The organism is Streptomyces sp. NBC_00669, assembly GCF_036226785.1.
Classification (GTDB): domain Bacteria; phylum Actinomycetota; class Actinomycetes; order Streptomycetales; family Streptomycetaceae; genus Actinacidiphila.
Genome location: NZ_CP109018.1, coordinates 8,222,115 through 8,279,785, shown reverse-complemented (window position 1 = coordinate 8,279,785; position 57,671 = coordinate 8,222,115). Strand labels below are relative to the sequence as shown.

38 protein-coding genes and 1 riboswitch (1 of these 39 only partly in view) are annotated in these 57,671 nt (G+C 74.6%); of the genes, 22 read left to right on the top strand and 16 right to left on the bottom strand.

The window, feature by feature from the left end; all coding sequences use genetic code 11:
• Positions 1-383 precede the first annotated feature (383 nt).
• From OG896_RS34930 to OG896_RS34920, 3 genes are all read left to right on the top strand, one after another.
• Entirely contained in the window at positions 384-815 is a 432-nt protein-coding gene (locus OG896_RS34930; protein WP_329371809.1) for an NTP pyrophosphohydrolase, read from the top strand.
• Between the two features lie 270 nt (positions 816-1,085).
• The gene (locus OG896_RS34925; RefSeq protein WP_329371807.1) at positions 1,086-4,424 is read left to right on the top strand and encodes an ABC transporter permease; all 3,339 of its coding nucleotides are present in this window, start codon (positions 1,086-1,088) and stop codon (positions 4,422-4,424) included.
• Between the two features lie 161 nt (positions 4,425-4,585).
• Positions 4,586-7,402: a hypothetical protein gene (locus OG896_RS34920; protein WP_329371805.1), complete on the top strand. Its 2,817-nt coding sequence runs from the start codon at positions 4,586-4,588 to the stop codon at positions 7,400-7,402.
• On the opposite strand, the gene OG896_RS34915 is transcribed toward OG896_RS34920, so the two are convergent.
• A complete protein-coding gene (locus tag OG896_RS34915) occupies positions 7,388-8,377 on the bottom strand; it encodes an ABC transporter ATP-binding protein (RefSeq protein WP_329371803.1) in 990 nt (329 codons plus the stop codon). The genes OG896_RS34920 and OG896_RS34915 overlap by 15 nt on opposite strands.
• A 272-nt stretch (positions 8,378-8,649) precedes the next feature.
• Between OG896_RS34915 and OG896_RS34910 the strand changes: the two genes are divergently transcribed.
• Positions 8,650-10,137 carry a DNA-3-methyladenine glycosylase 2 family protein gene (locus tag OG896_RS34910; protein ID WP_329371801.1) on the top strand — a complete coding sequence of 496 codons (1,488 nt, stop codon included), beginning with the start codon at positions 8,650-8,652 and terminating at the stop codon, positions 10,135-10,137.
• A 50-nt stretch (positions 10,138-10,187) separates the two neighbouring features.
• On the opposite strand, the gene OG896_RS34905 is transcribed toward OG896_RS34910, so the two are convergent.
• The 3 genes from OG896_RS34905 to OG896_RS34895 all read right to left on the bottom strand — a co-directional run bounded on the left by OG896_RS34905 (position 10,188) and on the right by OG896_RS34895 (position 13,743).
• A complete protein-coding gene (locus tag OG896_RS34905; protein WP_329371800.1) occupies positions 10,188-11,306 on the bottom strand; it encodes a DUF5954 family protein in 1,119 nt (372 codons plus the stop codon).
• Positions 11,307-11,455: 149 nt separating this feature from the next.
• Complete coding sequence (locus OG896_RS34900) at positions 11,456-12,280, bottom strand: hypothetical protein (RefSeq protein WP_329371797.1); 825 nt, start codon at positions 12,278-12,280, stop codon at positions 11,456-11,458.
• A 290-nt stretch (positions 12,281-12,570) separates the two neighbouring features.
• Positions 12,571-13,743, bottom strand: a complete 1,173-nt coding sequence (locus OG896_RS34895) for an ROK family protein (protein ID WP_328461302.1) — start codon at positions 13,741-13,743, stop codon at positions 12,571-12,573.
• A gap of 475 nt (positions 13,744-14,218) precedes the next feature.
• Between OG896_RS34895 and OG896_RS34890 the strand changes: the two genes are divergently transcribed.
• The 4 genes from OG896_RS34890 to OG896_RS34875 all read left to right on the top strand — a co-directional run bounded on the left by OG896_RS34890 (position 14,219) and on the right by OG896_RS34875 (position 18,440).
• Positions 14,219-15,538, top strand: a complete 1,320-nt coding sequence (locus tag OG896_RS34890) for a Gfo/Idh/MocA family protein (protein WP_329371794.1) — start codon at positions 14,219-14,221, stop codon at positions 15,536-15,538.
• 1 nt (position 15,539) lies between these two features.
• Positions 15,540-16,460: a sugar phosphate isomerase/epimerase family protein gene (locus OG896_RS34885; protein ID WP_328461306.1), complete on the top strand. Its 921-nt coding sequence runs from the start codon at positions 15,540-15,542 to the stop codon at positions 16,458-16,460.
• Between the two features lie 118 nt (positions 16,461-16,578).
• A complete protein-coding gene (locus OG896_RS34880; protein ID WP_328461308.1) occupies positions 16,579-17,328 on the top strand; it encodes a sugar phosphate isomerase/epimerase family protein in 750 nt (249 codons plus the stop codon).
• Positions 17,325-18,440 carry a Gfo/Idh/MocA family protein gene (locus tag OG896_RS34875; protein ID WP_329371791.1) on the top strand — a complete coding sequence of 372 codons (1,116 nt, stop codon included), beginning with the start codon at positions 17,325-17,327 and terminating at the stop codon, positions 18,438-18,440. Before OG896_RS34880 ends, OG896_RS34875 begins: the two co-directional genes overlap by 4 nt.
• Before the next feature lie 124 nt (positions 18,441-18,564).
• On the opposite strand, the gene OG896_RS34870 is transcribed toward OG896_RS34875, so the two are convergent.
• From OG896_RS34870 to OG896_RS34845, 6 genes are all read right to left on the bottom strand, one after another.
• On the bottom strand, positions 18,565-19,401 hold the full coding sequence (locus OG896_RS34870) for an undecaprenyl-diphosphate phosphatase (protein ID WP_329371789.1): 837 nt from the start codon (positions 19,399-19,401) through the stop codon (positions 18,565-18,567).
• Positions 19,402-19,704: 303 nt separating this feature from the next.
• On the bottom strand, positions 19,705-21,285 hold the full coding sequence (locus tag OG896_RS34865) for a chitinase (RefSeq protein WP_329371787.1): 1,581 nt from the start codon (positions 21,283-21,285) through the stop codon (positions 19,705-19,707).
• Positions 21,286-21,642: 357 nt separating this feature from the next.
• Positions 21,643-23,025, bottom strand: a complete 1,383-nt coding sequence (locus OG896_RS34860) for a S53 family peptidase (protein ID WP_329371785.1) — start codon at positions 23,023-23,025, stop codon at positions 21,643-21,645.
• Between the two features lie 347 nt (positions 23,026-23,372).
• Positions 23,373-24,284 carry an ABC transporter permease gene (locus OG896_RS34855; protein ID WP_329371783.1) on the bottom strand — a complete coding sequence of 304 codons (912 nt, stop codon included), beginning with the start codon at positions 24,282-24,284 and terminating at the stop codon, positions 23,373-23,375.
• The gene (locus tag OG896_RS34850) at positions 24,281-27,142 is read right to left on the bottom strand and encodes an alpha/beta fold hydrolase (protein WP_329371781.1); all 2,862 of its coding nucleotides are present in this window, start codon (positions 27,140-27,142) and stop codon (positions 24,281-24,283) included. Before OG896_RS34850 ends, OG896_RS34855 begins: the two co-directional genes overlap by 4 nt.
• Positions 27,143-27,529: 387 nt before the next feature.
• A complete protein-coding gene (locus OG896_RS34845) occupies positions 27,530-29,740 on the bottom strand; it encodes a HelD family protein (protein ID WP_329374457.1) in 2,211 nt (736 codons plus the stop codon).
• 194 nt (positions 29,741-29,934) lie between these two features.
• On the opposite strand from OG896_RS34845, the gene OG896_RS34840 reads away from it, so the two are divergent.
• Positions 29,935-30,597 (top strand): hypothetical protein, encoded by a 663-nt coding sequence (locus tag OG896_RS34840; protein ID WP_329371779.1) that lies wholly within the window; start codon positions 29,935-29,937, stop codon positions 30,595-30,597.
• A 75-nt stretch (positions 30,598-30,672) separates the two neighbouring features.
• On the opposite strand, the gene OG896_RS34835 is transcribed toward OG896_RS34840, so the two are convergent.
• A complete protein-coding gene (locus OG896_RS34835; RefSeq protein WP_329371778.1) occupies positions 30,673-31,734 on the bottom strand; it encodes an aldo/keto reductase in 1,062 nt (353 codons plus the stop codon).
• A 168-nt stretch (positions 31,735-31,902) separates the two neighbouring features.
• Between OG896_RS34835 and OG896_RS34830 the strand changes: the two genes are divergently transcribed.
• The 4 genes from OG896_RS34830 to OG896_RS34815 all read left to right on the top strand — a co-directional run bounded on the left by OG896_RS34830 (position 31,903) and on the right by OG896_RS34815 (position 37,385).
• Positions 31,903-32,529: a TetR/AcrR family transcriptional regulator gene (locus tag OG896_RS34830; protein WP_329371776.1), complete on the top strand. Its 627-nt coding sequence runs from the start codon at positions 31,903-31,905 to the stop codon at positions 32,527-32,529.
• 258 nt (positions 32,530-32,787) lie between these two features.
• The gene (locus OG896_RS34825) at positions 32,788-35,247 is read left to right on the top strand and encodes a discoidin domain-containing protein (RefSeq protein ID WP_329371775.1); all 2,460 of its coding nucleotides are present in this window, start codon (positions 32,788-32,790) and stop codon (positions 35,245-35,247) included.
• Between the two features lie 209 nt (positions 35,248-35,456).
• The gene (locus OG896_RS34820) at positions 35,457-36,458 is read left to right on the top strand and encodes an aldo/keto reductase family protein (RefSeq protein ID WP_328461333.1); all 1,002 of its coding nucleotides are present in this window, start codon (positions 35,457-35,459) and stop codon (positions 36,456-36,458) included.
• 204 nt (positions 36,459-36,662) lie between these two features.
• The gene (locus OG896_RS34815; RefSeq protein WP_329371773.1) at positions 36,663-37,385 is read left to right on the top strand and encodes a phosphatase PAP2 family protein; all 723 of its coding nucleotides are present in this window, start codon (positions 36,663-36,665) and stop codon (positions 37,383-37,385) included.
• Here the strand turns inward: OG896_RS34815 and OG896_RS34810 are convergent.
• On the bottom strand, positions 37,375-38,703 hold the full coding sequence (locus tag OG896_RS34810) for a transglycosylase family protein (protein WP_329371772.1): 1,329 nt from the start codon (positions 38,701-38,703) through the stop codon (positions 37,375-37,377). The genes OG896_RS34815 and OG896_RS34810 overlap by 11 nt on opposite strands.
• Before the next feature lie 152 nt (positions 38,704-38,855).
• On the opposite strand from OG896_RS34810, the gene OG896_RS34805 reads away from it, so the two are divergent.
• The 7 genes from OG896_RS34805 to OG896_RS34775 all read left to right on the top strand — a co-directional run bounded on the left by OG896_RS34805 (position 38,856) and on the right by OG896_RS34775 (position 50,070).
• On the top strand, positions 38,856-39,857 hold the full coding sequence (locus OG896_RS34805) for an LLM class flavin-dependent oxidoreductase (RefSeq protein ID WP_329371770.1): 1,002 nt from the start codon (positions 38,856-38,858) through the stop codon (positions 39,855-39,857).
• A gap of 126 nt (positions 39,858-39,983) precedes the next feature.
• The gene (locus OG896_RS34800; RefSeq protein ID WP_329371768.1) at positions 39,984-41,066 is read left to right on the top strand and encodes an inositol-3-phosphate synthase; all 1,083 of its coding nucleotides are present in this window, start codon (positions 39,984-39,986) and stop codon (positions 41,064-41,066) included.
• Between the two features lie 245 nt (positions 41,067-41,311).
• A complete protein-coding gene (locus OG896_RS34795) occupies positions 41,312-42,631 on the top strand; it encodes a D-alanyl-D-alanine carboxypeptidase family protein (protein WP_329371765.1) in 1,320 nt (439 codons plus the stop codon).
• Between the two features lie 113 nt (positions 42,632-42,744).
• Positions 42,745-44,850 (top strand): restriction endonuclease, encoded by a 2,106-nt coding sequence (locus tag OG896_RS34790; protein WP_329371763.1) that lies wholly within the window; start codon positions 42,745-42,747, stop codon positions 44,848-44,850.
• Positions 44,851-45,120: 270 nt separating this feature from the next.
• Positions 45,121-46,269, top strand: coding sequence for a transcription termination factor Rho (gene rho / locus OG896_RS34785; RefSeq protein WP_329371761.1), 1,149 nt, complete (start codon positions 45,121-45,123; stop codon positions 46,267-46,269).
• Between the two features lie 116 nt (positions 46,270-46,385).
• Complete coding sequence (locus tag OG896_RS34780) at positions 46,386-47,243, top strand: phytanoyl-CoA dioxygenase family protein (RefSeq protein WP_443057197.1); 858 nt, start codon at positions 46,386-46,388, stop codon at positions 47,241-47,243.
• A 10-nt stretch (positions 47,244-47,253) separates the two neighbouring features.
• Positions 47,254-50,070 (top strand): helix-turn-helix transcriptional regulator, encoded by a 2,817-nt coding sequence (locus tag OG896_RS34775; RefSeq protein ID WP_329371756.1) that lies wholly within the window; start codon positions 47,254-47,256, stop codon positions 50,068-50,070.
• Between the two features lie 96 nt (positions 50,071-50,166).
• Here the strand turns inward: OG896_RS34775 and OG896_RS34770 are convergent, their stop codons facing one another.
• The 3 genes from OG896_RS34770 to OG896_RS34760 all read right to left on the bottom strand — a co-directional run bounded on the left by OG896_RS34770 (position 50,167) and on the right by OG896_RS34760 (position 53,374).
• Positions 50,167-50,973 carry a LysM peptidoglycan-binding domain-containing M23 family metallopeptidase gene (locus OG896_RS34770; RefSeq protein WP_329371754.1) on the bottom strand — a complete coding sequence of 269 codons (807 nt, stop codon included), beginning with the start codon at positions 50,971-50,973 and terminating at the stop codon, positions 50,167-50,169.
• A gap of 5 nt (positions 50,974-50,978) precedes the next feature.
• Positions 50,979-51,099, bottom strand: a riboswitch (cyclic di-AMP (ydaO/yuaA leader).
• 426 nt (positions 51,100-51,525) lie between these two features.
• The gene (locus OG896_RS34765) at positions 51,526-52,542 is read right to left on the bottom strand and encodes a GNAT family N-acetyltransferase (RefSeq protein WP_329371752.1); all 1,017 of its coding nucleotides are present in this window, start codon (positions 52,540-52,542) and stop codon (positions 51,526-51,528) included.
• A gap of 205 nt (positions 52,543-52,747) precedes the next feature.
• Positions 52,748-53,374 (bottom strand): uridine kinase, encoded by a 627-nt coding sequence (locus OG896_RS34760; protein WP_329371750.1) that lies wholly within the window; start codon positions 53,372-53,374, stop codon positions 52,748-52,750.
• A gap of 316 nt (positions 53,375-53,690) precedes the next feature.
• On the opposite strand from OG896_RS34760, the gene OG896_RS34755 reads away from it, so the two are divergent.
• Positions 53,691-53,885, top strand: coding sequence for a hypothetical protein (locus tag OG896_RS34755; RefSeq protein WP_103887705.1), 195 nt, complete (start codon positions 53,691-53,693; stop codon positions 53,883-53,885).
• A 246-nt stretch (positions 53,886-54,131) separates the two neighbouring features.
• A complete protein-coding gene (locus OG896_RS34750; protein ID WP_329371748.1) occupies positions 54,132-55,772 on the top strand; it encodes a hypothetical protein in 1,641 nt (546 codons plus the stop codon).
• A gap of 457 nt (positions 55,773-56,229) precedes the next feature.
• On the opposite strand, the gene yczR is transcribed toward OG896_RS34750, so the two are convergent.
• On the bottom strand, positions 56,230-57,671 hold the 3' portion of the coding sequence (yczR, locus tag OG896_RS34745) for a MocR-like transcription factor YczR (protein WP_329371746.1). Its footprint extends 70 nt past the window's final position; the window shows 1,442 of its 1,512 coding nt (coding positions 71-1,512); the start codon falls outside the window, past its right edge — the gene reads right to left on this strand; the stop codon is at positions 56,230-56,232.

Genomic DNA, 57,671 nt, shown 5'->3' with positions numbered 1-57,671 from the left:
GGTTCACCCGCACGGGCCGCGGGCGGCATGCCCGCGGAGGCATCGGGTAAGCGACAGGGCGTCGATCGCGGGGCGCGTTCGCGTCCCGTGCCGTACCGACCTGGGAGGACATGATGACCGAGCCATTCCCGACGCCGACGCCGCCGCGCCCCGGCGGCCCCTCGCCGGGTCCGGACCCGACGCCGGGACCCGGACCCGGACCCAGCCCCGTACCGAACCCCACGCCGAACCCGGTGCCCGGGCCGGCTCCCGATCCCGTTCCGACGCCTCCCGGCCCCGAGCCGACACCGCCCTCCCCCGCGCCGGACCCGATCCCGCCGACGCCCCAGCCCGAGCCGGCCGCGCCCCCGCTGCAGTGAGGCGCGTGTGCGAGGGTGGGGGGCGTGACCGAACGACCACTGCTCGTCGTCGACGGCGCGAACGTGGTCGGCTCCGTGCCGGACGGTTGGTGGCGCGACCGGTACGCGGCCGCCGAGCGCCTGCGTGACGCTCTCGTGCCCTACGCGACCGCCGGGCTTCCCGCGGACGGCCCCGCGCCGCCCTGGACGGTCGGCGTCCCCCTGGACGTGGTCCTCGTCGTGGAGGGCGCGGCCCGCGGGGTCGGCTCCGTCCCCGGTGTGACGGTCCGCTCCGCGCCGGGCAGCGGTGACGACCTCATCGCCGAGGTGGCGGCGGAGGCCCGCGCAGGCGAAAGCGGCCACGGGGGCGGAGCCCGTCGCTGTCTCGTGGTCACCGCCGACCGCGGCCTCCGCTCCCGCGTGGTCGCCGTGGGCGCCGACGTCACGGGCCCCCGCACGGTGAGACGGCGCCCCTGACCCCCCGGGCTGCCCCTTTCCCGGCCCCGGGACCACCCGCGCCCCTGGGTTGTGCCCCTCCTTCCGCGGAAGGACCCGAAGCAATCCAGGGGCGCGGGGAACTGCGCGACAAGCCCACCACCGGCGGGTGGTCCCTCAGCCGACAGGACGGGGCAACCCGGGGGGTCAGGGCACCCTCAGGGGGACCGACATTGCGTCGGCGGGGCGCGGCCTGGTAGGACTGCGACGCACCGCTACGTCACATGTTCGAGACCGCGGACGGGGGTTCACGTGGTCGGAACGGCCGTCACCCGCGCACCGCGCCGCCTTCCCGCGGCAGCGAGACGCTCGACGCAGCACGGCCTGGTGCTGGCCGCGGTCGCGGTGACCGTACTCCTGTGCGCGACCGCCCTCGCAACTCTCGTGACGCTGGCGGGGCGTTCGGTGGAGTCCGAGGCGGACCGGCGGCTGGCCGCCGACCTCGACGCGCAGGTGTCGGTCAACGCGTCGTTCCGGGCCGGGGGGATGGCGGCCGCCGACCGGAGCGTACGGGCCGCCGCCGCGAGGGTCTTCGGGAGCGTGCCGCAGCGAACGTCCGTGGGGTTACTGGGCACTTCGGCGGTGTCGGTGACCGGTGTCGACGGCGTCGAGGGGCCGCCGCGCGGGCCCGGCGGCAGCGGGCTGCACCCGGTCGCGGTGCAGGACCCGGGCAGGTACGGGCAGTTGGTCGCGGGGAGTTGGCCGGCCGGCACGGCGGACGCCCCGGCCGGCGCGTTCACCTCGCTGCCCGAGGTCCGCGTCTCCACGGGTTCGACGGCCCCGGTGGACGCCGCCGTGCCCCAGCCGCTGGCCGAGCGCCTGAAGCTCCACCCGGGTTCGCGCGTACGGTTGAAGGACGCCGCCGGACGCACCATGACGTTGCGGATCTCCGGCGTCTTCCGGGCGGCCGGAGCCGTCGGGTTCTGGCCCGCGATGGCCGGTGACCTGACCGAGGGTGAGAGCAGCAGCCAGCAGTTGCTGGTGGTCTCCGCGGCGGCCCTGAACGGAAGCGCCGTGCTGAACGGGCACGTGACGGCCCGCTGGAGCGTACAGCCGGACTTCTCCCACCTCGGCTCGGGAGACCTGGCGGGACTGCACGACCGGGTGCGCGGCTTCACCGGCAGCCAGAGCGACGTGTCGGTGTTCCACGGGCAGCGGCCGTCGTTGGACGACCTGGCGGTGTCCTCGGGCCTTCCGGAGGCGATCGACGACCTGGAAGTGCCGACCGTGGCGGCCCGGTCCGCGCTGTACCTGCCGAGCGTGATGCTGGCCGTCCTCGCGCTCGCCACCCTCCTGCTGACCGCCCGTCAGATGACCGTGCGCCGGCGCGACGAGTTGGCGCTCCAGCAGGCCAGGGGCGCGGGCACCCCGCGGCTGCTGCGCGGCGCGGCGGCCGAATGGGCGGTCACCGGGGTACCGGCCGCGGTCGCGGCACCGTACCTGGCCGGGCTGCTGCACCCCGGCAGCCGCGGCGCCGACGCCTGGGCGGCAGTGGGTCTGGCCCTGCTGGTGCACGCCGCGGCGGTCCTGCTGCCGGTCCTGCCGACGGTGCGGCTGCGGGCGGGCCGGGGCGCGCGGGCGGCCGTCGCGCAGCGGTGGGGCGCCGATCTGGCGCTGCCGGCCGTCGCGATCCTGGGGTTCCTGGAACTGCGGCGGCACCGCTCGCTGATCGCGGGCGGAATCGGCGGCGTGTCCGTGGACCCGGTGATGGTCCTGGTCCCGGCCGTGGCGAGCGGGGCCGCCGCGCTCCTGCTGCTGCGGCTGCTGCCGCTGACCTCCCGGCTGCTGGACGCGTTCGGCCGCCGGGGCCGCGGGCTGGTCCCCGCGCTGGCCGGGTGGCAGTTGAGCCGGCGCGCCGCGCGGAACGCCGGCCCGGTGGTGCTGATGTGCCTGGCCGTGTCGGTGAGCGCCTTCGCCACCACCGCGCTGGCGTGCCTGGGCGGTCTGGCCTCCGAGCAGGCCGCGTTCACGGTCGGCGCGGACGTCAGGATCGATCCGGGCCAGGACAACGACTACCCCGCCGAGGTGCTGGGCGCCGCCTATCGGGCGCTGCCCGCGGTGACGGCCGTGACGCCGGTGACCCAGGTGACGGTGAACCTGCCCGGCGGGACCGGCGAGGAGCTGGACGCCACCATCGGCGGGGCCGTCCCCGGCACGTCCACGGCGCCTGGTACGGCCTCCCCAACCGGTACGTCCACCCCGACCGCGTACGGGATCACCCTCCCGGGGCGGCCGACCACGCTGCTGCTGGACGAGAAGCTGAGCAGCGACGGCAACACCGCGCCGCCCCACCTGGAACTGGTCGTGCAGGACGCGGCCGGACTGGACAGCACCCTGTCCACCGCCCTGCCCGCCGCCGACGGCGCCCGGCACACCCTCGCGATCCCCCTGGACGTCGCGCTCGGCGGCGGCCGCCCGCGCGCGTACCCGCTGACGGTGACCGCGATCAACGTCCTGCCGCAGGTGGGGGTGGCGCCCGCCCGGCTGGACCTGGACCTGCTCCGGATCGGCTCGCGCGGCACCGCGGACAGCTGGGCCGCTCCCCTGCCGCGGGGGCAGGTGTGGAGCGACGGCACCGCGGCCGCCGCGGACGCCGCCGCGGGAGCCTGCCGGGGGGACACGTCCGGCGCGTACGTCTACGGCTTCCCGGGGGTGTGCTCGATCCGCGCCGGCGGCTCCGCCGTCCTGCGGACCACGATCAGCACCGGTCAGCGGACTCCGGGCGGGGACGCCACCGACGGCGCCGACGACGACAGGACCCAGCCCGACAGTGAGGTGCGGATGCTGGCCGGGCCCGCCGGCGGGCCGGCGCCGCTTCCCGTGCGCGCCGACGCGCAGGCACTGCGCGAGGGCCACCTCACCGTGGGCAGCGCCACCACGCTGGACCTGGGCGGCGGCGCCCCGGTGCCCGCCAAGGTCGTGGGCCGGGTCGGCTCGCCGCGCGGACTGGGCAGCGGGCAGGGGCATCTGATCGCCGACCAGCGCCTGCTCGCCGGCGCCCTCACCCGCGCCGGTGCCCCGCAGCAGGACCCGGCGTTCTGGTGGATCAGCAGCACCGACAGCGCGCGCACGGCCGCCGCCGTGCGGGCGCAGCCCGCGCTGGGCCGGGTGACCACCACGGCGCAGGCCGCCGCGGCGCTGCGGTCCGACCCGTTCCGCAGCGGGCTGCGCCGGGTACTGGAGCTGGTGCGCGACCTGGCGCCCTGCTTCGCGGTCATCGCCTTCACCGTCCACGCGGTGATCTCCGCCCGGCAGCGCCGCAAGGAGTTCGCGCTGCTGCGGGCGATCGGCGTCGGTTCCGGACGGCTGGCCGCGCTGCTGGGTACGGAGCAGGTCGGTCTGGCGCTGTTCGCGGTGATCCCGGGGGCGTTGATGGGCATGGGGCTGGCGTCGGCGGTGCTGCCGCTGGTCACCGTGGACGACAGCGGGCAGGCACCGTATCCGCCGCTGCCGCTGGTCATGCCCTGGCGGACCGTGGCGCTGACCGCGGTGGCGACCGCGCTCGCCGTCAGCGCGGTCGTGCTGGCGCTGGCCCGGCTGCTGGCCCGGGTGGACCTGGTGCGCGTGCTGCGGGCGGGGGAAGACCGTTGAGGCGCGCCACCGGGCAGGACCGGACCGGGCGGACCGCGCGACGCGTCCCGGGCGGGGGCAGGGGTACGGACACGGGTGCGGGTACCGCCGCGGATACGAATACGGGGCCGGGTCCCGCCGCAGGTCCGGGTCCGGGTCCGGGCAGGCGCACGGGTGCGGCGATGACGCTGCGCCTGGTCCGCAAGGAGGCCCGGGGCGATCTGCCGCTGCTCGCCTGCCTGGCGGTGCTGGTCCTGGTGCTGGCGGGCATGTGCGCGTGGGCCCCCTCGCTCGCGGGCCGCCAGGAGGACCGGGCGCTACGGCAACGCGTCGCCGCCGCGCAGGCCGGCGCCCCCCTGATCACCTTGAGCACCGTGCCGGAGGTCTTCAACTCCGGCCCGCCGGCCCTGGACATGGCCACCCTGCTCGGCGACGGCCGCACCCTGTCCCACCGGCTCAGCGGCTCCGCGGCGCGGCATCTCAGCTTCGCCGGCAGCGGCGGCTACGACTACAACCCGGCCACCCTCACCTCCCCGCTCCCACCCGGGGAGACGGGCAGCAGCACCACACTGGCGATCAGCCACCTGCCGGACGCGCGGGCGCATCTGCGCTACGTCAGCGGCCACGCGCCGGCCGACCGCACGCCGATCGGCGCGGCGCCGCAGATCGGCCTGTCGCAGGCCACCGCGCAGGCACTGGGAGTTCGGACCGGCAGCCGGCTCGGCGTCGAGTTCGCCCGGGTGCCGGCCCTGCAGAGGTCGCCCGACGCGCGGCTGGTGGTGAGCGGGATCTTCCGGACCGCGGCCGGCGCCGACGACTTCTGGGGCAACCGGCCGTCGCTGGTCCAGCCCTCCCGCCACCCGGCCCAGCACGCCGGCGGCACGGTGCTCGCCGTCAGCGGCCTGGTCGGCACCGACGCCGCCGACCGGCTGGCCGCGGCCGGGGTGCCCGGCCCTTCGGTGACCTGGCAGCTGCGGGCCGACCTGCGCCAGTCGGCGCTCGACCGGGCCCGCGCGCTGAGCGGCCCGCTGTCCCGCTACGGCACGGACCTGGACCGGGCCCTGTGCCGCGGGACCGACGCGTACACCGGCGGCGAGAGCTGCGCGGTCGGCAGCCAGCACACGGGACCGCTGACGGTCACCGACGCGCTGACACCGCTCGTCGGCACCTTCACCGCGCAGGACCACCAGGCCCGCGGGCTCGCCACGTTCGCCGTCGACGCGCTGGCCGCGGTCGCGCTGGCCACCACGGCGGTCGCCGTACGGCTGCTGCTGCGCCGGCGGAAGGCGCACCTGCGGCTACAGCGTGCGCGCGGCGCCTCCACGGCGCGGCTGGTCCTGCTGCGCAGTGCCGTGGCATGGCCAGTGGTGGTGATCGCCGCGCTGCTCGGCTGGGCGGGCGGCCGCCTGCTCGCTCCCACCGGGGTCTCCGGGACTCCGCGACCGCTGTCCGCGGCCGTGCTCGCCGCGACCGCGGCGCTGACGGTGTCGCTGCTGACCTGGCTCGCGGTCCGCGAACCGCCCCGGCCACGACGGACCGCCCGCCGGCGTCGTACCCGCCGGCCCGTCGCCGGCCGCCGGCGCGTGGTCGTGGAGGTCACCGTGCTGCTCGCGGCGGCTGCCGGCGTGGCCGCGCTGAGGTCGCAGGGGCCCGACTGGGTGCTGGGCGCGGTGCCGGTGCTGCTGGCCCTGGCCACCGTGCTGATCCTGCTGCGGCTCTACCCGCTCGCCCTGCGGCTGCTGCTCCTGCGGGCCCGCCGCGGCAAGGGCACCGTGGGCTTCATCGGAGCGGCCCGGGCCGCGCACGACGCCCCGGCGACCGGGCTGGCCCTGTTCGTGCTGGTCCTGACGCTGGGCACGGCCGTGTTCGGCGGGCTCGTGCAGCGGACGATCGGCGACGGCCTGGCGGCGGGCGCAGCCTGGAGCACCGGCGCCGACGCCTCCGCGACCACCGCCGGGGACACCGCGCCCGCACCGGACGCGCTGACCGGCACGAGCGGGATACGTACCGCCCTCCAGCATCTGCACGCGCTGGATCTGGTCGGGCAGGCCGACGGCGCCGAGATCCCGTCGGTCGCGGTGATCACCGTGGAGCCCCGGCAACTGGCGGCCCTCGCCCCGCACTCGCCGCTGGCCCGCACCCTGCGGTCCGCGCTGACCGGCCCGGCGGGCACCACCGCGGGCGCGGGCGTCCCGCTGCCGTCCGTCGTGTCGCCCGCCCTGCGGGCGCGCGAGCGCACCGGCGGCTTCACCTCCACCGTCGAGGACCACGGCCGTCCGCCCGTGCAGCTGGCCCTGGACCCCGTCGGCACCCTCAGCGCCGCGGACCTGCGCGACCCCCTGCTGGGCCCGATCACGGCACAACTCGCGCCCGGGACACCGCTGCTGATCACCGCCGCCTCCGCCGACCACCTCATGCCGCAGCAGTCCTCCGGGACCACCGTGCTGCTGCTCCAGGGCGACGGTCCCGGCACCAGCACGGCGGCCCTCCGGTCGGCGGCGGCCAGGGCGCTCGGGCCGCTGGCAACGGTCCGCACCCGTTCCGGGACGCTCAGCGCCCTGCGCGACGACGGCCTGACCCGCGGCCTGGAGAACGTCTACGCCACCGCTTCGGTTCTCGCCGCCCTGTCCGGCCTGCTCGCGGTGGCCCTGGAACTGATCCTCACCTCGCACGAACGCAGCCGCACCACCTCGTTCCTGCGGACGCTCGGTCTCAGCGGCAAGGCGGCCGGGGCGCTGCACTTCCTGCAGATGCTCCCGCTCGCGGCGGCCGCGGCCGTGGGCGGCACCCTGGTCGGCGTGGTCGAACCACGGCTCATGGCGCCGACGCTGAACCTGCGCCAGTTCACCGGCGGCGCCACGCAACCGGCGCTGCGCACCGACTACGCGCTGACCCTCGCCCTGGTCGGCGGCGTGGTCCTGCTGATCCTGGTCGCGGCGGCCACGGAGACCGTCCTCGCCCGCAGGCGCCGCCTGGGCGCGGTGCTACGCCTCGGCTGACGGCGGCGGCACGTGGCCGGTCCCGTCGCCCTCCGCGTCGGCGGCCGCCTTCGCCTGGCGCGCGGCCGTGTCCGGCCACACGCCGACGTGATCGGACTCCAGGGCGAGCCGCACCCGCTTGCGCAGGTGCAGGCGCTCGGTGAACTCGCGCGGTATCTGCAACCGCCCGTTGCGGTCCAGCACCGCGTACTCCTCGGAGGTGAGGGCCTCGACGCCGTCCGCGCCGGTGGCGACCCGCCGCAGCACCTCGGTCGAGGTACGGCCGTTGCGTATCCGGACGGTGCGCTGGACCTGTTCGGACACCAGCGTGTCGTGGGTGACCACGATCACGGTGACGCCCAGTTCCTCGTTGGCCCGCCGCAGCGCGGCGAAGATCTCGTCGCTGGTGGCGGTGTCGAGTTCGCCGGTGGGCTCGTCGGCGAAGAGCACCCGGGGCTCGTTGGCGTTGGCGACTGCGATGGCGACCCGCTGCTGCTCGCCGCCGGACAGCGCGTCGGGGGTGCGGTCCCGGCAGTGGCCGACGCCGAGCAGGTCGAGCAGTTCCTCGGCGCGGGCCCGGCGCCCGGAGCGCCGCACCCCGGTGTAGGTCATCGGCAGCATCACGTTCTCGGCCGCCGAGAGGTACGGCAGCAGGTTGCGGGCGGTCTGCTGCCAGACGAACCCCACGGTGGAGCGCCGGTACTCCAGCCGGGCGCGGCGCTTCATCGCCAGCAGGTCGTGCCCGGCGACCTCGGCGGAGCCCGCGGTGGGCACGTCCTGGCCGGAGAGTATGCCCAGCAGGGTGGACTTGCCGGAGCCGGACGCCCCGATCACCGCGATCATCTCGCCCTCGGCCACGGCCAGGTCCAGGCCCTGGAGCGCCTGGACCTCCACGCCCTCGGTCTGGTAGATCCGCACCAGGTTCTCGCACACGACCAGGCCCTCGTCCCGGTCCGGCACCGCGGCCGCGGCAGCCCGTCGCGTCAACTCCGCCAAGTCCGGTGCACCGGCTGTCCGTTCACGAGCGGCCACGGCCGTCCCCCCGGGTGAAGTCGCGATCCGACAGCGGCAAGGGTAGTCCCGGGGGCGACGTGACGAGGCGCCGCACGTATCCAGGAGCGCGGGGAACCGCGCGAGGCCGCCGCCCGCGTAAGGTCCCGGACCCGACAGAGCCGGGCAGCCCCGCAGGTCAGGGCGCCCTCAGAACAGGGAGCACCGGGTCCGAAATGCGCCAGCCGGAGCACGGCCGGCAGGCGATACTGGGAACCATGGCGACGGAAGAGGGCAACTACGAGGCCGTCCGAAGCCGAGACGCACGGTTCGACGGCCTCTTCTTCTTCGCGGTGTCGACCACCGGCATCTACTGCCGCCCGAGCTGCCCCGCGGTCACCCCGAAACGGGAGAACGTCTCGTTCTTCGCGACGGCCGCGGCGGCCCAGTCCGCGGGCTTCCGCGCGTGCCGCCGGTGCCGCCCGGACGCCGTGCCGGGCTCCGCGGACTGGAACGCGCGTGCCGACGTGGTCGGCCGGGCGGTACGGCTGATCGGCGACGGCGTGGTGGACCGGGAGGGCGTCGCGGGCCTGGCCGCACGGCTCGGGTACAGCGCCCGCCAGGTCCAGCGCCAGCTCAACGCGGAACTCGGCGCCGGCCCGATCGCGCTGGCCAGGGCCCAGCGCGGCCACACCGCGCGGGTGCTGCTGCAGACCACGTCCCTGCGGGCCGCGGACATCGCGTTCGCCGCCGGCTTCGCCAGCGTGCGGCAGTTCAACGAGACGATGCGGGAGATCTACGCTTCCACGCCGACCCAGTTGCGCTCGGCCCGGGCGAACTCCGGTGGCCGGAAGGGCGAGTTGGGGCCCGACGGCGCGGCCGGGGTGCCGCTGCGGCTGGCGTACCGGGGCGCCTACGACAGCGGGCAGGTCTTCGACTACCTGGCGGCGCGCACGGTCGCGGGGGTGGAGGAGGTGGTGGGCCAGGCCGCGGGCCCGTCCGGGCCGGGCCGCACCCACGGCCGCACCTACCGCCGGACCCTGCGGCTGCCGCACGGCGCGGGCGTCGCGGAGGTGTCCGAACAGGCCGGCACGGGACGCTGGTTGGCATGCCGACTGCACCTGGAGGACCTGCGGGACCTGACGACCGCGACGCAGCGGATGCGGCGGCTGTTCGATCTGGACGCGGACCCGTACGCGGTCGCCGAACGGCTCTGCGCTGACGAGGAGTTGGCCCCGCTGGTGGCGCGGCGCCCGGGCATCCGCTCACCGGGGGCGGCGGACCCCGAGGAACTGGCGGTGCGCGCGGTGCTGACCGAAGGGCTGACGGCCGCCCGCGCCCGGCGGGCCACCGACCGACTCGCCTCCTGCTACGGGCAGTCGCTCCCCGCACCGAGCGGCGGGCTGGCGCTGCTCTTCCCGCGCCCGGCCGACCTGGTGGACGCCGACCTGGCGGCGGTGGACGTGCCGGACGAGCGGCGGGCCGCGGTACGCGCGGTCTCCCGTGCGCTGGCGTCGGGCGCGGTACGACTGGACCCGGGCGCGGACCGCAACGAGGCCGAACGGGCCCTGCTGGCACTGCCGGGCGTGCGCCCCTGGACGGCGGGCTACATACGGATGCGGGCCTTGGGCGACCCCGATGTCCTGCTGGAGCCGGCCGTGGCGGGCGCGGCCCGCTGGCGGCCGTGGAGTTCGTACGCGACCCACCACCGCTGGCGCTCGGCGTCCGCGGAACGGGCGGAACGGGCGCCCCAGCGCACGGCCTGAACCGGCGAGCGGGAGCGCGCGCACCCGAACAGCGCGGTGCCGTAAGGGAGTCAGGGGCGTTCGCGCAGGTGCTCGCGGCGCCGCCGCTCCTCGTCGAGGAGGGCCATGAACTTCCTCGTGCTCGCCTCGGCGTCGCCGTCCTCCTCGTCCTGGACCGGTCCCTGCTCGCGCAGTTGGCGCTCCTGGACCATGGCCGGTGGCACCGGGTCGACGTCGGAGGGGCGCGGGCCCTCGGGTCCGTCCGGCCCGATCCGGATCAGCCGCTCCACCCGGATGATCCGGAAGTGCCGGCCGGCGACGTCGAGTTCGTCGACCTGGTCGGTGTCCAGGTGGTCGGCGGCGCGCTTGTAGAACTCGTGTTCCTCGTCGGTGAGTTCATGCTGCCAGGGCACCATCACCCGCAGTTGCACGGCCAGTCCGTCGCGGGCGTCGCGCGGGGTGGCGGCGGTGCCGGTGGACTGCGGCCGCCAGCGTCCTCCTTCGCGTTCGGCCGCCATGAACGTGGCCGGGAGCAGCACCCCGCCCGGGTGGGTGCGCGCGGCGGCCCGGGAGTCCTCGCGCACGTCGCGCGGCACCGTGCCGTTCTTCCGCAGGGCGGTGAGGAGTTCGACCCGCAGCACGCCGGGCGACAGCCCCGCCTCGCCGCCGGACGCGATGGTCAGGTCCGCCGCGGGATCGAGCGGCGGCTGCGCGGGGTCCGTACGGTCGGGGTCGGTGCCGCGCGGCGGCTCCGGGCCGTCGGGGCCCATCCGGATGAAGCGCTCGGCCCGCACCACGCGGTAGCGCGCGCCGGCCACCGTCAGCTCGTCCAGGCATTCCCAGTCGAGGCGTTCGGCCGCCTCGGTGTACTGGGCGCGGCCGGTCTCGTCGCCGTCGGCCGCGCACCGCTCGGCGCGTGCCCGGAAGTGCGCGCCGAGCGCGTCGCGTGCGTCCTGCGGGGCCAGCCCGGCGAACCCGGGCCGCAACGTCCAGCCGCCCTCGGGGAGTTCACGGGCGACGCCGAACACCGGACCGCCGGCGAACAACGTCGACGGATACGCCTTGCGGGCCTTCCAGGTCTCCACGTCCGCGGGCGCGGACAGCCCGGCCGCGACCGGTGACGGTGGCGCGGTCGGCCGCGGCCACTCCCGGCCGGTCACTTCCTCCTGAGCGTCACCGTTCACCTTCATGCCATTAGCATGCCCGTCCGGCCGTCCCGAGGCCCCCGATTCCAGCAAAACCGCGCTCCGGACCGCGCCGACCGGCGACCGGTTCGCAGGTCACGGGAACGGCGTACGGTCAGCGGCGCGTTCCGCCGTGGCGGAAAACGCCCGGTGGCTCAGCCGGCCTTCGCCAGCTTGGCGATCTGCGCGCTCACGACCTCGGCGGGGATCACCGGGTGGTCACCGGGAAAACCCTGGTTCGAGAAGACCGCGATGGTGGCTCCGCTGCGGACGACGAGGAAGCGGAAGGGCGCCTTGGCGGGTTTGCCGCCGTCGAGATCACCGCTGTCGTCGACGCTCGCCACGATCCGGGTGAGGTCGTACTCCACGGCGTCGTCACCGACGGAGGGCGTGGCCCGCGGCTTGGGGTCGGCGAACCGGTCACCGTCGCGTTCGGGGAAGGAGTCACAGGCTTTGAGGGATGCGCGCAGGTCGGTCATCACCCCGCGGGCGTCGGCCGGTCGGTAGGCGAGCAGCGCGTCCTCCACCGAATCGTGGCCCTTGCCCGTCCGCAGGACGTCCTGGATCAGAACGGCGTGGTGCTGGCGGGTGGTGCTCACCGGTCCCATGGCGATGCCGCCGAGCGGTGCGCACGCGGCCGGGGACACGCGCGGCAGCCGGGTGACGTCGGGGATCGTGTGTTTGATCTCGACGCCGTCCGGGCCCCGGCCGGACACGGTGTCGGTACTCCATCCCGATCCGGGCAGGTCCGCCGGACCCACCGCCGCCTGCTCCAACTGCCGCTGACCGAGCATGCGGTCCGCCGACCGGGAACCGGCTGGGTCGGCCGTACCGGACGCCGCCGCCGTACCGGACGGGCGAGGAGTGGTGCCGCTCGCGCCGCGGCCACCGCCCGGGCTGTCCCCGCCGCTCCCGCAGGCCGTCGCCGCGGCCACCACCGCGGCCAGGCAGATCGCCCCTGCCGCCGATCGCCGCGCCATCCGCGCCCGCGCCGCCCGTCTCCCTGCCCGAGCCCGTGCCGTCCGTGACGTCAGGTCGCCCATGAAGCCCCCCACTGATGTCCACGGCCGAACGCCGTTCAAGCGCCGCACCGTTGTGACGCGGCGCCCTCGCCGCTCCCCCCCGAGGCCCGCACCGCCGCATCATCGGTGCCGGCGGCCTGCGGAAACGTACTCCCGGGCGGCCGCGCGGCGCAATTCCGTAGCGCACGGCCGCCCGCGCGGCCCGAACCGCCGTCCGGGGCGGCGGAATCCCGCGCGGACCGGGAGTGTCAGGCGCCGAGGAAGCGGGCGATGCCCGCCGGGGAGAGCAGGTGCTGGACGGCGAGGCGGCGGGCGCCCTCGATGCCCGCGCGGCGGCCGAGCACGGTGGTCTCGATGGCGACGGTCCGGGTGGCCAGCGGCAGCGCCCGGCGGTAGACCGCGGCGCGGATGTCCGCGAGCAGGTCGTCGTGGAGGGAGGCGATCGAGCCGCCGAGCACGATGGTGTCGGGGTTGTAGAAGCTGACCAGCGAGGCGAGGACGTCGCCGATCCGCTGCGCGGCGAGCCGGACCTGGCGGCGGGCCAGCGGGTCGCCCTCGGCGACGAGGCGCACCACGTCGGCGGCGTGCTCCGCGGGCAGGCCGGCCGCGCGCAGCCGGGCGGCGACGGCGGCGCCGGACGCGACGGCCTCGACGCAGCCGGTGTTGCCGCAGTGGCACAGCACGTCGTCGTGGCCGGGCACCGCGATGTGCCCGATGTCGCCCGCCGCACCGGTGGCGCCGCGGTGCACGACGCCGCCGGAGACGATGCCGCAGCCGATCCCGGTGCCGACCTTGACGTAGAGCAGATGGGCGGCGGCGGGCCGGTGGCCGTACTCGCCGAGCGCCATCATGTTGACGTCGTTGTCCACCAGGACGGGGGCGCCGCGCCGGCCGGCGAAGAACCCGGGCACCCGGTAGCCGTCCCAGCCGCGCATGATCGGCGGGCGCACCACGGTGCCGGTGCTCGCCTCGACCGGGCCCGGCACGCCGATGCTGATCGCGCGGACGTGCTCGGCCGGGTGCCCGGCGGCCGCGAGCATCCGTCCGATCTGGGCGTCGAGCGCGGTCAGTACGGCCTCGGGTCCGTCGTTGATGTCGAGTTCCTCGGTGGCCTCCGCCAGTACGGTGCCGCCGAGTTCGGAGATCGCGACGGTGCCGTGGGTGGCGCCGAGGTCGACCGCGCACACCACGGCGGTGCGCGAGGCGAGTTGCAAGGTCAGCGGCGGGCGCCCGCGCTCGGTGGCCAGCGTGCCGGTCTCGACCAGCAGGCCGCGGTCGATCAGCAGGTCCACCCGCTGGGCGACGGCGGCCCTGGACAGGCCGGTGGCGGTGGCCAGTTGGCTGCGGCGGGTGGCTCCGCCCGCCACGAGCCCGGCGAGTTCGCTGAGCGAGGTGAGCTGCCGGTCGGTTGCTGCGGTCACGTGTACGCCTGTCCCTCTCGATCGATGTCGCCGCCCCGGCCGGGCCGCTCCTCGCGCGCGCCGGGCGGTCCGGCCGGTCCCTGCCCGGGTCGGCCGGATGTGCGGTACCTGCCCTACGGCCCGACACCGGCGCCGGGCCAGGACCGTACGACGGGGCCCCGTGCCCGTTGGTCGTGCCCGCCCGTACAACGGACCCGCACGCACCGACGTCGGCGCGCCGGCGCGGCCGAACCGGACACCCGGCACCGCAGCGCACCCGGCACGGCACCCGGCGCCCCACACCCGCCGGGGCGGGCCCGCCGCACTCTCGCGCGCCCCGACCGGCCCGGCGAACGACCCGACCGTCACCCCGGCGGCCGCCGTCACGCCCGTGACCGCCCGCCGATTTATGACAGAAGTTAGCGTAAATTTTGCCATTGTCAACCGAAACATCCCTGGCTAGCGTCTTGCGTGAGCCGAAATGGAGGGAAGTTTGGTGGCACTCTCGGGGCCCAATGCAAAGAACCCGCCGGGTACGCCCGGCACGACCGGCACGACCGGCACGACCGGCACGCCCGCGCTGCGGACGGCGATCGCCGGCACCGGCATGATCGGCCGGGTCCATCTGGACGCCGTGCGCCGCAGCGGCGCCCCGGTGGTCGGCGTCAGCTCCTCCACGCCGGCCCGGGCGAAGGAGGCCGCCGCCGCGCTCGGCGTGGATCGGGCCTTCGACTCGTCCGAGGAGCTGGTCACCAGCGACGACGTGGACGTGGTGCACATCTGCACGCCGAACGACGTGCACGCCCGGCTGGCCGAACTGGCCCTGCGCGCGGGCAAGCACGTGGTGTGCGAGAAGCCGCTGACCACCTCCTCGGCCACCGCCGACACGCTGGCGGCGCTGGCCGCGCACAGCGGCAAGGTGACGGCCGTACCGTTCGTCTACCGCTACCACCCGATGGCCGCGGAGGCCCGCGCGCGGGTGCTCGACGGCCGGGCCGGGGACGTACGGCTGGTGCACGGGCACTACCTCCAGGACTGGCTGTCGCTGCCGGACGACACCAACTGGCGGGTGGACGCGGTGGCCGGCGGGCCGTCGCGGGCGTTCGCCGACATCGGCTCGCACTGGTGCGACCTGGTGGAGTGGGTGACCGGGCACCGGATCGCCGAACTGACCGCGCTCTCCCAGACGGTGCAGCGCACCGGCGGCCGTCCCGCCACCGAGGACGTGGTGCAGCTGCTCTTCCGCACCGACCTCGGCGCGAGCGGGTCGGTGACCGTCTCGCAGATCTCGCCCGGCCGCAAGAACCGGCTGTGGTTCGAGGTGGACGGCAGCCGCACCTCGCTCGCCTTCGACCAGGAGGCGCCCGAGTCGCTCTTCGTCGGCAGCCGCGGCGAGAACGCCACGGTGCTGCGCGACCCCGCCACCCTCTCCCCCGAGGCCGCCCGGCTGTCGGTGGTGCCCGGCGGGCACCCGATGGGCTACCTCGACTGCTTCGCCGCGTTCGTCCGCGACGTGCACGCCGCCGCCCGCGCGGCCGACGCGCCCGACTCGGAGAGCGCTCCCCCGAACCACGGCGCGGAGCCCGGCACGACTCCCTCAGGAACGGCGGAAAGCGCTCTCCCGGGCACGGAATCCACCCCCGGCGACCCGAACCAGCCGAACACCAGGCACACTGGAGAGCGCTCTCCCGTACCCGCCGCCGACACCGCCCGCCCCACGCCCTTCGCCACCTTCGCCGACGCCGCCCGCATGGTGCGCCTGACCGAGGCCGTACTCGGCTCGGCGGCCGACCGGACCTGGAAAGAGGTCTCCTGAGATGAAGCTGGGCTTCCTCACCGCCTGCCTTCCGCAGCTCCCGCTCGCCGAGATCGCCGGCTGGGCCGCCGCCCACGACTACGACGCGCTGGAGGTCGCCACCTGGCCATCCACCGGGTCGCGCGACTTCGAGGCGAGCCACATCGACGTGGTGGACTTCGGCAAGGCCGAGGCGGACTCGGTCCGCGCGCTGTTCGAGCAGCACTCCCTGACGCTGTCGGCGCTGGCGTACTACGAGAACAACCTGCACCCCGACCGCGAGCGCCGCGCCGAGATCGCCGCCCACGTACGGGCCAACGTGGACGCGGCCGCGCTGCTCGGCGTGGAGTACGTCGGCACCTTCATCGGCCGCCACCCGGGCCTGTCGGTGAAGGAGAACCTCGCGCAGGCCGAGCGCGAACTGCCCGCGCTGGTGGAGTACGCGGGCGAGCGCGGAGTGAAGATCATCATCGAGAACTGCGTGATGGAGGGGTGGCACCCCGACGGCTACCCGGGCAACCTCGCCTACTCCCCCGAGCTGTGGGAGTGGATGTTCGACCTCGGCTTCTACCTCAACTACGACCCCTCGCACCTGCTGTGGCTCGGCATCGACCCGGTCACCGCCCTCAAGCCGTATCTGGACCGCATCCCGCACGCGCAGGCCAAGGACGCGCAGCTCGACCCGCGGGCCCGGGACCGGTTCGGGTTCTTCGGCCGCACCGTGGAGCGCACCGACGGCTGGGACAGCGGCTGGTGGCGCTACCGGGTCCCGGGCCTGGGCGACGTGGACTGGCGCCGGCTGGTGGACACCTTCTACGAGGGCGGCTTCACCGGGGTGCTCTCCGTCGAGCACGAGGACCCCGTGTGGAGCGGCGACGTGGAGCGGGTCACCCGCGGCCTGGAGATCGCCCACCGCACGCTGCGCCCGCTGATCGTCGGGTGACGCCCGTCCCGCGCGCCGACCGGGCGGCCCGCGCCGGCCCCACCGCTTTCCCGTACCCGCACCAGAACCCGCACCCGCACCCGCATTCGCCGCTGTACTTCCAGGAGGCTTCGCTTCGATGGCCAAACCCTTGAGCATTCAGCTCTACACCCTCCGGGACCAGATCGCCGCCGACCGCGACGGCACGCTGACCCGGCTCGCCGAGATCGGCTACCGCTCGGTGGAGACGTACGACCCGACCGCCGACCCGGCCGGTTTCCGCAAGCTCGCCGACGACCTGGGCATCGGCGTGTCCAGCACCCACGCCTACGCGCTGTTCGACAAGGACGCGGGCGAGGTCTTCGACGCGGTCGCCACCGTCGGCACCGACCTGGCGATCATCCCGGGCGGCATCGGGCACGAGGAGTTCACCACCGCCGACGGGCTGCGCCGCACCGCGGACCTGCTCAACGGCTTCGCCGCCAAGGCCGCCGAGCGCGGCATCCGGATCGGCTACCACAACCACTGGTGGGAGATCGAGCCGCGGTTCGAGGGCCGCACCGCGCTGGAGGTGCTGGCGGACGAGCTGGCGCCCGAGGTGTTCCTGGAGGTCGACACGTACTGGGCGCAGGTCGGCGGCGCCGATGTGCCCGCGCTGCTGGGGGCGTTGGGCGACCGGGTGCTGTCCTTGCACGTCAAGGACGGTCCCGGGGTGAAGGAGCAGCCGCACACCGCGGTCGGCAAGGGCGTGATCGATGTGCCGGCGATCCTGGCGGCGGCGCCGGACGCGCAGCGGATCGTGGAGCTGGACGAGTGCGCCACGGACATCTTCGAGGCCGTCGCGGAGAGCCGCGCCTACCTGACGGCGCTGGAGGAGGGGCTTTCATGACCAGCGGTTCGGGTTCCGGGCCGGTCGGCGTCGCGCTGGTCGGTGCGGGGGTGATCAGCACGCAGTACCTCACGGCGCTGTCCACGTTCCCGGACGTCCGGGTGCTGTCCGTCGCGGACCTGGACGTGGACCGGGCCCGGGTGCAGGCGGAGGCGTACGGGGTGCCGCACGCGGGTGACGTGGCGTCGGCGCTGGCGATCCCCGAGGTGGAGATCGTGATCAACCTGACGATCCCCGCCGCGCACGCCGAGATCGCCTCGGCCGCGCTGGAGGCCGGCAAGCACGTCTACGGCGAGAAGCCGCTGGCGCTGGAGCCCTCGGACGGCGCGAAGATCCTCGCGCAGGCGCAGTCGCGCGGCCTGCGGGTGGGCAGCGCGCCGGACACGTTCCTCGGTGCGGGGTTGCAGTCGGCGGCCCGGGCGCTGGCCTCGGGGCTGATCGGCGAGCCGGTCAGCGTGGTCGCGGTGACGCAGGGACCGGGCCCGGAGAGCTGGCACCCGAGCCCGGAGTTCCTCTTCCAGTACGGTGCCGGGCCGCTGTTCGACATCGGTCCGTACTACCTGACCGCGCTGGTGGCGCTCTTCGGTCCGGTGCAGCGGGTCGCGGCGAGCGCGCGGCAGGCGCGTTCGCACCGGGTGATCGGTTCCGGGCCGAAGGCGGGCACCGAGTTCGCGGTGGAAGTGCCCACGCATGTGCACGCGTTGCTCGACTTCGCGTCGGGCCCGAGCACGTCGGCGACGTTCAGCTTCGACTCGTCGGTGCCGCGGCGGATGATCGAGATCACCGGCACCGAGGGCACGTTGTCGCTGCCGGACCCGAACACGTTCGAAGGGCCGCTCCAGGTGCGGGCGTTCGGCGACGAGGAGTGGCGGGACCTGCCGGTGGCGGGGACGACCGCGGGCCGCGGGATCGGCGTGCTGGACATGGCGCGCGGTATCCGGACCGGGGCGCCGCACCGTGCGTCGGGCGAACTGGCGCAGCACGTACTGGAGTTGATGGCCACGGTGACGGATTCCGCGGAGCGGCACGGCTTCGTGGAACTCGAATCCCGCGCTCCGGAGGTGGCGACGCTTCCGGAGGACTGGGACCCGGTGGCGGCGACGTTGACCTGACCTGCGTCGCCGCCACCGCGGCAAGCCCGGGGAACGGCCCCCCGGATGCCTGGTCGACCCACCCGTGGGGGGATGGGTCGGCCAGGTCTTTTGCGTTCGGGCGCCGGCGCCCGGTCGGGGGCGGTCAGGAATTGACGGTGCCGGTCGCGAGCAGGCCGATGATCACCACGCCGATCACCACCCGGTAGATCACGAAGGAGTTGAAGGAGTGCCGGGCGACGAACCTCAGCAGCCAGGCGATGGAGGCGTAGGCGACCACGAAGGAGACGAGGGTGCCGACGGCGAGCGCGGAGGTGCTGACGCCGCCGCTGGTGGCGTCCTTGAGTTCGTACAGTCCGGCACCGGTGAGTGCGGGCAGGCCGAGGAAGAACGACAGCCGGGTGGCGGCCATCCGGTCCAGGTCCCGGATCAGGGCGGTGGAGATCGTGGCGCCGGAGCGGGAGAAGCCGGGGAAGAGCAGCGCGAGGATCTGCGAGCAGCCGACGATCATCGCGTCCTTCACGGTGACCTGGTCCTCGCCGCGCTTGAACCGGGCCATCTGCTCGGCGGCCCACATCACCGCGCTGCCGAAGATCAGCGAGAACGCCACCACCCACAGGGAGCCGAGCGGCCCGTCGATGAGCGGTTTGGCCGCGAGCCCGACGATGACGATGGGGATGGTGGAGTAGATCACCCACCAGGTGAACTTGTAGTCGTGGTTGCCGCGCTCGCTGCGATGGGCCAGACCGCGCACCCAGGCGGTGACGAACCGGGCGATGTCCCGGAAGAAGTAGACGAAGACCGCCGCGATGGCGCCGACTTGGATGACCGCGGTGAAACCGACCACCGCGTCGTCGTCGACGGGGATGTTCATCAGGCCCTCAACCAGCTTGAGGTGGCCGGTGGAGGAGACCGGCAGGAACTCGGTCAGTCCTTCCACGATGCCGAGAATGGCGGCCTGGCCGAGGCCGATGGCGCTCATGGGTGGTTTCCGTCCCCTGGTCTTCTGGTCTTCGGTCTTCCGGAAGTGCGGACGGACCGGGCATACCCGTGGGATGCCCGGTCCGTCCCGAATCGACTACATTCGCGTAGACATCCGGTCAGACTCTAGAGGATCGGTGGCCGCTGTTCGACGTCGGGGCGGCACCGCCCACGGCGTACCGTACCGGAGGCCGGAGCCGTCATATGCCCGGTCACAGGCTGTTTTCCTGGACGTCACCAGCGGTTCGGCCATTGGTCACCTTCCGTGCGACCAGGGGCCTTCGGTCCCGGCCGGTGCGGGTTCTCAGCAGGCGCCCTCGTCCTGCCACACACCCCACTCGCCGGTGGTGCCGGGGGTCTCGCCGGTGGTCCACCACTTGGCGAGCCAGGTGTGGCCGCCGTAGGAGACCTTGTCGCCGCCGACGTAGACCGCGGAGGACGACCAGGCCGTGGCGGTGCAGCCGCCGCCGGTGCTGCCACCGGTGACGGTCAGCGTGTAGGCGGCGGTGTGGGTGGTGCTGCCGGCGGTGCCGGTGACGGTCAGGGTGTAGGTGCCCGCCTTCGCCGCGGTGGTGGTGGCCACCGACAGGGTGGCGCTGCCGCCGGCGGTGACCGAGCCGGGGCTGACCGACGCGGTGACGCCGGCCGGAGCGCCGCTGACGCTCAGCGCGACGGACTGCGCGGACCCGGCGGAGACCGCGGTTTTCACCGTGGAGGTGGCCGAGGACCCGGCGGCGACGGAGCCGGCCGACGGGGTCAGCGCGACCGAGAAGTCGTTCGCGGGCGGCGGGGTGGTGCTGCCGCCGCCGCTGAACGGCTCGAAGGTGTGGCTGAACTGCCAGGTGCTCTGCGCGACTCCGGAGCAGGTGTCCGAGCCGCCCTGGCCGGGGCAGCCGCCGTTGTCGCGCTGGAGCGCCCAGAACGACAGGGTGTTGATGCCCTTGCTGACCGCCCAGTTGTAGACGGTGGTGGCGTTGTCGGTGGTGAAGGTCTCGGCGGCGCCGAAGTCGTCGATGCCGGGCATCTCGGTGATGCCGATCATCGCCCACAGGTCCGCGTCGCTCTTCGACGGGTAGAGCTGCGCGAGCTGGTCGTGCAGGGCCTGCGCGGCGGTCTCGGTGTCGGTGGCCATGTTGTGCGTGGCACCGTCGTAGTAGTCGAACGTCATCAGGTTCACGACGTCGAGCTTCACGCCGTTGGAGACGGCGTTCTGCAGCACCGACAGGCCGGAGCCGTCGCCGGCGGTGCCGGTGGTCAGGCCCTGGGTGGTGGTCGGCAGGGTGTAGGAGAACTGCACGGTACGGCCGTTGCTCGCCGCCCAGTCCTGCACCATCTTGACGGCCTTGTTGCGGCGGTCGATGCCGGCCGCCTTGGTCAGCGAGTTGTCCTCGGTGTCGAGGTCGATCCGGCTGACGTTGTAGGTGGTGATGACCTTCTCGTACGCGGCGGCGATGGAGCTGACGTCGGTGCAGCTGTCGGCGATCTCCGTGCCGCCGTCGTCGGCCGCGTAGCCGCCGAAGGACGGGATGACGTCGCCGCCGGCCGCCTGGATGGCGGCGATGTCGCTGCCGAAGCTGGAGGAGGCGATCGGCAGGGAGGTGTCGCCGTTCCAGTACGGCGTGCAGGAGCCGACCGAGGGCGTCTGGATGAACGCCATCGTCAGGTACTTGTTGCCGGAGGCGGTGGCCAGCCCGGAGAGGCTGTCGCCGTTGTACGCCTCGAAGTACGGGGCGAAGACGTGGCTGGGCAGGGCGGTGGCGGCGGTGGCCTGCGGGGTGGCGGCGTGCGCGCCGCCGGCGCCGGTCAGCGCCAGGCCGGCCGCGGCGGCGGTGGCGGCGAGTCCGGTGAGCAGGGCGCGGAGTGGTCTGCGAACGGGTCCGGTCATGGACCGCGCTCCCTTCGATGTGGGGGTCCCAGCACAGCGGGCCGTGCTGGTCTGGACCAATGCTGACCCATACTGTTTGGTCTGGACCACCCAACTGTCAAGAGCCCTTACAAATAATGCGGTTGACCGGTTCCGGCGCACCGCCGGCCGGCCGGCGCGGACCCCTGTACCGCGCCGACCGACCCGCGTACCGGGCCGCGCCCCGACCCGGGCGCCCCGCCCGCACCGCCGACCGCACCCCCGCCCGCACCCCCGGCCCGACACCCGGCCCGGGCATGCCGGAGGCCGCCACCGCACCCGCGAGGGGAGCACGCGGCGGCGGCCCCGGACGGCTCACCTCAACGCGGACGGCTCACCTCAGTGCAGGCGGCCGAGCAAGGCGAGCGCGGGGACGAACCGGGCCGCGTCCACGGTGCCGACGCCGGTGGCCATGTCGTAGCCCTTCACCGCGGTGTAACCGGTGACGCCGTCGTAGGAGTTGTTCGTGCCGTCCTTGACGTCGACCACCCCGCCGAACTTTCCGGTGCCCTTGGCGAGGGCGTACAGCGCGGTGTGGATGTCGCCGATCCGGTGCCCGGCGACCTGGTCGGCGAGCGCCACGATGCCGGAGAAGAGCGGGCTGGCCTCGCTGGTGCCGCCGTAGACGTCCCAGCCGACGGCCGTCGGGTCGTAGCTGGAGTACACCCAGGCGCCGCCGTCGACCGCCGCGGACATCGAGATGTCCGGGGTGCCGCGCTGCGCGCCGACCACGTTCCGCACGCCGTTCTGGTACGACGGCCGGGCGAAGACGTGCGACTGGCCGCCGCCGCCGGCGCCGTAGTCGTTGTACACGCTCTCCGGCGCGGTGCGGTTGCCGGCCTCGTCCAGGTGGAGCTGGGTGCCGCCGATGGAGGTGACCAGCGGGTCGGAGGACGGCCAGGAGTTCACCTGGTACGGGTAGTTGGAGCTGCCGTCCTCGGTCGCGTCGGTGGCGCCGCCGTCGCCGGAGGAGCCGAGCACCGTCACGCCGCGCCGCGCCGCGTCCTTGAAGGCGTAGCGCAGGTTCTGGATGCTGGAGAAGTCGCCCTTGTCGAAGCCCGGGAAGGTGTTCTCGGTGGCCCCGAAGCTCTGGGTGATGACGTCGCCGACGCCCTGGTCGATCAGCGCCTTCTCGCCGTCCATCATCTCGGGCAGGCCGGTGACGCCCTCGGTCTCGGCGACGCCGGTCTCCAGCAGCACGATGTGCGCGGCCGGGGCGATCGCGTGCGCCATCTCCACGTCCAGCGTGGTCTCGCCGGCCCAGCCGGTGTGGTCGGGGTTGGTCGGGTCGAAGGGCGGCACGTCGCCCCACTTGACGACCTGCACCGTGGTGCTGGGCATCCCGAACTGCTTGCTGTAGACGTCCAGGTCGTGCTGGATCGTCGGCGAGCCGAAGGAGTCGACGATCACGATCGTCCGGCCCTTGCCCGTCACGCCCGCGCGGTAGAGCGGGTTGAGGTCGTACGCCTGCCGGTACTGCGTGGGCGTGTAGCAGTTGATGCCCCACTCGGCCTGGCACTGGGCGATGGTCAGCGGGCTGCCCGCCCCCTTGACCAGCTCATGTCCGACGACGGCGGGCACCGGCTTCACCGCGGGCGCGGCGTGGCCGGCCGCCGCCGTCGCCGCACCGGTGAGCGGGGCCGCCATCAAGGCGGCGGCGGTCAGGGCGGTGGCTCCTGCCGCGGCGACCACGGCGCGCGGCCGCGGGCGAGGTGTGCGCATGGACTCTCCTTGTGTGGAGGGCTCTTCTGGCATGAGGTGCGGCCGTCACGGAGACGGCCGCGGTGGTCACACCGATAGATCATGCCCAGGACAAGGGAGTTCGCCGTTGGCCATCCGTCGTTTTACCCGAACGGCCGATAATTTTACGACGCCATGACCATGTCATGTCGACCCGACGCAACGTCAGACTCACTACTGCGCAGCCGTCACAGGAGTACGAGGCCGGGAGCGTGCGGCAGCGCGCGGGCGGTGACCCCACAGCGGCCACCAACGCCGATGCGCCGCCTGATCGCGGCCACCGACCCACCACCGACTCCGCGACGGAGCCGCCCCGCAGGGGCACACCGTCAGGACACGATGTCCTTCGTACGGAATCCGCGGAACGCCAGCGCGGTGAGCACCACCGCGTACGACACCGAGACCGAGGTGCCCTCGATCATGCCGGTCCACTCGGTGGCCGGCTGCATCGCGTCGAGCCACGCGAACTGCCAGTGCGCGGGCAGGATGTCGCGCCACCGGTGCAGCGCGGTCACCGCGTCCAGCACGTTGCCGACGATGGTCAGGCCGACCGCGCCGCCCACCGCGCCCAACGGCGCGTCGGTGACCGTGGACAGCCAGAACGCCAGCGCCGCCGTGACCAGCTGGATGACGAAGATGTACCCGACCGCGATCGCCAGCCGCGCGACGGCGCTGCCCGCCGGCACCGCGCCCCCGGTGGGGAGTTCGAGGTCGCCCCAGCCGTAGGCCACCGTGCCCGCCACGAGTGCCACCAGCGGCAGCAGGACCAGCGCGACCGCGCTGAAGCCGAGCGCGACGGTGAGCTTGACCACGAGCAGCCGGGCTCGCGGCACGGGCGCGGCCAGCAGGTAGCGCAGGCTCGACCAGCCCGCCTCCGACGCGACCGTGTCACCGCAGAACAGCGCGACCGGCACCACCAGCACGAAGCCCGCCGACACGAACAGGCAGGTCGCCGCGAAGTTGGCGCCGGAGGAGGTGGCCGTGTCGATCAGCGTGGGACCGTTGGCACCGTCGCTCGGGGTGCCGCCGATCGCGAACGCGGCCATCAGCACGAACGGCAGCAAAGCGAGCAGGGCGCCGACCACCAGCGTGCGGCGCCTGCGCAACTGCCGGCGGGCCTCCACCCGCAGCCGCAGCGTACGGCCGGGGCGGTAACCGGGCGCGGTGACGGCCCCGGAGACCGCGGGGTCGTCCGGCGGCTCCGGCAGGTCGGGCACGGGTGCGGCGGGCGCGGTGCTCATGCCGAACCTCCGATCAGGGTCAGGAAGGCGTCCTCCAGGCGGCGGTGCGGGCCGACCTGCGCCACCGGCACGCCGAGCCCGACCAGTTCGGCCACCAGCTCGACCGGCGTCGAGCCGTCCGCGATGACGACGAGCAGCCCGCCCTCGGCCGGCACGGCGGTGGCGACCGCGGGCAGCGCGGCCGCCTTGTCCACCAGGTCCGGCGCCAACTCGCCCGCCACGCCGACCAGTACGGTGTCGGTCGAGCCGACGATCTCCGCCACCGGGCCGGAGGTGATCAGCCGCCCGCGGTCCATGACCACCAGATGCGTACAGGTCTGCTCGACCTCCGCCAGCAGGTGGCTGGAGACGATGACGGTCCGGCCGGTGGCGGCATAGCGGATCATCACCTCGCGCATCTCGCGGATCTGCGGCGGATCGAGGCCGTTGGTGGGTTCGTCCAGGATCAGCAGGTCCGGCAGCCCGAGCATGGCCTGCGCGATCGCCAGCCGCTGCCGCATGCCCTGGGAGTACGTCCGCACCGCGCGCTTGAGCGCGTCGCCGAGCCCGGCGATCTGCAACGCCTCGGCGAGATGGGCGTCTTCGGCCGGGCGGCCGGTCGCCTGCCAGTACAGGTCGAGGTTCTGACGGCCGGTCAGATGCGGCAGGAATCCGGCGCCCTCCACGAAGGCGCCGACCCGGGAGAGCACCGGCGCGCCCGGCCGCACCGCCTCCCCGAACACCCTGATCTCGCCCTCGTCCGGCCGGATCAGGCCCATCAGCATCCGCAACGTGGTGGTCTTCCCCGCGCCGTTCGGCCCGAGCAGGCCGAGCACCTGGCCGGGCTCGACCTGGAAGGTCAACTCCCTTACCGCGTAACGGTCCGCGGACTTCGCGTACCGCTTGCTCAGCCCGCTGATCCGCAACGGGACCGCGGCCAGCGCCGGGTCGGCCGGGCGGGGGCGGACCCGGCGGCGGCCGGTGACCAGCAGCGCCACCGCGACCAGCACCGCGACCGGCGGCAGCACCCAGGTCCACCACGGCAGCGCGTTCGCGTCGGCGCCCAGCGCGCTGTCGGTGGGGACGGTGACGGCGGAGCCGGCCAGCGCGACGGTGTAGGTCGCGGGCGCGGCGGGCGTCGCGTAGCCGAGGTCGGTGCTGGCCAGCACCACGGCCATCCGGTGCCCGGCCGCGAACTCGTGGTCGACCGCGGGGAGTTCGACCCGTACGGTGCGGCCCGACGGCGACCCGGCGACCCGAACCGGCGTGGCCAGGCCGGCCGGCAGGACCTGCTTGCCGTCCGGGCCGACGTCGTAGAGCTTCGCGAACAGCACGGCCTCGGAAGCGGTGGTGGACACCTTGACGGTGACCGTCGGGGCGCCGGTGAGGGTGGTGGCACGGCGCAGGGGCGCGGACACGAAGCGGGCCGACTGGCCCGGGAAGTCGACGGCCACGCTCTGCCCCAGCTGGGCGAGTTGGGAGATCGCGCCCGATCCCGGCACCGAGGAGATCGCGGGCGGCGAGCCGCCGGCCGGGTTGGTGATCTGCTGCGGCGCGCCGGTCAGCGGCACGCGCCGGGCGGCGGTGCCGGCCAGTCCCGGGTAGCGGTCCGCGCTCGCGCCGCGCAGCACCACGCTGCCGTCGGTCGCGTTCAGGCCGCCGGTGCGGGTGACGCGGAAGGAGGGACCGGTACTGACCCCCTTGTCGCCCTTGAGGTAGCGGTCGAACCACGCGGTGACCCGGCCGTTCACCCGGGCGTCCTCGGTGTTGCCGCCGTCGTGGCCGCCCGCGATCCAGTCGACGGACACCGGGGCGCCGTTCGCCTTGATCGCCTTGGCCATGGCGTCGGACTGGGAGAGCGTGAACAGCGAGTCGGTCTGGCCCTGCACGATCAGCGTGGGCACCTTGATCCGGTTGCCGACCGTGGCCGGGCTCAGCGCGGCGAGCTGCGCGCGGTCCGCCGCGGTGGCCTGGCCGCTCGTGGCGACCCGCTTGTACAGATCGCAGATCGACGGCTCGAACCGGCCGCAGACCGGGTCGGCCGAGGCGCTGTCGGGCGGGGCGGCGCCGGCGGTGGGCCCGGAGCCGGTCGGCGCGGAGCCGGTGGGCGTGGAGCCGGTCGGCGCGGAACTGGCAGGCGTGGAGCCGGTGGACGCTGCGGGGGCGTCCGAGGCGGCCGGGGCCGGCGCGTCGCCGGGGGCCGACCCGGGCCCGCCGCCGGTGGGGGGCGACGCCTGACCGGTCGTGGCGCCGATGCCCGCCGGGGTGCCACCGGAGAAGAGGATGCCGCTCCACATCTTCTTGTACACGCCGTCGGGCAGCAGCGCGTCCGCGAAGTCCCAGTACGTCTCGCGGGGCGCGATCGCGTCGATCCGCGGATCGTCGCCCGCCGCGAGCAGCGAGACCGCGCCGCCGTAGGAGATGCCGGAGATGCCGACCCGGGGGTCGCCGGGAGCGTCGAGCTGCACGTCGGGGCGGGTGGCGAGCCAGTCGACGAGCCGGCCGACGTCGGCGACCTCGCCGTCCTTCGCGTTGAGTCCGATCCGGCCGCCGGAAGCGCCGAAGCCGCGCGCGGACCAGGTCAGCACCGCGTAGCCGTGCTTCGCCAGCGCCTCGGCCTGGCCGCGCACGTCGTCCTTGGTGCCGCCGAAGCCGTGCGCGAGCAGCACCGCGGGCCGGCGCCGGGTGCCGCCGTCGGTGAAGTACGAGGTGTCCAGCCGCACTCCCCCGGCGCCGGTCAGCATCGCGTCCGTACGGTGCACCGACCCGCTCGCGCCGCCGGCCGTCGCCGTACCCGCGACGATGCCGCCCACCGCGACGACGGCGAACGCCCCCACCGCCGCGAACCACTTCCGCCCGCGCGGCCACCGTAGATCCATCCCCCGATCCTAGGCCGTGTTTTGGAAGTAGCGCCGTCCGCCCAAAGGGCGGGGCCCGTGGCGTCTGGTGCGTGCGATCGCAAGGCGGAGGGTTGTCCTCGTAGTGGGCCTACTCGGACAAGCCCGACAACGAAGCGAGCGTGCGTGCCAGGCGCCACGGGCCAGGCGGGACTTCCAAAACACGGCCTAGGCGGGACGGCGCCGGGCTCCGTGACCGCCGGTCCGCTCACCGGAGATTCCCAGGAAACCCGCCGGTCGCCGCGCCCGCCCGCCACCCGCGCCCGCCACCCGCACGCCCGGATCAGCGCGGCCGTCCGCACGCGGCCGTCGGCTCACCGATCGGCTCACCGAGCGGCTCGGCGATCAGCCCAGCGATCAGCCCAGCGATCAGCGCAGCGACTCGGGAAGTGCCTCCCGGTGCACGATGCCCAGCCGCTGCGTCGCACGGGTCAGTGCGACGTAGAGGTCACTGGTCCCGAACCGTCCGGGCTCCACGACCAGGACGTGGTCGAACTCGAGCCCCTTCGCCTCGCGCGGGCCGAGCAGCACCACGGACCGGGCGAGGTCGGGTTCCCCGCCTGCCTCGACCCCGTCGAGCCGGGCCGCGATCTCCTCGTGCAGCGCACGCGGGGCGATCACCGCGAGCCGCCCCTCCTCGGGCGTGAACTCGGCGACGGCCCGCGCCACCGCGCCCGCCAGATCCGCACCGGACTCCCGCGTCCACGGCCGCTCCCCGGTGGACCGCACCGACCCGGGCGGCTCGAACGACGGGTCCTGGGCCCGTACCACCCGCGCGGCCAGCTCCATGATCTCCGCGGGCGTGCGGTAGTTGACCCCCAGCCGCACATGCGTGAACCGGTCACCGACATACGGCTCCAGGATCTTCTGCCACGATCCGACACCCGCCTCCTCCGAGGTCTGCACCGGATCGCCGACCAGGGTCAGCGAGCGGGTCGGCGACCGGCGCATCAGCAACCGCCACGCCATCGGGGAGAGTTCCTGCGCCTCGTCGACGATGATGTGCCCGAAGGCCCAGGTCCGGTCGGCGGCGGCCCGCTCGGCCGCGCTCCTGTGGTCGGCCTCCTCCTGCCGCGCGGCCATCCGATCGGCGTCGATGATGTCGTGGGCGGCCAGCACCTCGGACTCGCCGTCCTCGAACTCGTAGGTCTCCGACGCCCGGGACAGCTCCAGCACACCCTGCGCGTAGTCGACCCGCCGCCGGCGCTCGGCCTCCGCCGCGGCCCGCTCGGCACTGTCGTCGGTCCCGAGCAGTTCGGCCGCCTCGTCCAGGAGCGGCACGTCGGCCGGGGTCCACTCCCGGTCGCCGGGAGCGCGGCGGACGGCGTCGGCGTCCTCGTCCGCCAGGTACACCGGCTCGGCCAGGTAGCCGGCGAGGAACGCCTCGGGGGTGAGCGCCGGCCACAGCTCCGCCACGGCGGCCTGCACCTCCTCGCTCGCGGCGACACCCTTGCCGAGCTGGGCGATGTCGGCAGGGCCGAGGAAGTTGGGGCCGCCGTACGGGTCCGTGCCGATGCGCTCGGCGAGTTGCGCGGTGAGGGCGTCGATGACGTGGAACGCGAAGTACGGGCGGGCGAGGTTGTGCGGCAGGCGGGTCTCGCGGGCCGCCTGGCGGGCTTCGTAGGCGATCTCCCAGTCCAGCACGAGGTCGCCGTCGTCGTGCCGGATGACCATGGGTGCTCCGGGCTCGGGCATCTGCTGCCGGTCGCGTACGGCGAGGGCGAGCGCCTCGGCCATCCCCGCACCGCCCTTGACGGCCGCCGCGCGGGGGGTGTCGGTGCCGCGGGCGTCCACACCGGGGTAGAGCTCCGCCTGCGTGGCGAGCATGACCCCGGTCTCGCCGAGGGCCGGCAGCACCTCGCCGATGTAGCGCAGGAACGCCGGATTGGGCCCCACCACCAGGACCGCGCGCTTGGCCAGCAGCTCCCGGTGCTCGTACAGCAGGTAGGCCGCACGGTGCAGCGCGACCGCCGTCTTGCCGGTGCCGGGGCCGCCCTCGACGACCAGGACCCCGCGGTGCGGAGCGCGGATGACGCGGTCCTGTTCCGCCTGGATGGTTTGCACGATGTCGCCCATCCGGCCGGTGCGGGCGGAGCTGAGCGCGGCCAGCAGCACGGTGTCACCGCTCGGGTCCTCGAAGCCGCTGCGTTCGCGGTCGTCGAGATCGAGGATCTCGTCGTGCAGCTCGGTCACCGTGCGGCCCTCGGTGCTGATATGCCTGCGCCGGCGCAGACCCATGGGCGTATGGCCGGTGGCGAGATAGAACGGTCGGGCGACCGGCGCCCGCCAGTCGATCAGAACGGGTGTGCGCTCCGCGTCGTCCGCGCGAATTCCGAGCCGGCCGATATGGTGCGTGGCGCCGTCGCGGAGATCAATACGGCCGAAGCAGAGCGAACCGTCCACCGCATTCAGCGCGGCCAGCAGCCCGGACCGCTCGGCGACCAGCACCTCGCGCTCGACCCGGGCCTGCCGCCCGCTTCCCACCGGGGCCAACGCGTCCTCGACCCGCTCCGCGGCGGACTCGCGCAGCGTGTCGACACGGCCGTAGAGCCGGTCGAGGAATTCCTGTTCCCGCTCCAATTCGACACTTTCGCGAGTTGACAAAGCTGCTCCCTACTGGCTAAGCTGTGCCTATCAGCCCCCGATGTGGGGCTTTTCTCATGCGCGCACAGAAACCCTCAATATACGCGAGCAAATCCCCGTTCCGCAATTGCGGTGCGGGGATTTCCGCGCCCGTCCCTCCCGTGTCGGTGGCGCGGGATACGGTCGGGGGCGTGAGCAAGGGGTTGACGGCGGCGCAGCGCAGGGCGGTCACGGGGTCCGACCCGTCGACGGGTCGGGTGGCCGCCGGAGCCGTGGTGTGCACGGGACTGGTGGCGGCCGGGTTGGCGGTGCGGCACGGGCGGGCGGGGCAGCACTACCTGACGCCGGAGGGCCGGCGGGTGCGGGCCGAACTGGCCGAGCGCGACGCCCGGGTCGCGCGGGAGGCGGCCGGGGAACCGGCGCAGGGTGGGCACACCGAGCCGGAGCGCGGGCAGTTCGTCGCCGACGACGGGTCCGGGACGGTGCGTACGACCGCGGCGCGGCCCGGTGAGGTGGCCGCCGCGTGGGAGGGGCTGCTCCAGATCCGCGCGGTGCTGGGTGACGGCGCGGTGGAGGTGCCGGCGGGCTGGGAGCGGGAGCGGCCGGTGCACGCGGTGGCGCTGGCCCTGGAGGCGGCGGGGGTGCCGCCGCACCGCGCCGAGCGGCCGTCGGGCTACCGGGTGGGGCCGTCCGATCATCCGGGCCTGGTCGAGGTGACCTGGTCCGAGGCCGGTTCGGGGCCGGCCTCGCTCGCCCGCGTCGTCGCGCTGCTCGGCCCGCTCGGCTGGCAGGCGACCGAGCACCACGCCCGCGGCGGCGCGCCCTTCCTGCTCGTCTCCCCCCGCCACACCTGACCGCGCGCCCCCGCCGCCCCCACCTCCCTCCCGCTACCCGGACCACCCCCGCCCGTCCCGGTCGCCCGCCGCGCTTCAGACCGCGGGCGGCGCCGCCGCGAGCCCGGCCACCGGCGGGTTGAGGCGGGTGAACCCCTCCTGCCGCTGGTACGGGAAGTAGGGATACGGCGCCGTCCGCCCGCTCGCCGCGTCGAGCCTCGCCGTCTGCTCCGGGGTGAGCGCCCAGCCGACCGCGCCGAGGTTCTGCCGGAGCTGCTCCTCGTTGCGGGCGCCGATGATGACGGAGGAGACGGTCGGCCGCCGGAGCAGCCAGTTGAGAGCGATCTGCGGGATGGCCTTGCCGGTCTCCTCGGCGATCTCGTCGAGGACGTCGACCACGCGGTAGAGGAGTTCGTCCTCGACCGGCGGGCCGAAGTCGGCGGTCTGGTGCAGCCGGCTGCCGGCGGGCAGCGGCCGGCCGCGGCGGATCTTGCCGGTCAGCCGGCCCCAGCCGAGCGGGCTCCAGACCACCGCCCCGATCCCCTGGTCGAGCCCGAGCGGCATCAGCTCCCACTCGTAGTCGCGCCCGACGAGGGAGTAGTAGACCTGGTGCGCGACATAGCGCGGCCGGCCGTACTTCTCCGCGACGGCGAGGGACTTCATCACCTGCCAGCCGGAGAAGTTGGAGACTCCGACGTAGCGGACCTTGCCCGCTCGCACGAGGTCGTCGAGCGTGGCCAGGACCTCCTCGATCGGCGTGCCGGCGTCGTAGGCGTGCAGTTGGAAGAGGTCGATGTGGTCGGTGCCGAGCCTGCGCAGCGCGGCCTCGCACGCGGCGAGCAGCCGCGACCGGGAGGAGCCCGCGTCGCCCGGCCCGTCGCCCGTGGGCAGGCTGGTCTTGGTGGACACGATCACCTGGTCCCGGCGGCCCTTGATCGCCTCGCCCAGCACCTCCTCGGACGCGCCGCCGGAGTAGACGTCGGCCGTGTCGAACATCGTGATCCCGGCGTCCAGGCAGATGTCCACCAGACGGCGTGCCTCGCGGGCGTCGGTGCTGCCCCAGGCGCCGAAGAGCGGGCCCTGCCCGCCGAACGTGCCGGCGCCGAAGCTCAGCGCGGGCACCTTGAGGCCGGACGAACCCAACCGCCTGTATTCCATGACTGCTCCTTCGATCGTTCGCTCGTCCACCGGGCGGCGGCGCGCGCCGCACGCGGCACGCACAGCACCGCGGACACGCGCCGCCCAGCGACTAACGGTTCTCCAGTTCCGTTAAGCTAGGTCTGACGATAGCACTGGCGCAGCCATTAATGGAACCGGAGTCCCGTTATGACCGTGGAACGACCAGACCCGGGAAGCGTCCGACCAGGCGGGCGGACGGCACGCGTGCGCGCCGCCGTGCTCGACGCGGCCGGCGACGCCCTGGCCGAACAGGGCTTCGCCCAGCTGGACCTGGCCGATGTCGCGCGCCGCGCCGAGGTGGGCCGGACCACCGTCTACCGCCGCTGGGGCACGGTGACCGGCCTGGTGGCCGACCTGCTCACGGACATGGCCGAGCGTTCGCTGCCGCGCACCGAGACCGGCTCGCTGCTCGGCGACCTGACGGCCAACGCCCGGCTCGTCCAGCGCACGCTGGCCGACCCGCGGCAGGGCGCGCTGTTCCGTGCGGTGATCGCGGCCGCCACCTGCGAGCCGAAGACCGCCGAGGCGCTGCGGCGCTTCTACCTCACCCGCGTCGGCGAGTGGGCGCCCTGCGTCCAGCAGGGCATCGACCGCGGCGAGGCGCCCGAGGGCACCGACACCCACGAGGTGATCCGCGCGGTGTCCGCCCCCCTCTACTACCGCCTGCTCACCGGCGGCGAGCGGCTCGACGAAGCCGCCGCGGACCGGGCCGCCGCGGCCGCCATGGCCGCCACCCGCGCGGGCGTCTTCGTGCGGAGCGCCGAGCCGCGCTGAACCGTCGTCCCCTGACCGTCCCCTGACCACCCCCGCGCCGCGACGCGGGGCAGCACGCGGCAGCACCCGGGTCCACCGGTGGCCGTCGCGGTTTCTCGCGCCCCGATACCCGACATGACGCCCAGATGTCCGGGTTATTGCGAGAAGAAATCGCAATCTTGCACGAACTCATTTACTTACTGCGGCGGCGCTCGTAGTCTCTCCACGCCCGGCCGGGTGTCCCACTTCCCCTCACCCCCGACCCGCAAGGACCTGCCTGTGTCGCAACAAACGCGCAGCCACGACCAGAACCCCCCACGGCAGCACCGGTTCAGACGGCGCGGCACCGCCGCCGTGCTCTCCTTCGCGGTCGCCGCCGCGGCCGCGCTCACCGCGGTGACCCTGGCGAGCGCCCCGTCCGCGCACGCCGCCGGCGGCGTACCGGCCCCCTCGCCCGTCGGCATCTCCGGCCGCGGCGCGAACGTGCCGTTCACGGAGTACGAGGCGGAGTACGCCAACACCAACGGCGCCCTGATCGGCCCGGACCGGCTCTACACCCACCTGCCCTCGGAGGCGTCCGGCCGGCAGGCCGTGACCCTCGACGCGGTGGGCCAGTACGTCGAGTTCACCCTCACCAAGCCCGCCAACGCGATGTCGCTGCGCTACAGCATCCCGGACTCCGCCGACGGCAAGGGCCGGGACGCCTCCCTCGACGTGCAGGCGAACGGCCAGTCCGTCAAGACCCTGCCGGTGACCTCCCGTTACAGCTGGTACTACGGCGGCTACCCGTTCAGCAACGACCCGGGCGGCGGCAACGCGCACCACTTCTACGACGAGTCCCGGACCATGTTCGGCACCACCTACCAGGCCGGCACGAAGATCCGGGTGCAGGTCACCTCGACCGCGCAGTCACCGTCGTTCACCATCGACCTCGCCGACTTCGAGCAGGTGGCCGCGCCGATCGCCCAGCCCTCCGGCTCGATCAACGCCGTCACCGACTACGGCGCCGACCCCACCGGCGCCACCGACTCCACCGCGAAGATCCAGGCGGCGGTCGACGCCGGCCAGGCGCAGGGCAAGCCGGTGTACATCCCGCAGGGCAACTACACGCTCTACGACCACGTCATCGTGGACGGCGTGACGGTCGAGGGCGCCGGTCCCTGGTACACCGTCTTCGGCGGCCGCGACCCGGTGAACCGCAACCGCGCCGCGGGCTTCTACGGCAAGTACGTCGCCGGCGGCGGCTACACCGGGGAGATCCGGCCGAAGGAGGCCGGCGGCCCGAGCAAGAACGTCACCCTGAAGGACTTCGCCATCATCGGCGACATCACCGAGCGGGTCGACGACGACCAGGTCAACGGCATCGGCGGCGCCCTGTCGAACTCGACCATCGACGACCTGTGGATACAGCACGTCAAGGTCGGCGCCTGGATGGACGGTCCGATGGACCATCTCACCATCGAGAACAGCCGCATCCTGGACACCTCGGCCGACGGCGTCAACTTCCACTCCGGCGTGACCGATTCGACCGTCACCAACACCTTCGTCCGGGACACCGGCGACGACGGGCTCGCGTCCTGGCCGGAGAAGGCGCCCAACGCGGACGACAGCTTCACCCACAACACGGTGGTGCTGCCGGTGCTGGCGAACAACATCGTCACCTACGGCGGCAAGGACTTCACGATCTCGGACAACGTGATGGCCGACACCGTCACCAACGGCGGCGGCCTGCACATCGCCAACCGCTACCCGGGCGTCAACGGCGGCTCGGCCAACGGCGTCTCCGGCACCATCACCGCGGACTCCAACACCCTGATCAGAGCCGGGAACAGCGACTACAACTGGCAGTTCGGGGTGGGCGCGATCTGGTTCGACGGCCTCCAGGGCACCGTCGACGCGGACATCGAGATCACCAACACCGACATCCTCGACAGCTCCTACGAGGCGATCCAGTCGATCGAGGGCGGCGGCGTCACCGGCGTCCACTTCAAGAACGTCAACATCGACGGCGCCGGCACCTTCGCCATCCAGGGCCAGGCCCCGGCGAACATGACCTTCACCAACGTGACCGCGAAGAACATCGCGCAGGCGGACAAGCCGATCTACAACTGCGAGGGCACCGCCCTGGTCCTCAACGACAGCGGCGGCAACTCCGGCTGGAACAACGGCGGTCAGCAGTGCAACGGCTGGCCCGCGCCGGTGTGGACCAACGGCGGCGTGCCCACCGGCGGCGGCAGCGGGGGCGACAGCGGCGGCACCACCCCGCCGACCACGCCTCCCACGACGCCCCCGACCACCCCGCCGACCACTCCCCCGGCCGGCGGCAACCTCGCCAAGGGCCACCCGGCCACCGACACCGGCCACTCCGACGTCTACACGGCCGCCAACGCGGTGGACGGCGACGCCAACTCGTACTGGGAGAGCACGAACAACGCCTTCCCGCAGTCGCTGACCGTCGACCTCGGCTCCGCCCAGACCGTCGGGCGCCTGGTGCTGAAGCTGCCGCCGGCCGCCGCGTGGGCCACCCGCACCGAAACCCTCTCCGTCCTCGGCTCCACGAACGGCTCCACCTTCAGCACGCTCAAGTCCTCCGCCGGGTACACCTTCAACCCTTCCAGCGGGAACACCGCTACGGTGTCCTTGAGCCCGACCTCCACCCGCTACCTCCGGCTCACCTTCACGGCCAACACCGGCTGGCCCGCGGGCCAGCTCTCCGAGCTGGAGGCGTACGCCTCCTGACAGGCGTACGCCTCCGACCGGATCGGGGCACCTCTCACCGGAGGGGTGCCCCGCACCCGGACCGCAGCACGGCACGACGGCCGGCCCGCAGGACCGTGAGACCGCAGGACGCCGGGATCGCCGCGCGTACCAGCCGCAGGTCACCGCGGCGCGGCGGCGGCAGGGCCCAGCTCCGCCCGCGCTTTCGGCAGCGCATAGAGTCGCGTTCCATGGAATATCGTCACCTCGGCCGCAGCGGCCTGTTCATCAGCGAGATCGCCTACGGAAACTGGCTCACCCACGGCTCCCAGGTGGAGGAGGACGCCGCCACCGCGTGCGTGCGCGCCGCGCTCGACGCGGGCATCACCACCTTCGACACCGCCGACGTCTACGCGCAGACCCGCGCCGAGTCCGTGCTCGGCCGCGCGCTGAAGGGCGAGCGGCGCGAGGGCCTGGAGATCCTCACCAAGGTCTTCTGGCCCACCGGCCCGGGGCACAACGACCGGGGCCTGTCCCGCAAGCACATCGCGGAGTCCATCGAGAACTCGCTGCGCCGGCTGCAGACCGACCACGTCGACGTCTACCAGGCGCACCGCTTCGACGTCTCCACCCCGCTGGAGGAGACGATGGAGGCGTTCGCGGACGTCGTGCACTCCGGCAAGGCGCACTACATCGGCGTCTCGGAGTGGACCTCGGACCAGATCAGGCGCGGCCACGCGCTCGCCCGCGAGCTGCGCATCCCGCTGGTGTCCAACCAGCCGCAGTACTCGGCGCTGTGGCGGATCATCGAGGGCGAGGTCGTGCCCACCTGTGAGGAACTGGGCCTGGGCCAGGTGGTGTTCTCGCCGATCGCGCAGGGCGTGCTGACCGGGAAGTACAAGCCGGGGCAGCAGCCGCCGGCCGGTTCCCGGGCCACCGACGGCAAGGGCGGCTCGGACATGATCAGCCGCTGGATGCACGACGACCTGCTGGAGCGGGTGCAGCAGCTCCAGCCGCTGGCCGCCGAGGCGGGCCTGTCGCTGGCCCAGCTCGCCGTCGCCTGGGTGCTCCAGAACCCGAACGTCTCCGCGGCGATCGTCGGCGCCTCCCGCCCCGAGCAGGTCGCGGAGAACGCGAAGGCCGCGGGCGTGAAGCTCGACGCCGAGCTGATGGCGAAGATCGAGGAGGTGCTCGCCCCGGTCGCGATCACCGACCCGAAGCGGGTCCACGAGAACGTGCCCGAGCGCCGCTGAGGCGGAGCGCGGCGCGCGGTACACCTCGCGTCCGGGCCCGGCTCCGGCCGCCGCCGGGCGGTTCGCCTCGCGTGGCGGTGCGGGGCGGGCCGGTCCCGCGCGTAGGGTGACTACAGTTCTGTAGACGTCTGTTCCGGCCGGCCGCGCTCGGCCGGCCGGGCGGGCCCCGCGCACCGCCGGGGTCCGGGGAAGGCGGGCCGCCCGATGTCTCGCACGCCGTCCGGCCGGCCCCGCCGGTCGCCGTACACCCGGCGCGGCCTGGGCTGGGCCGCCGCTCTGGCGGCGGCGTTCGCGGTGCTGGCCGGGGTGGTGCTGACCCGGCACGGCACGCCGTACCCCCTGGACACCGGCCCGATCGACTGGTCCGTACGGCACCGCCCGCACGGCTGGCTGACGGCCGCGCGCGGGGTGACGCACGCGGGCACCGGCCCGTACCCGTTCGTGGCGGCGGCGCTCGGCGGCTGGCTCGGCGGCAGCCGGGGGCGGATGGCCCGGGCTCGCGCCGGGGTGCCGGTGGCGCTGCTCGCGGTGGTGGCGCTGGTCGCCGAACAGGCCGTGCGTGGCGCGGTGATGGTGGCCGCGGACCGCGCCCGGCCCCCGGTCGCCGACTGGGCGGTGGCCGCGTCGGGGCACTCCTTCCCCTCCGGGCACACCTCGTCGAGCGCGATGGCCGCCGGACTGCTGGCGTGGGGCGCGCTGCGGGCCCGCCCGGGGCCGCCGGGCCGCGTCGCCGCCGCCCTGTGCGTGGCGGCCGCGGTCGCGGTGGGCTGCTCCCGGGTCTACCTGGACGTGCACTGGCCGACGGACGTGCTCGGCGGCTGGCTGTACGCGGGCTGGTGCCTGCTGCTGGCGCTGCCGCCGCTGACCGCGTACGCCCGCGCGCACGACGGCGAGGACGGCAGCGGCAGCGGAGAGGTCAGACCTTGACGCCGTGCGACCGCAGGAACCTGAGCGGGTCGACGTCGTCGCCGTAGTCCGGGCCGGTGCGCATCTCGAAGTGCAGGTGCGGTCCCGTCGCGTTGCCGGTCGCGCCCGAACGGGCGATCCGCTGCCCCTCGTTGACGTGCTGGCCGACCTTCACCGAGATCTGCGACAGATGGCCGTACTGGCTGTACTCGCCGTCGGCGTGCCTGATCACGACCTGGTAGCCGTACGACCCACCCCAGCCGGCGGTGACCACGGTGCCCGCGGCGACCGAGTGCACCGCGGTGCCGGTGCCGACGAGGAAGTCGACGCCCGTGTGGTAGCCGCTGGCCCAACTGCCGCCGCCCACGTGGTAACCGGTGCCGATGGACGCGTGCACCGGCACGGTCCACCCGGAGGACTTCTTGGCCGCGGGCTCGGCGTGCGTCTTCTTCGGCGCGGGTTTGGCGGCGGGCTTGGCAGCGGGTCTGGCCTCAGGTCTGGCCGCGGGCTTCGCCGCCGGTTTCGCGGTGGGCTCGGCGGCGGGCGCGTGCGTCGTCTTCGGCGCCGCCTTGGCGGGAGCCGCCAAGGTCAGTCGCTGGCCGGGCAGGATCAGGTCGGGGTCGTCGCCGACCACCGCGTGGTTGTCGGCGTACAGCTCCGGCCAACCGCCCTTGACCTGGTGGTCCGCCGCGATGCCGGAGAGCGTGTCGCCGTGCACGACGGTGTAGCGGTCCCCGGCGTCGGACTTCTTCCCGCCCGGCTTCTTCCCGCCCGGCTTCTTCGCGCCCGGCTTCTTCGCGTCGGCCTTCTTCGTATCGGCCTTCGCGCCGGACGGCTTCGCGGCGGCCGGGTGCGCCGGGTGCGCGGTCGGGGAGGTGTGCTCCGTGGACTTCCTCTTCGGCTCCGCGCCGGCCTTCTTCGTACCGGTCGACACCTGCACGGTGTGCGAGGCCGTCGCGGGCTCCCGGGTCAGCCCGGCCCGTACCGAGCAGACCGGCCACGCGCGCGGGCCCTGGCTGCCGAGCACCTTCTCGGCGACCGCGATCTGCTCGCTCTTGGAGGCGAGGTCGGCGCGCGCGGCGTACGCGGTCCCGCCGTACGCCCGCCAGGTGCTCGCGGTGAACTGGAGCCCGCCGTAGTACCCGTTGCCGGTGTTGATCGTCCAGTTGCCGGAGGACTCGCACTTGGCGACCTTGTCCCACACCCCGGCGGTGGCGGCGTGCGCGCTGCTCATCCCGACCAGCGGCAGCGCGAGCCCGGCACCGCCCGCGGTGACGGTCAGCGACGCCTGGGAGACCCGGCTGGGACGATAGCGGCGGTGGCGTCCGCGTAAGGCCATGACGCGCGTCCTTTCCCTACGCTTCAGCGCCCGGGCTGCTCCGGGCGGGCCAGAGAGGCGGGCCAAAGATAGGCCCGCCCCGGCGCGCCCACAAGAGTGCCCGCAACAGCACAGGTGGGACTAGCCGGCGCATCCGGGGCGTTGTACGCCAAGTGACTTCTTTGCTGCGCGACACGCCGTTCTCCGTCCTGGACCGGTCCCGTACCCGCGAGGGCGAGGACCCGCCGCGGGCGCTGCGCGAGACCGTCGGCTTCGCGCGGCAGGCGGAGGCGCTGGGTTACCACCGGTTCTGGGTCTCGGAGCACCACAGCGTGCCGGGGGTGGCCGGTTCCGCGCCCACCGTGCTCGCGGCCGCCGTGGCCTCGGCGACCTCGCGGATCAGGGTCGGCACCGGCGGGGTGATGCTGCCCAACCACCGGCCGCTGGTGGTCGCCGAGCAGTTCGGCGTGCTGGAGTCGCTCTTCCCCGGGCGGATCGACATGGGCCTGGGCCGCTCGGTCGGTTTCACCGGCGGCGTACGCAAGGCGCTCGGCCACGGCAAGGAGGCCGCCGAGGGCTTCGACGAGCAGATCGGCGAGCTGCTCGGCTGGTTCGACGGCACCCAGCGCGCGTATCCGCAAGTGCACGCCTGGCCCGCCGAAGGGCTGCGCCCGGCACCGTTCCTGCTCGCCACCGCCAGCGGCGCCGACCTCGCCGCCGCGCACGGCCTGCCGCTGGTGATCGGCGGGATACGCGGCGAGGACGCGATGCTGCGGGCGGTGGACCGCTACCGCGCCGCGTTCCGCCCGTCCCCGTGGGCCGACGCGCCGTACGTGGTGCTCTCCGGCACCGTGGCGGTCGCCGCCACCGGGGAGCAGGCGCGCCGGCTGCTGGCCAGCGAGGCGTGGGCGACGGCGTACTCCCGCACGCACGGCGTCTTCCCGGCGCTGGCGCCGTACGCGTCGATCGCCGCGACCGCGATGGCCGGCGCGGAGCGGGACCGCTTCGAGGAGGCGATGGCCGGGCACATCCACGGCACCCCGCAGGACGTGGCGAAGTCCCTCGAATCGCTGCTGTCGCGCAGCGCCGCCGACGAGTTCCTGGTGACCACCAGCACCTACGACCGCGCCGAACTGCTGGAGTCCTACCGGCTGCTGGCCGACCTGCTGCACTGAGCTGGGCCCGAGTGTCCGGGAACGTCGCGAACCCCGCGAACCCGCAGGCCGGACACCCCCGCCCGTAGGATCGTACGGACGCGGTCCGCGCATCCGCCGGCCGCCGGGCACGGGAGGGGACCTCGGATGGGCACCGTACGGGTCGGCATCGTCGGCATCGGCAACTGCGCGTCGTCGCTGGTGCAGGGCGTGGAGTTCTACCGGGACGCCGAGCCGGGCGCGGTGGGGCTGACCCACCCGGTGTGCGCGGGGTACGCCGTCGGCGACGTGGAGTTCTCCGCGGCCTTCGACGTGCACACCGGGAAGACCGGCCGGGACCTGTCGGAGGCGATCTGGGCGGCGCCGAACAACTCGCGGGCGTTCGCGAAGGTGCCGCACCTGGGCGTTCCGGTGACCGAGGGCCCGCTCGCCGACGGGGTGGGGCGCGGCAGCGCGGACCGGCTCGACGTGCGGGGCGAGGCGAGCCTGGACGACGTGGTGCGGCGACTGAAGGAGAGCGGCACGCACGTCCTGGTGAACTTCCTGCCGGTGGGCAGCCAGGCGGCGTCCGAGCTGTACGCGCGGGCGGCGCTGGAGGCCGGCTGCGCCTTCCTCAACTGCATCCCGTCGGTGGTGGCGCGCTCCCCGCAGTGGGCGGAGCGGTTTGCGGCGGCCGGGCTGCCGCTGGCCGGCGACGACCTCAAGAGCCAGTTCGGCGCGACGCTGATCCACCGCGCGCTGGTGGACGTGCTGCGGCGCAACGGCGTGGCGCTGCGCAGCACCTACCAGTTGCTGGGCGGCGGCAACATGGACTTCTGGAACATGCAGGACGCGGAGCGGATGGCCGACAAGAAGGCCACGAAGGCGCAGGGCATGTTCGCCGGCGGCACGGACGCGGCCGGAGCCGGGGCCGGGAAGGCGGCCGGCGCTGAGCCGCAGGTCCACGTGGGAGCCGACTTCATCCCGTTCCTCGGCGACCGCAAGGTGGCCTTCATCCGCGTGGAGGCCGAGGCGTTCGGGGGCACCCCGCTCGACATCGACCTGCGGATGGAGGTCGACGACTCGCCGAGCGCGGCGGGGAACGTCCTGGACGCGGTGCGGTATCTCAAGGCCGCGCTGGACCGCGGGGTGGGCGGCGTGGTGGACGCGGTGGCGGCCTCGGTGATGAAGGCGGCGCCGGTACCGCTGGACGAGACGGCGACCGCGCGGGGGCTGGCCGAACTGGGCTGAGCGGGCCGCGGTCCACCTGCCCGTACGCCGTCGCGGCGGCCGGTACGCGTCGCGCGGGCGGTGTCAGGTGGCCGGTACGCCGTCACGTGGGCGACGTACCCGACGGCCGATCAGCGCGGTATGACTATCCGACATATGACGGTACGTCTGGTTGGCGGCGCCCGGGTCACTCGCAGGCGCCGCGGCCTCACCGGTATGGGCTGCACCACCGCGCAGGGGTTGCTCATCGTTCTTACGGTGATCATATGAACGACATCCGTCCTCTTCGCCACTCCGCTCGCCGCCGCACCACGCTGCCCGTCGCCTTGCCCGCCGCGCTGCCCGCCGCCGCGCTGGCCGCCGCGTGCTGCCTGACCGCGCTGACCGCCGCGCCCGCGGTGGCCGCGGCAGCCGCTCCGGCGGTGGCGCCCGCGTCCGGTGGGGGTCAGGGCTCCTCGGGCTCCGCCGCCGACACCTCCCAGACGGCCGTGGACCGGACGCTGCTCGCCGAGCCCGGCGTGCACGTGCTGCCCCGCTCGGGCGCCCCCGAACTGCCGTCCGGCCTGTCCGCGCTGTCCTGGACGGTGTCCGACGCCCGCACCGGCCAGGTGCTGGCCGCGAAGGACGCGCACCGGCAGCTGCCGCCCGCCTCCACCCTCAAGACGCTCTTCGCCGACACGGTGCTGCCGCGCTTCCCCGGCGACCTCAAGCACAAGGTCAAGGACTCCGACCTGGCCGGCCTGGGCGACGGCAGCAGCCTGGTCGGGGTGCAGCCCGGCCAGACCTACACCGTCGCCGACCTGTGGCGCGGCGTCTTCCTCGCCTCCGGCAACGACGCCGTGCACGTGCTGGCGAACATGAACGGCTCGGTCGCGAAGACCGTCGCCGAGATGCAGGCCAAGGCGCGGATGCTGGGCGCGGACGACACCCATGTGGTCACCCCGGACGGCTACGACGAGCCGGGGCAGGTCTCCTCCGCCTACGACCTGGCGGTGTTCGCCCGGGCCGGGCTGGACAACCCGGACTTCGCGCAGTACGCCTCGACGAAGGACTCCGAGTTCCCCGGCGGCTACGACGCGCACGGCTCGTACGTGGCGTCCTTCGGCATCGAGAACACCAACCGGCTGCTGACCGGCGAGAAGGGCGTCACCGCCTACCCGGGCCTGGTCGGCGTGAAGAACGGCTACACCACCAACGCGGGCAACACCCTGGTCGCCGCGGCCCGCAAGAACGGCCGCACCATCATCGTGTCGGTGATGAACCCGCAGTCCGGCGCGACCAACGCCGTCTACACCGAGGCGACGAAGCTGCTCGACTGGGGCTTCTCGGCGGCGGACCACACCACGTCGGTGGGCACGCTGAACGCCGCGGCGCCCGAGCGGCCGGCCGACGCGGGCACCGCACCGGACTCCGCGCGGGCCGGGCGCGGCGCGGCGCAGGCCCCCGAGGAGGCGCACGCCGCCCCGGTGGCGTCGCGTTCCGCGGTGGCCTCGCCGACGGCCTGGGCGGTCGGCGGCGCGCTGGTGCTGCTCGCCGCCGCGTCGGTGGTCGTGCTGCGGCGCCGAGCAGCCGCGAAGAACCGGTAAAGCTCCTGGCAGAGGGGTACGCTCGGTGATCGGGCGGTCGAGCCGGGCGGTGGGCGCGAGTCGGCGGCCGCCCGTGCGCTGACGCGCGCCGCCGGAGGGGGAGCTGTAGCCGCATGAGCCGTCGTTCGACCGGGTTGGTGTCCACGTGGGCCGAGATCCAGCGCCAGCAGCAGCGGCAGACGGAGGCTCAGCACCGGGCCCGGGAGCAGCAGCGGCGCGAGGCCGAACGGCGGCAGCGGGCCGCGGAACGCGCGCTGGCCCGCTCGCAGAAGGAGCAGCAGGCGGCCTACCGGCGCCGCCGCGAGGACGACGCCCGCCGGCGTACCGAGGAACTGGAGCGCCGCAGCGAGGAGTTGGCGGGGCTGCTGCGGGCGGGCTGCGCGGCGCCGGTCTTCTCGCCCGAAGCGCTGGTGCTCCCCGAGGAGTTGGAGCCGTTCGCGCCGGGCCCGCTGGCGGTGCCGGTGGCCATGCCGCGGCTGGAGAGCTACGCTCCCGCGCACCGCTCGGCGTGGGGCCTGGGCCGCCAGGACCGGCAGGTGCGTGAACGCTACGAGCACGACCTGGGGGTGGCGCGGGCCGCGGAGACCCAGCGGCAGCACCAACTCGCCGACTACCAGGAGCGGTACCGGCGCTGGGCGGAGCAGCGGCTGGCCGAGATACGCCGGCACAACGCGGGGGTGCGCGACTCGCTGGAGCGGCTGCGCGGCGGCGAACCGGACGCGGTGGAGGAGTACTTGACGGGGGCGCTGTACTCGTCGCGGGCGTGGCCGGAGGGGTTGCCGCGGCAGGTGTCGGCGACTTTCGAGGCGCCCGAGCGGCAGTTGGTGCTGAACTGGGAGCTGCCGGCGTTCTCGGTGGTGCCGGAGGCGGCGCTGGTGCGGTACATGCCGAGCGTGGACCGGGACAAGGAGGTGGCGCGGCCGGTCACCGAACGGCGGGCCGCCTACCGGGACCTGCTCGCGCAGTGCCTGCTGCTGGTGCTGCGCGAGGTGTTCGGCGCGGACTCCTTCGGCCTGCTCGGCTCGGTGGTGCTCAACGGCTTCGTGGACGACACCGATCCCGCGACCGGGCACCGTACGCCGGTGTTCCTGGCCACCGCGATGGTCTCCCGGGCGGACTTCGACGCGGTGAACCTCGTGCAGGTCAACGCGGTGGACTGCCTGGTCGACGGTCTGGGCGGGCAGTTGTCGGCGCGGCCGGACCGCAGGGCGGCGGTGGTGCCGGTGCGGCAGCCGGGCGAGGCGGGCCGCGGGGTGGTCACGCACGGCGGCGGCGAGGAGCCGGACCTGCTGACGATGGACCCGCTGGAGTTCGAGGAGCTGGTCGCGGAGCTGTTCCGGGCGATGGGCATGAGCGCGGTCACCACGGTGCGGTCCGGCGACGGCGGGGTGGACGTGGACGCGCTGGACCCGGACCCGATCCGCGGCGGCAAGATCGTGGTGCAGGTCAAGCGGTACCGCAACACCGTCACGCCCAGCGCCGTACGCGACCTGTACGGGACCGTGCAGTCGCTCGGCGCCAACAAGGGCGTGCTGATCACCACTTCGGGCTTCGGCCCGACCTCGCACGCCTTCGCCAACGGCAAGCCGCTGACGCTGGTGTCGGGTACGGACCTGGTGGAGCTGCTGCACCAGCACGGCCTGGGCGGGCGGTTGGGCGGCGGGCCGGCCGCGCGTGCGAGCGAGGGAACGCCGACTGCCGGGCAGGGGCTCGGACTTGACGACGAACCGGACGCGAGCGTGCTGGGCATGTGGTGGGCCGGGGAGGTGGCGCTGGACGTGTGCGCGCTGGTGTGCGCGGGCGGCCGGGTGCTCGGCGACGACCACTTCGTCTTCTACAACAACCCCCGCACCCCGGACGGCAGCGTGCGGATGATGCCGGGCCTGGGCGGCGACAAGGCGGCGATCTGGGTGAGCTTCGACCGGCTGCCGGCCACCGCCGACCGGGTGGTGCTGGTCGCCGCGATCGACCCCGAGGTCAATCCGGACGCCGATCTGGCCGGGTTCACCGACGCCCGGATACGCCTGACCGACCCGGAGGGCAGCGAGGCGGACCGGCTGGACGTCTCCGACGGCCGCCCGGGCGAGACCGCCCTGGTGCTGGGCTCCTTCCGCAGGCGGTCAGGCGACGACTGGACCTTCGTGCCCGGCGGCAAGGGCTACCAGGGCCCCGGCGGCCTGGTCGAGCTGGTGCAGGAGCACGGCATCGAGGTGGAGTAGCGCGACCGCGGATCGGAGTGTGCTAGAGTCACCGTAGGGACTTGTAGGTCCGCGCCCTTCTGATGGCGCCTCGTCCCTCTCTCCCCTCGGTTCTCCACCGAGCGTGGTCTGTTCTCCGATCGACACGGCGACGGCCGATCCTCGTCCTCGCCCGACTTCCCGCGGTACCCGGAGCGTGCATCCCTCCGCTCGGGCCGCAACTCCCTCACGCCCTACGGCGGCGTACGGCGCCGCCCGTCTGATCCATCCGTCCGCGAAAGGACGACATCCATGACCGACATTCTCGAACGCCCGCTGAACCGGCAGGAGTTGCCGCAGCGGGTGACCGGCGTGCTCGACACCGAGCGCGGCGGACAGGCCCGGCTGCGCGGCCCCGGCCTGCTCCCCTCCCCCGACGACCCGGCCGTGCCGCAGGCGCTGGTCCGCCGGGCCGGGCTGCGCAGGGGCGACCTGGTCGAGGGCACCGCCGGCAAGCCCGGCACCCTCGCCGACGTGCGGTCCGTCAACGGGCGGCCGCCGGCCACCCCGCGCCCCCACTTCGGCGACCTCACACCGCTGCACCCCAACGAGCCCCTGCGGCTGGAGAGTTCCGCGCTCAAGGGCTCCTCGGCCGCCGCCGGACGAGTCATCGACCTGATGGCGCCGATCGGCAAGGGCCAGCGCGCCCTGATCGTGGCCCCGCCCAAGGCCGGCAAGACCGTGCTGCTGCAGGGCATCGCCGCCGCGGTCGCCACCAACCACCCCGAGGCGCACCTGATGGTGCTGCTCGTGGACGAACGCCCCGAGGAGGTCACCGACATGCGGGCGAGCGTCCGCGGCGAGGTGATCTCCTCGACCTTCGACCAGCCCGCCCGGCAGCACATCCAGGTCGCCGAGCTCGCGATCGAGCGGGCGAAGCGGATGGTCGAGCAGGGCCGCGACGTGGTGATCCTGCTCGACTCCCTGACCCGGCTGTGCCGCGCCCACAACAACAACGGCGCCGGCAGCGGCCGCACGCTCTCCGGCGGCGTGGACGCCGCCGCCCTGCTCGGCCCCAAGCGGCTGTTCGGCGCGGCCCGGCTGGCCGAGGAGGGCGGTTCCCTGACGATCCTCGCGACCGCCCTGGTCGACACCGGTTCGCGCGCCGACGACTTCTACTACGAGGAGCTCAAGAGCACCGGCAACATGGAGTTGCACCTCGACCGCTTCCTCGCCGAACGCCGGGTCTTCCCGGCGATCGACATCACCACCTCGGGCACCCGGCGCGAGGAACTGCTCGTCCCCGCCGACGAGTTGGCGGTCCGCTACCACCTGCGCCGCGCGCTCGTGAACCGCGACCCGCACGGCGCCACCGAGGTCCTCCTCGCCCGCCTGCGCGAGACCGCCACGAACGCGGACTTCCTCCGCAACGCCCGCGCCACCGTGCCCGGCGCCTCCTGACGCCCCGGAGCCTCACCACGCCCCCCGGCGCCTCGTCGGACCTCAGGCACCCCGGCGCCCGGGGGCACCGCGGAAAATCGGGTGCCTCCGGCGCCGGGAACCGGCAGGATCGCCGGATGACCGACAGGGAACCGACGGGCCGAATCCTCCCGGGCCGGCTCCTTCCGGGCCACTTTCTTCGGAACCGCTTCCTCCGGGACGGCTTCGTGAAGGTGGAAGGCGCGTTCGCGAGGAGCACCGCACAGGAGTGCGCGGCCCTGCTGTGGGAGCAGACCGGGTGCGACCCGGACGACCCGGCCACCTGGACCGAACCGGTGCACTGGGTCGGTGGCATGGCGCAGGCTCCCTTCGCGGAGGCGGCCAACACCCCGGTGCTGCATGCCGCGTTCGACCTGCTGGTGGGTGCGGGCCGGTGGGCGCCGCGCTCCGGGCTCGGCTCCTTTCCGCTGCGCTTCCCGCACCCGGTGGAGCCCGACGACGCGGGCTGGCACATCGATGCCAGCTTCCTGCCGCCGGGCGCGCGGCAGTACCGCGTCAACACGCGCTCCGAGGGCCGCGCGCTGCTGATGCTCTTCCTGTTCACGGACGTGGCGGAGGCCGACGCGCCCACCCGCATCCGGATCGGCTCGCACCTGGACGTGCCGCCGGTGCTGCGGCCGTACGGCGAGGAGGGCACGTCGATCTTCACCGTCGCGAAGGAGGTGGACGAGGCGAGCGCCCATCGCCCGCTCGCCCTGGCGACGGGACAGGCCGGGGACGTGTACCTGTGCCACCCCTTCCTGGTGCACGCGGCGCAGCCGCACCACGGCAGCCGGCCCCGTTTCCTGGCGCAGCCGCCGCTGCATCCGGCCGAGCCGCTGCGGCTGGAGCGGCCGGACGGGGCGTACTCCCCGGTCGAGCTGGCCATCCGCGCCGGCCTGGCCGCGCCGCCGCGGGAAGCCCCGACGCTCGGCCCGGCGCCGGACATCGGTTAGCGTGCACCGCATGCTGCATGGACGGGGAGCCGAAGCGGACACGGTCGAGGCGCTGCTGGACGGCGCGCGGGCAGGCCGCAGCGGGGTGCTGGTGGTGCGCGGGGACGCCGGGATCGGCAAGACCGCGCTGCTGGCGCACGCGGTGGAGTGCGCACGCGCGGCGGATTTCACGGTGGTGCGCAGCTCGGGCGTCGAGTTCGAGGCCGAACTGCCTTACGCCGGACTTGAGTTGCTGCTGCGCAAGGCGATGGGCGCGATCGGGTCGGTGCCGGAGCCGCAACAGCGGGCGCTGCGTGCGGCGTTCGGGCTGACCGCGGGGAACGCGGGCGAGCCGATGTTCGTCGGTCTCGCGGTGCTGTCGCTGCTGTCGGGGCACGCGGGCGACGGGCCGCTGCTGTGTGTCGTCGACGACGCGCAGTGGCTGGACCGGGCGTCCGCCGACGCGCTGGCGTTCGCGGCCAGGCGGCTGGACGCGGAGGGCGTGGTGATGCTCTTCGCGGCCCGCGACGGCGAGGGGGCGTTCGTCACGCCGGGGCTGCCCGAGCTGCGGCTTGGCGGGCTCGACGCGACGGCGGCCGGCACGCTGCTGGCCGAGCGCGGCGCCGGGCTGGGCACGGCCGTGCGGCGCAGGGTGCTGGCCGAGGCGCAGGGCAACCCGCTGGCCCTGCTGGAGCTGCCGCTCGCGCTGGACCCGGCCGGCGGAGCCGACGGCTCCGGCGCGGCCGGCGCGGCGGGTCCCGGCGCGGACCTCGGGCCCGACCCGCTGCCGCTGACCAGCAGGCTGGAGGCCGCCTTCCACGGCCGGGTCGCCGACCTGCCGCGTGGCACGCAGACGCTGCTGCTGATCGCCGCCGCCGACCACACCGGCCACCCGGACACCCTGCTCGCCGCCGCCACCGCGCTCGGCGTCGGCGTGGACGACCTGCCGCCCGCGCAGGACGCCGGGCTCGTCCTGGTCGACGAGGAGGACCGGCTGCGGTTCCGCCATCCCCTGATGCGGGCCGCGATCCACCAGCGGGCCCCGCTGCCGGAGCGGCTGGCCGCCCACCGGGCGCTGGCCGAGGCGGCCGACCCGGTGCACGACCCGGACCACCGCGCCTGGCACCTGGCGATGGCCGCGACCGGCCCGGACGAGGAGGTGGCCGCCGCCCTGGAGGCCACCGCGGCGCGGGCCCGCCGGCGCAGCGGCCACTCCGCCGCGTCGGTCGCCTACGAGCGCGCCGCCCGGCTGAGTACCGACTCGACCGCCCGCGCCGACCGCCTCCTGCTGGCCGCCGAGGCCGCCTCGGAGGCCGGCGAGCTGCCCCGGGCCCGGGACTTCGCCGAGCAGGCCGCCCGCGTGGCGGCTCCGGTCCTCTCCCCCGGCTCCGCGGCGGAGGCGGTGATACGCGCCAGGACGCTGTACGTACGGGCGCTCGCCGACTTCTGGCAGGGCGCCTTCCCCGGCGCGCACCGGATGCTGCTGGTGGGCGCCGACGCGGTGGCCGCGGTGGACCCGGAACGGGCCGGGCGGATGCTGGTGCAGGCGGTGCACACCGCGTGGTACCTGGGCGCCGCCGAGGTCGAGGAGACCGTACGGCGGCTGGCGGCACTGGAGTTGCCCCGGGACGCGGCGATCCGCCCGGTCGCGGACTTCTTCGCCGGCGCGCTGGGGGTACCGGGCCCTGCCTCCGCCTCCGCCCCGCCGACGCCGGAGGAGCTGCTGCCGGCCGCGGCCGCGGTGCGGGCCGCCAATGGCGGCGACGCCGACCCCCGCGAGCTGGTGATGCTCTGCGCGGCCGGCATGCTGCGCGGGCAGGACGATCAGACGTACGAACTCGCCGCCCAGCTGGCGACCGAGAGCCGGGACAGCGGCGGGGTGGGGCGGCTGGCCACGGTGCTGTTCTTCCGGGCCGAGGTGGAGGTGTTCGAGTCGCGGATCGCCGAGGCGTACGCCACCGCGGCCGAGGGGCTGCGGATCGCCCGGGACACCCAGCAGGCGCAGTGGGTCAGCCAGTTGAGCGGTGCGCTGGCGCAGGTGGCCGCGTTGCGGGGCGACGAGGAGGAGTGCCGCGCCCACGTCGCCGAGGCGCTGGCGGCCGCACCGGGCGCGCCGACCGCGCCGGGTGCCGGGTGGGCGTACTGGTCGCAGGGCCTGCTCGACCTCGGCCTGGGCCGGGCCGGATCGGCCCTGGAGCGGCTGGAGTTGCTCACCGAGCCGCTGCTGCGGCACCACATCTGCACCACCCGCAGCGTGCCGGACCTGGTGGAGGCGGCGGTCCGCCTCGGTGAACCCGGGCGCGCGGCCGAGCCGTTCGCCCGGTTCGAGCGGTGGGCGCAACGCACGGGGCAGGACTGGGCGGAGGCCATGGTGGCCCGCTGCCGGGCGCTGCTGGCCCCCGACGAGCAGGCGGAGGCGTACTTCACGGCGGCGCTGGCCGCGCACGACCCGCACCGGCGCGCGCTGGAGGCGGCCCGCACCGAGCTGCTGTATGGGGAGTGGCTGCGGCGGGCCCGGCGCAGAAGCGAGGCGGCCGGGCGGCTGCGGTCCGCGCTGGAGGTCTTCGAACGGCTCGGCGCCCGCCCGTGGGCGGAGCGGGCCCGCGGTGAACTCGGCGCCTCCGGCGCGCTGGTGACGGTTCATCAGGAGACGCGTTCGCTCGCCGAGCAGGCGGGGCTCACCCCGCAGGAGGGGCAGATCGTCCGGCTGGCCGCGCACGGCCTGTCGAACAAGGACATCGCCGCACGGCTGTTCCTCAGCCCGCGCACGGTCGGCTACCACCTGTACAAGGCGTACCCGAAGCTGGGCGTCGCCTCGCGCGGCGAACTGTCCGGGCTGCTGGCCTGAGTTCGGCCCGCCCGGCCCGAACGCGCGGACGGGCCCGCCCGGTTGCCAGAACCGGGCGGGCCCGCCGATCGCGGCCGTGCGACCGCGGTGCCGGTGTCAGATGACGACGCCGTGGCTGCTCAGGTAGGCGACCGGGTCGATGTCCGAGCCGTAGCTCGGCGTGGTGCGCACCTCGAAGTGCAGGTGCGGCCCGGTGACGTTGCCGGTCGCGCCCGAGATGCCGATCTGCTGGCCCTCGGTGACGGTCTGGCCGGCCGAGACCAGCGCCTGCGACAGGTGGCCGTACAGGGTGTACTTGCCGTCGGCGTGGCGGACGATCACGTCGTTGCCGTACGCGCCGTCCCAGCCGGCCGACACGACGGTGCCCGCGGCGACGACGTGCACCGGGGTGCCGGAGCCGACGAGGAAGTCGACGCCGGTGTGCGAGCCGCTGGACCACAGCGAGCCCGACGCCTTGTAGCCGGTGCCGATGGCGGCGTCGCCGACCGGCTTCATCCAGCCGGTGCCGGCGGTGGTCGTGGCGGCGGCGGTGGACGCGGTGGCGGTCTTCGCCGCGGTCTTCGCCTGCGGCGCGGCCTTCGCGGCGTCGAGGGTCAGTACGGTGCCGGGGCGGATCAGGCCGGGGTTCGACCCGATGACGGCCTTGTTGTCCTGGTAGAGCTGCTGCCAGCCGCCGGTGACGTGCTGCGCGGTGGCGATCTTGATCAGGGTGTCGCCCGTGACGACCTTGTACGTGGCCGAGGCGGCGGTCGCGCTCTTCGCCGGGGTGGCCGCGCCCGCGCCGGTCGCGGCGACCAGCGGCAGCACGAGTGCGGCGCCGCCGGCGCCGGCGGCCACGTAGAGGCGGGTGAGACGGCGGCCGTTGCGGACCTTGGGCTTGCGGTGCCGGCTGTGTGCGGGCATGGGGGATGTCCTCTCCTACGCCTGCGAGGTGAGCTGTCGGGTTCGGGCAGGAGATGCCCGGCCGCGGATGCGGCTTCACCCCGAGCCGCCCGGGTGCGCCCGCCGGCGGTGCGGCGGTCGACTCGGGCGGCGGCTTACCTGGTTCCCCCGCTCCTGCCATGTCGGTGTTCGGGTGATCCGCGTAGCGGGCGGTGGCAGGACTCGGCGGTCCGCCCGGCGGAGGGGAAGCGGGTTGCCCCGCACGAGACGGAACGTAGGGGACGCCGCTCCACCCGGGCAAACGGCCCTTCCCCACCCCCGGGCGCCCCCGTCACCGTATGTGCCCGCGCTCCCGGATGTCCGTTATGCCGCCCTTACTTCAGGTGTGCCACCCGCCACCGTCCATCACGGTGCGCCGGTCGCGCTGACTCGGCGTATCACGGCCGACCGCGGACCGTACTCATCCGGTGATCCCGCTCACACGTTTCCGAATTGCCCTGATTCGTACGGTTCTTGGGTGCGCTCCCTTCGCGGGAGGAGCCGCACCTCCGCAGGGGCACCCCGGGGGGAACCTCAGAACGTGCCGGGGGCGCCGATGAGGCGATGGTCGAGGGTGCGGGAGAGCCGGTAGGCGACCGGGCGGAAGCCGATCGCGGGGAAGTGCCCGGCGGCGTGCGGCGACGCGGACGGCCACTGCGCCGACATGTAGCGATACCCGGCGTCGTACGCCCAGGCGAGCGCGGTCGCGAGGAGCACCCGGCTGATCCCCTCCCCACGGAAGGCGGGCTCGACGTACGCCTCGACGAGTTCGACGCAGGCCGCCGGGACGACCGGGTCCGGCTGCGCGGGCACCAGCAGCACCATGCCGATCTCCTCGCCGCGCCGGGAGGCGATCCACGCACCGCAGCGGGAGTCCGAGAGCGCACCGGCGTAGTGCACGCGCAGCGCCGCGAGCGCGGCTTCCGGCTGCGGCTGGAAGGTGGCGGTGCCGCGCTGCCGCCGGGCGGACTCCGCGGCCATCCGGCCGATCTGCGGCAGGTCGCCGGGCCCGGCCCGGCGGATGGCCAGTCCCTCGACCCCGCGCGGCTGCCGCCCGCGGGCCTTGACCGCCATCAGCCCGTGCACCCGCTCCCGGCCGAAGCCGAGGTCGGACCACGGCGTGGTGCCGACCTCGCCGGCCGGCACGTCGACGTAGTGCACCAACCGCCGCTCGGCGACGAGCCGATCGGCGACCCGTACGTACAGCGCGCGCAGCACCTCGCTCTCGCGGCCGGAGGGGAGCGCGTGGCCGCCGTGCGGGACGAGCGCGGAGCGCGGGTGGCTGCGCAGGGCGGCGGGGTCGTCGGGGGCGAGGTCGAGCGGTATCGCCGCGAGGTGACCGATCAGGCCGCCCTCGCCGTCGAGGGCGCGGACCGCCTCGATGCCGGGCACCTGGTGGAGCTTGCCGAGCAGCTCCTCGCCGCGCACCGGACCGTCCGCGAGCCAGGACCGCTGCGACGGAGGGCGCCGGGCCCGGGCGAACCAGCGGTCGTACCGCTGGACGGCAAGAGGTATGTGCTCGGTGGTCAGCGGCGCGGTGGCGACAGTCATGGTGCTCGTGGACGCTAGTGGTGGGCGCCGTCCCAGGGCAAGGCGGGTCCGGCCGGGGCCGGGGACAGGTCGGGACGGGTGCCGCCAACCGCGCGAAACGCCGTGCCCGGCAGGGGCGTTCGGCCGCCGCCGGCGCCCACCGGGCGAGGCGCCGAGGGCACGCCGGCGACCGCCGACCCGACGGCTCGGGCTTGCCGTCGCCTCCTCACCCGGTCCACGCCGGATGCCGCGGGTCGTCCGCGCGCACCAGGACGTCCGCGGCCTCCTCGGGCAGCGCCTCGCGGGCGTACCGCTCGTACGCGGGCAGGGTCCACTGCTCCTGCGGCGGGGTGCGCCGGGCGAGCGCCGCCGGGGACAGCCGCAGATGGACCGTGAGGTCGAACGGCAGCCCCTGCCCGAGCAGCAGCGGCCCGTCGAGCAACAGGACGCCGCCGGGCGGGAGTTCGACGTAGTCGGCCCGGGTGGAGCGGTCCGTGCCGGGGTCGCGCAGCGAGGGCAGGGCGCGGCCGCTGCCGCCAGGGCCGAGCGGGTCGAGCACTTCGCGGCGCAGCGCCCCGGTGTCGAGCCAGAGCTGGTAGTACGCGTCGACGTCCTCGTGGCCGTACTCCAGTCGCAGCGAGGCGGGACGCCAGAACGACTCGGCGCCGACCCGCAGGACCGGTCGGCCGAGCGCGGGCAGCGCGGCGGCGACGGCATCGGCGAGGTCCGCGGGGCGGGCGGCGGGGGCGCCGTCCACCGCGACCCGCCACCACGGGCCGGGCGGGCGGCCGTCGGCGATCCGCTCGGCGAGGGCGTCGGCGAGTCTGGGCCAGGTGATGGGGATCGGCTGCACCCGGCCATCCTGCCGGAGCCGCCTCGGGCGTCACCCCGGCGGCTCGCCGTCACCCGATCGGACGAGGTGACACGGCATCCGTACCGGGCGGCCCCGGCACGGGCGCCGGGACGGCCGGGAAGCGGGGAGGGCCGGAGGGAGCGGGCACATCCGGGCGGCGTTCCGGCCAGGGCCCGACGCACCTCGTACCCCTCCTCACTCCGGTGGTGGAAATCAGCTACAAATCACCCATTTGCCACCGAGCGCGATCTATTACTTTTTGTGAGCCTGGAAGAACTCACGGTGACCGTCCCCATCACCTCAGGAGAAGAGCCCCATGATCCTGTCCATCTCCGGCGTCGTGCTTCTCGGCGTCATCTGCTTCCTGTTCTTCCGCAAGGACGGCCTGAAGGTGTCCCACGGAGTGGTCTGCGCCCTCTTCGGGTTCTACCTCGCGGGCACCGCCATCGCCCCCAGCATCACCGCGGGTGGGGCGAGCCTGGCCAGCCTGATCGGCGGGCTCAAGATCTAGCGCCGTCCCCGACGGCCACTCCTGCCCCTCCCCCTCGGGCCCGGCAGCGGTCGATCCGCTCCCGGGCCCGTCGCCGTTCCGCTCCCCAGCCCTCGTTCCCGAGCGCACCCGCGCACCTCGCACCTCGCACCTGATCTCCCCGTGCTTCCCCCCAGCCGCGTTCCCCGCAGCTCTCCGCGCGTGTCCCCCCGCGCAGCGGCGTCCCCCATGCGCCGTCCCCCACCCGAACCACCCATGGAGCAACCCGTGGCCAGGCGTCCCCTTCCCAGCATCCTCAGCACCCGACCGGCGCTCGTCCGCGGCCGTGATCTGGCGCGCACCGCGGCCGACGGCGCCGGCGACGTGCTGCACCCCGTCATCACCATCGCCCGAGGCATGCGCAGGCAGGCGTCCTGGGCCGGCGGGTGGTGGGGCCGCACCCCGAAGGACCGGCGCGGACCGGCGCTGCTGCTGGCCGTCGCGGCGGTCGTGATCGTGGCGATGATGCCGTACGGGCCGATCCTCGGTGTCGCCGCGCTGGTCGCCTCGGCCGCGTGGATGGGCCGGGACCGCGCCGCCACCGCGCCGGCCGGGCCGACCGAGGCCGAGGGCGTACGCCTCCAGTCGCTCTACGAGGCGCTGGTGCCGTACCTGTCCGACGCGGGCGACCCGGCGCCGCTGTACGCGCACGACGGCGGCTGGGACCGGGCGTTCAGCTCGTACGAGTTCCAGGACGGCCGGCTGATGCGGCTGCACCTGCGCTATCCGGCGTACTTCACCGACGGCGAGGCGGACTCCCGCGCCCGGGTGGAGCAACTGCTGCACGCCAAGGCCGGGCGCGGCCGCGAGTACCGCTTCGACTGGAACGAGGAGGAGAACCACCTCACCCTCACCACCCTGCCGCCGCTGCCGACCGACATCGTCGCGCAGCGGTTCGTCACTTCCCCGGGTGAGACGGTGCTCGGCTTCACCGACACCGACACGGTGCAGCGGACCGTGCCGGTCGCGGTGCCGGCCGGCGAGGAGGGCGACGGCGACCAGCCGACCACCCGGGACGCGCCGCCGGTGGTGTGGCGCACCGGCGCCCGCTCCACCGAGCCGCACCTGCTGGCGCTCGGCCAGCCCGGCACCGGTACGACCAGCCTGCTGCGGTCGATCGCGCTCCAGGCGCTGGTGCACGGCGACGTGGTGGTGGTGGACGGCAGCGGCACCGGGGAGTACGCGTGCCTGGCCGGGCGGCCGGGCGTGCTCGCCGTCGAGGACGGACTGCTCGGGGCGTCGGCGACGCTGGAGTGGGCCGCGCACGAGACCGAGCGGCGGCTGATCGCGGTGAACCGGGCCCGGCAGGCGGGGAATCCGGTCGCCGAGGACGTACGGCGGCCGCTGTGGATCGTCGTCGACCGGCCGACCGCGCTCACCCAACTCGCGCTCGCCGAGGGGCGGCCCGACCCGCAGGCGCTGCTGGACGTCCCGCTGCGGCACGGGCGCACCGCGAACGTCGCGGTCGCGGTGGCCGATCAGCTCGACGCGACCGAGGCGCTGGCGCCCGTGGTGATCTCGCAGACCCGGGCCAGGGTGGTGCTCGGGCCGCTCGCACCCGAGCACGTGCAGGCCGTCCTCGGGGCGCCGCAACGCACCACCCCCGCGGGTGACGTGCCCCCCGGGCGCGGCTACGCCCGACTCGGCACCGGCCCCGTGCTCCGGCTCCAGGTGCCCGCCACGCCCGACCCCTTCGACGAGGAGGCCCCCGCCGCACACCGTTCCGCGGTCCTCGCCCTCCTCCCCTCCGACGGCGCCCCCCTCTCCACCCCGACCCCACCCGAACCCGAGCGGAACTCCACGCCCGAAACGGTCACCCTCCGCAAGGAAGCGGTTGTCCGCACGGTCGCCGACCTGGAGCTCGGCTAGCCCCTGCGGGCCCCTGCGGGGTGGCCGCCTCGCCTTTGTCTGACGGTGCGTCGTGGTTGGCCGCGCAGTTCCCCGCGCCCCCACGGCACCCCACCGCCGGAGTTACGGCTCCTTGCCGCCTCACGGCCGGTGGCCGGCTGCGCGCGCAGTTCCCCGCGCCCCTGAGGGGGTTGCTCGCCGTCGTCGTCCGACGGCCCCCGGGCTCGGGCCACCGCGGAGGAAGCCGCACTTACCCAGGGGCGCGGGGAACTGCGCGACCAGCCACCCACCAGGCCGGAGACGGACACGAACCGCCACCACGACGGCGGGCAGCCGCAGGGGCGCGGGGAACTGCGCGACCAGCCACCCACTGGCCGTCAGACGAAGGCGCGGCGGCCACCCCGCAGGGGGGCGCGCGCAACCGGCCACCGGCCGTCAGACGAAGGCGCGGCGGCCACCCCGCAGGGGCCCGCAGGGGCTACGCCACGAAGAGGCCGGTCGGGTCGCCGTCGGGGGCCGCGCCGGAGCGGACGAGTTCGGCGGCTTGGGCGAGGCGGGCCGCCGCCTCGTCGGCGGCGGGACCGCTGACGGTGAAAGGTATGCGGACGTAGGACTCGTAGGCGCCGTCGACCCCGAATCGGGGCCCCGCGGGCACGCGGACGCCGAGCCGTTCACCGGTGACGGCGAGGCGGGACCCGGAGACGTCACCGGTGCGCACCCACATCGTCATGCCGCCGTGCGGCACGCTGAAGTCCCACCCGGGCGTGTGCGCGCGCAACGCGGCCACCAGGTCGTCCCGGCACTCGCGGGCGCGGGCCCGGCGGGAGGCGAGCGCCTGCTCCCAGCCGCCGCCCCGCATCAGCCAGGCCACCGCGAGCTGGTCGACGACGGGAGACGCGAGGTCGAGGTAGGCGCGGGCGGAGACCAGCCGGCGCACCACGTCGGGCGTGGAGCGCACCCAGCCGATCCGCAGCCCGGCCCACACGCTCTTGCTCGCCGAGCCGACCGTCATCACGGTGCCGCCCCGGTCGAACGCGGCCAGCGGCCGCACCCCGGACTCCTCGCCGTCGAGGACCAGTTCGGCCATGGTCTCGTCGGCGACCACCGTGGCCCCCGCCACCCGGGCCGCCTCGACCAGCTCGCGCCGCTCGTCGTCGCCGACCAGCGTGCCGGTCGGATTGTGGAAGTCGGGCATCACGTAGACCATCCGGGGCGCGGCGTCCCGCATCACGCGGCGCCAGACGTCCATGTCCCAGCCGCCCAGCCGCTCCCGCAGCGCGACGGGCACCAGCCGGGAGCCGGTCTCGCGGAACAGCTCCAGCACGTTGGCGTAGCTGGGCGACTCCACGGCGACCCGCTCGCCGTACCCGACCGAGTGCCGGGCGGTCGCGCCGACCGCCCCCATCGCCCCGGTGGTCACCATGATCTGCTCGGGCATGGTCGGCACCCCGCGTGCGGTGTAGCGGTCCGCGATGGCCTCGCGCAGCACCGGTAGCCCGGCGGGGAAGTCGCCGTGGGTCGCGGCGTACGCGGGCAGCTCGGCGAGGGCGCCCTGCATGGCCCGGCTCAGCCACGGCTCGGGCGCGGGCAGCGCGGCGGTGCCGAGGTCGATCACGGACCCGGCGGCGTCCGGCGGCAGGGGTTCCAGGCTGCGGGAGGGCAGGATGTGGCCCTCGGGGATCGCGGTCCAGCTGCCGGCGCCGCGCCGGGAGCGCGCGAAGCCCTCGGCCCGCAGCGCCTCGTACGCGGCCGCGACGGTGGTCCGGCTCACCCCGAGCGCGAGTGCGAGTTCCCGCTCGGCGGGCAGCCGCGCGGCGACCTGGAGCCGCCCTTCCAGCACCAGCAGCCGCACCCCGTCGGCCAGCCCGCGGTACGCGGGCAGCTTCCGTCCGCCGTTCCCGGTACCGGCCCCGCTCCCGC

Bases quoted from the DNA above. Each gene is read 5' to 3' on its own strand.
- OG896_RS34920 (WP_329371805.1), top strand. From the start codon at position 4,586: ATGACGCTGCGCCTGGTCCGCAAGGAGGCCCGGGGCGATCTGCCGCTG.
- OG896_RS34910 (WP_329371801.1), top strand. From the start codon at position 8,650: ATGGCGACGGAAGAGGGCAACTACGAGGCCGTCCGAAGCCGAGACGCA.
- OG896_RS34905 (WP_329371800.1), bottom strand. From the start codon at position 11,306: ATGAAGGTGAACGGTGACGCTCAGGAGGAAGTGACCGGCCGGGAGTGG.
- OG896_RS34900 (WP_329371797.1), bottom strand. From the start codon at position 12,280: ATGGCGCGGCGATCGGCGGCAGGGGCGATCTGCCTGGCCGCGGTGGTG.
- OG896_RS34885 (WP_328461306.1), top strand. From the start codon at position 15,540: ATGAAGCTGGGCTTCCTCACCGCCTGCCTTCCGCAGCTCCCGCTCGCC.
- OG896_RS34880 (WP_328461308.1), top strand. From the start codon at position 16,579: ATGGCCAAACCCTTGAGCATTCAGCTCTACACCCTCCGGGACCAGATC.
- OG896_RS34875 (WP_329371791.1), top strand. From the start codon at position 17,325: ATGACCAGCGGTTCGGGTTCCGGGCCGGTCGGCGTCGCGCTGGTCGGT.
- OG896_RS34870 (WP_329371789.1), bottom strand. From the start codon at position 19,401: ATGAGCGCCATCGGCCTCGGCCAGGCCGCCATTCTCGGCATCGTGGAA.
- OG896_RS34865 (WP_329371787.1), bottom strand. From the start codon at position 21,285: ATGACCGGACCCGTTCGCAGACCACTCCGCGCCCTGCTCACCGGACTC.
- OG896_RS34860 (WP_329371785.1), bottom strand. From the start codon at position 23,025: ATGCGCACACCTCGCCCGCGGCCGCGCGCCGTGGTCGCCGCGGCAGGA.
- OG896_RS34855 (WP_329371783.1), bottom strand. From the start codon at position 24,284: ATGAGCACCGCGCCCGCCGCACCCGTGCCCGACCTGCCGGAGCCGCCG.
- OG896_RS34850 (WP_329371781.1), bottom strand. From the start codon at position 27,142: ATGGATCTACGGTGGCCGCGCGGGCGGAAGTGGTTCGCGGCGGTGGGG.
- OG896_RS34835 (WP_329371778.1), bottom strand. From the start codon at position 31,734: ATGGAATACAGGCGGTTGGGTTCGTCCGGCCTCAAGGTGCCCGCGCTG.
- OG896_RS34830 (WP_329371776.1), top strand. From the start codon at position 31,903: ATGACCGTGGAACGACCAGACCCGGGAAGCGTCCGACCAGGCGGGCGG.
- OG896_RS34820 (WP_328461333.1), top strand. From the start codon at position 35,457: ATGGAATATCGTCACCTCGGCCGCAGCGGCCTGTTCATCAGCGAGATC.
- OG896_RS34815 (WP_329371773.1), top strand. From the start codon at position 36,663: ATGTCTCGCACGCCGTCCGGCCGGCCCCGCCGGTCGCCGTACACCCGG.
- OG896_RS34810 (WP_329371772.1), bottom strand. From the start codon at position 38,703: ATGGCCTTACGCGGACGCCACCGCCGCTATCGTCCCAGCCGGGTCTCC.
- OG896_RS34800 (WP_329371768.1), top strand. From the start codon at position 39,984: ATGGGCACCGTACGGGTCGGCATCGTCGGCATCGGCAACTGCGCGTCG.
- OG896_RS34795 (WP_329371765.1), top strand. From the start codon at position 41,312: ATGAACGACATCCGTCCTCTTCGCCACTCCGCTCGCCGCCGCACCACG.
- OG896_RS34790 (WP_329371763.1), top strand. From the start codon at position 42,745: ATGAGCCGTCGTTCGACCGGGTTGGTGTCCACGTGGGCCGAGATCCAG.
- rho (WP_329371761.1), top strand. From the start codon at position 45,121: ATGACCGACATTCTCGAACGCCCGCTGAACCGGCAGGAGTTGCCGCAG.
- OG896_RS34780 (WP_443057197.1), top strand. From the start codon at position 46,386: ATGACCGACAGGGAACCGACGGGCCGAATCCTCCCGGGCCGGCTCCTT.
- OG896_RS34775 (WP_329371756.1), top strand. From the start codon at position 47,254: ATGCTGCATGGACGGGGAGCCGAAGCGGACACGGTCGAGGCGCTGCTG.
- OG896_RS34770 (WP_329371754.1), bottom strand. From the start codon at position 50,973: ATGCCCGCACACAGCCGGCACCGCAAGCCCAAGGTCCGCAACGGCCGC.
- OG896_RS34765 (WP_329371752.1), bottom strand. From the start codon at position 52,542: ATGACTGTCGCCACCGCGCCGCTGACCACCGAGCACATACCTCTTGCC.
- OG896_RS34755 (WP_103887705.1), top strand. From the start codon at position 53,691: ATGATCCTGTCCATCTCCGGCGTCGTGCTTCTCGGCGTCATCTGCTTC.